Origin of the sequence: Flavobacterium sp. LC2016-23 (assembly GCF_009674775.1) — a bacterium.
Taxonomy (GTDB): Bacteria; Bacteroidota; Bacteroidia; order Flavobacteriales; family Flavobacteriaceae; genus Flavobacterium.
In genome coordinates this window covers 1-57,671 of record NZ_WKKE01000015.1, presented here as the reverse complement: position 1 = coordinate 57,671, position 57,671 = coordinate 1, and the positions used below count along the sequence as shown (strand labels likewise).

Annotated in this window: 43 protein-coding genes and 1 CRISPR repeat array (1 of these 44 running past the window's edge); of the genes, 19 read left to right on the top strand and 24 right to left on the bottom strand. The window is 36.6% G+C overall.

Annotated elements, in window-relative coordinates; genetic code table 11:
- From gap to GJU43_RS13740, 3 genes are all read right to left on the bottom strand, one after another.
- Positions 1-145, bottom strand: partial view of a type I glyceraldehyde-3-phosphate dehydrogenase gene (gap, locus tag GJU43_RS13750; protein WP_154341327.1) — the beginning only. It extends 860 nt beyond the left edge of the window; 145 of the gene's 1,005 nt are visible here — the first part of the coding sequence; its start codon is at positions 143-145; its stop codon lies beyond the left edge, outside the window.
- Between the two features lie 88 nt (positions 146-233).
- Positions 234-1,220, bottom strand: a complete 987-nt coding sequence (gene pfkA, locus GJU43_RS13745) for a 6-phosphofructokinase (protein WP_154341326.1) — start codon at positions 1,218-1,220, stop codon at positions 234-236.
- A 305-nt stretch (positions 1,221-1,525) separates the two neighbouring features.
- On the bottom strand, positions 1,526-6,013 hold the full coding sequence (locus GJU43_RS13740; protein WP_229655061.1) for a translocation/assembly module TamB domain-containing protein: 4,488 nt from the start codon (positions 6,011-6,013) through the stop codon (positions 1,526-1,528).
- A 205-nt stretch (positions 6,014-6,218) separates the two neighbouring features.
- On the opposite strand from GJU43_RS13740, the gene tsaD reads away from it, so the two are divergent.
- The 8 genes from tsaD (at position 6,219) to GJU43_RS13700 (ending at position 13,316) form a co-directional block, all read left to right on the top strand.
- A complete protein-coding gene (gene tsaD / locus GJU43_RS13735; protein WP_154341325.1) occupies positions 6,219-7,241 on the top strand; it encodes a tRNA (adenosine(37)-N6)-threonylcarbamoyltransferase complex transferase subunit TsaD in 1,023 nt (340 codons plus the stop codon).
- A gap of 2 nt (positions 7,242-7,243) precedes the next feature.
- Positions 7,244-7,960: a 16S rRNA (uracil(1498)-N(3))-methyltransferase gene (locus GJU43_RS13730; protein ID WP_154341324.1), complete on the top strand. Its 717-nt coding sequence runs from the start codon at positions 7,244-7,246 to the stop codon at positions 7,958-7,960.
- 137 nt (positions 7,961-8,097) lie between these two features.
- The gene (locus GJU43_RS13725; RefSeq protein WP_154341323.1) at positions 8,098-8,736 is read left to right on the top strand and encodes a DUF4159 domain-containing protein; all 639 of its coding nucleotides are present in this window, start codon (positions 8,098-8,100) and stop codon (positions 8,734-8,736) included.
- Positions 8,737-8,746: 10 nt separating this feature from the next.
- Entirely contained in the window at positions 8,747-9,241 is a 495-nt protein-coding gene (locus GJU43_RS13720; RefSeq protein ID WP_370455628.1) for a TrmH family RNA methyltransferase, read from the top strand.
- Positions 9,242-9,400: 159 nt separating this feature from the next.
- Complete coding sequence (locus tag GJU43_RS13715; RefSeq protein WP_154341322.1) at positions 9,401-10,360, top strand: zinc metalloprotease; 960 nt, start codon at positions 9,401-9,403, stop codon at positions 10,358-10,360.
- Between the two features lie 111 nt (positions 10,361-10,471).
- Positions 10,472-11,563, top strand: coding sequence for an AI-2E family transporter (locus GJU43_RS13710; RefSeq protein ID WP_154341321.1), 1,092 nt, complete (start codon positions 10,472-10,474; stop codon positions 11,561-11,563).
- A gap of 2 nt (positions 11,564-11,565) precedes the next feature.
- Positions 11,566-12,747, top strand: a complete 1,182-nt coding sequence (locus GJU43_RS13705; RefSeq protein ID WP_154341320.1) for a class I SAM-dependent methyltransferase — start codon at positions 11,566-11,568, stop codon at positions 12,745-12,747.
- 2 nt (positions 12,748-12,749) lie between these two features.
- Complete coding sequence (locus GJU43_RS13700; RefSeq protein ID WP_154341319.1) at positions 12,750-13,316, top strand: hypothetical protein; 567 nt, start codon at positions 12,750-12,752, stop codon at positions 13,314-13,316.
- Between the two features lie 2 nt (positions 13,317-13,318).
- On the opposite strand, the gene GJU43_RS13695 is transcribed toward GJU43_RS13700, so the two are convergent.
- Positions 13,319-13,966 carry a M15 family metallopeptidase gene (locus GJU43_RS13695; protein WP_154341318.1) on the bottom strand — a complete coding sequence of 216 codons (648 nt, stop codon included), beginning with the start codon at positions 13,964-13,966 and terminating at the stop codon, positions 13,319-13,321.
- A 332-nt stretch (positions 13,967-14,298) separates the two neighbouring features.
- Here GJU43_RS13695 and GJU43_RS13690 point away from each other — a divergent pair, with 332 nt between their 5' ends.
- Both GJU43_RS13690 and GJU43_RS13685 read left to right on the top strand, forming a co-directional pair.
- A complete protein-coding gene (locus tag GJU43_RS13690; RefSeq protein WP_154341317.1) occupies positions 14,299-14,979 on the top strand; it encodes a DUF4386 domain-containing protein in 681 nt (226 codons plus the stop codon).
- Positions 14,976-15,461 (top strand): hypothetical protein, encoded by a 486-nt coding sequence (locus GJU43_RS13685; protein WP_154341316.1) that lies wholly within the window; start codon positions 14,976-14,978, stop codon positions 15,459-15,461. Before GJU43_RS13690 ends, GJU43_RS13685 begins: the two co-directional genes overlap by 4 nt.
- A gap of 68 nt (positions 15,462-15,529) precedes the next feature.
- Here GJU43_RS13685 and GJU43_RS13680 read toward each other — a convergent pair whose 3' ends face one another.
- Positions 15,530-15,850: a helix-turn-helix domain-containing protein gene (locus GJU43_RS13680; protein ID WP_132035157.1), complete on the bottom strand. Its 321-nt coding sequence runs from the start codon at positions 15,848-15,850 to the stop codon at positions 15,530-15,532.
- Between the two features lie 125 nt (positions 15,851-15,975).
- Between GJU43_RS13680 and GJU43_RS13675 the strand changes: the two genes are divergently transcribed.
- Positions 15,976-16,257: a hypothetical protein gene (locus tag GJU43_RS13675; RefSeq protein ID WP_154341315.1), complete on the top strand. Its 282-nt coding sequence runs from the start codon at positions 15,976-15,978 to the stop codon at positions 16,255-16,257.
- Positions 16,258-16,284: 27 nt separating this feature from the next.
- Positions 16,285-16,497, top strand: coding sequence for a hypothetical protein (locus tag GJU43_RS13670; RefSeq protein WP_154341314.1), 213 nt, complete (start codon positions 16,285-16,287; stop codon positions 16,495-16,497).
- 74 nt (positions 16,498-16,571) lie between these two features.
- Here GJU43_RS13670 and GJU43_RS13665 read toward each other — a convergent pair whose 3' ends face one another.
- The 4 genes from GJU43_RS13665 to GJU43_RS13650 all read right to left on the bottom strand — a co-directional run bounded on the left by GJU43_RS13665 (position 16,572) and on the right by GJU43_RS13650 (position 20,087).
- On the bottom strand, positions 16,572-17,393 hold the full coding sequence (locus tag GJU43_RS13665; protein ID WP_154341429.1) for a phospholipase A: 822 nt from the start codon (positions 17,391-17,393) through the stop codon (positions 16,572-16,574).
- A 371-nt stretch (positions 17,394-17,764) separates the two neighbouring features.
- Positions 17,765-18,820 carry an alpha/beta hydrolase gene (locus tag GJU43_RS13660; protein ID WP_154341313.1) on the bottom strand — a complete coding sequence of 352 codons (1,056 nt, stop codon included), beginning with the start codon at positions 18,818-18,820 and terminating at the stop codon, positions 17,765-17,767.
- A gap of 227 nt (positions 18,821-19,047) precedes the next feature.
- Positions 19,048-19,440, bottom strand: coding sequence for a helix-turn-helix domain-containing protein (locus tag GJU43_RS13655; protein WP_154341312.1), 393 nt, complete (start codon positions 19,438-19,440; stop codon positions 19,048-19,050).
- 125 nt (positions 19,441-19,565) lie between these two features.
- A complete protein-coding gene (locus tag GJU43_RS13650; protein WP_154341311.1) occupies positions 19,566-20,087 on the bottom strand; it encodes a hypothetical protein in 522 nt (173 codons plus the stop codon).
- 421 nt (positions 20,088-20,508) lie between these two features.
- On the opposite strand from GJU43_RS13650, the gene cas1 reads away from it, so the two are divergent.
- Together cas1 and cas2 are read left to right on the top strand one after the other, a co-directional pair.
- Positions 20,509-21,423, top strand: a complete 915-nt coding sequence (gene cas1, locus GJU43_RS13645; protein ID WP_154341310.1) for a type II CRISPR-associated endonuclease Cas1 — start codon at positions 20,509-20,511, stop codon at positions 21,421-21,423.
- Positions 21,399-21,728 (top strand): CRISPR-associated endonuclease Cas2, encoded by a 330-nt coding sequence (gene cas2, locus GJU43_RS13640; RefSeq protein ID WP_154341309.1) that lies wholly within the window; start codon positions 21,399-21,401, stop codon positions 21,726-21,728. Before cas1 ends, cas2 begins: the two co-directional genes overlap by 25 nt.
- Positions 21,729-21,895: 167 nt before the next feature.
- Positions 21,896-25,351: a CRISPR direct-repeat array (repeat unit 36 nt; unit sequence AATATCGTGTTCTCTAATCTTTAATCAAACCACAAC).
- 96 nt (positions 25,352-25,447) lie between these two features.
- On the opposite strand, the gene GJU43_RS13635 is transcribed toward cas2, so the two are convergent.
- From GJU43_RS13635 to GJU43_RS13620, 4 genes are all read right to left on the bottom strand, one after another.
- Positions 25,448-25,723: a type II toxin-antitoxin system RelE/ParE family toxin gene (locus GJU43_RS13635; protein WP_154341308.1), complete on the bottom strand. Its 276-nt coding sequence runs from the start codon at positions 25,721-25,723 to the stop codon at positions 25,448-25,450.
- Positions 25,716-25,955 (bottom strand): CopG family transcriptional regulator, encoded by a 240-nt coding sequence (locus GJU43_RS13630; RefSeq protein ID WP_154341307.1) that lies wholly within the window; start codon positions 25,953-25,955, stop codon positions 25,716-25,718. Before GJU43_RS13630 ends, GJU43_RS13635 begins: the two co-directional genes overlap by 8 nt.
- Positions 25,956-26,005: 50 nt before the next feature.
- Entirely contained in the window at positions 26,006-29,389 is a 3,384-nt protein-coding gene (gene cas9, locus GJU43_RS13625; RefSeq protein WP_154341306.1) for a type II CRISPR RNA-guided endonuclease Cas9, read from the bottom strand.
- A 362-nt stretch (positions 29,390-29,751) separates the two neighbouring features.
- A complete protein-coding gene (locus GJU43_RS13620; protein WP_154341305.1) occupies positions 29,752-31,125 on the bottom strand; it encodes a hypothetical protein in 1,374 nt (457 codons plus the stop codon).
- Between the two features lie 352 nt (positions 31,126-31,477).
- Between GJU43_RS13620 and GJU43_RS13615 the strand changes: the two genes are divergently transcribed.
- From GJU43_RS13615 to GJU43_RS13605, 3 genes are all read left to right on the top strand, one after another.
- On the top strand, positions 31,478-32,617 hold the full coding sequence (locus GJU43_RS13615) for an AraC family transcriptional regulator (RefSeq protein WP_154341304.1): 1,140 nt from the start codon (positions 31,478-31,480) through the stop codon (positions 32,615-32,617).
- A gap of 105 nt (positions 32,618-32,722) precedes the next feature.
- Positions 32,723-33,619, top strand: a complete 897-nt coding sequence (locus GJU43_RS13610; RefSeq protein WP_154341303.1) for an alpha/beta fold hydrolase — start codon at positions 32,723-32,725, stop codon at positions 33,617-33,619.
- 204 nt (positions 33,620-33,823) lie between these two features.
- Complete coding sequence (locus GJU43_RS13605) at positions 33,824-34,291, top strand: VOC family protein (RefSeq protein ID WP_154341302.1); 468 nt, start codon at positions 33,824-33,826, stop codon at positions 34,289-34,291.
- A gap of 273 nt (positions 34,292-34,564) precedes the next feature.
- On the opposite strand, the gene GJU43_RS13600 is transcribed toward GJU43_RS13605, so the two are convergent.
- The 11 genes from GJU43_RS13600 to GJU43_RS13550 form a co-directional block, all read right to left on the bottom strand.
- Positions 34,565-34,771: a hypothetical protein gene (locus GJU43_RS13600; protein ID WP_154341301.1), complete on the bottom strand. Its 207-nt coding sequence runs from the start codon at positions 34,769-34,771 to the stop codon at positions 34,565-34,567.
- 33 nt (positions 34,772-34,804) lie between these two features.
- A complete protein-coding gene (locus GJU43_RS13595; RefSeq protein ID WP_154341300.1) occupies positions 34,805-36,565 on the bottom strand; it encodes an FAD-dependent oxidoreductase in 1,761 nt (586 codons plus the stop codon).
- A gap of 11 nt (positions 36,566-36,576) precedes the next feature.
- On the bottom strand, positions 36,577-37,764 hold the full coding sequence (locus GJU43_RS13590; RefSeq protein ID WP_154341299.1) for an FAD-dependent oxidoreductase: 1,188 nt from the start codon (positions 37,762-37,764) through the stop codon (positions 36,577-36,579).
- A gap of 229 nt (positions 37,765-37,993) precedes the next feature.
- Positions 37,994-39,022 carry a hypothetical protein gene (locus tag GJU43_RS13585; protein WP_154341298.1) on the bottom strand — a complete coding sequence of 343 codons (1,029 nt, stop codon included), beginning with the start codon at positions 39,020-39,022 and terminating at the stop codon, positions 37,994-37,996.
- Between the two features lie 59 nt (positions 39,023-39,081).
- The gene (locus tag GJU43_RS13580; protein WP_154341297.1) at positions 39,082-40,614 is read right to left on the bottom strand and encodes a sulfatase-like hydrolase/transferase; all 1,533 of its coding nucleotides are present in this window, start codon (positions 40,612-40,614) and stop codon (positions 39,082-39,084) included.
- An 821-nt stretch (positions 40,615-41,435) separates the two neighbouring features.
- Positions 41,436-43,877 (bottom strand): DUF4982 domain-containing protein, encoded by a 2,442-nt coding sequence (locus GJU43_RS13575; protein WP_154341296.1) that lies wholly within the window; start codon positions 43,875-43,877, stop codon positions 41,436-41,438.
- A gap of 134 nt (positions 43,878-44,011) precedes the next feature.
- Positions 44,012-44,971, bottom strand: coding sequence for a glycosyl hydrolase 53 family protein (locus GJU43_RS13570; protein WP_229655060.1), 960 nt, complete (start codon positions 44,969-44,971; stop codon positions 44,012-44,014).
- Between the two features lie 75 nt (positions 44,972-45,046).
- Positions 45,047-46,144: a glycosyl hydrolase 53 family protein gene (locus tag GJU43_RS13565; RefSeq protein ID WP_154341295.1), complete on the bottom strand. Its 1,098-nt coding sequence runs from the start codon at positions 46,142-46,144 to the stop codon at positions 45,047-45,049.
- Between the two features lie 107 nt (positions 46,145-46,251).
- Complete coding sequence (locus GJU43_RS13560) at positions 46,252-47,319, bottom strand: SusE domain-containing protein (protein WP_195760045.1); 1,068 nt, start codon at positions 47,317-47,319, stop codon at positions 46,252-46,254.
- Between the two features lie 30 nt (positions 47,320-47,349).
- On the bottom strand, positions 47,350-48,957 hold the full coding sequence (locus tag GJU43_RS13555; RefSeq protein ID WP_154341293.1) for a RagB/SusD family nutrient uptake outer membrane protein: 1,608 nt from the start codon (positions 48,955-48,957) through the stop codon (positions 47,350-47,352).
- A 10-nt stretch (positions 48,958-48,967) separates the two neighbouring features.
- Positions 48,968-51,910 carry a SusC/RagA family TonB-linked outer membrane protein gene (locus GJU43_RS13550; protein ID WP_154341292.1) on the bottom strand — a complete coding sequence of 981 codons (2,943 nt, stop codon included), beginning with the start codon at positions 51,908-51,910 and terminating at the stop codon, positions 48,968-48,970.
- 957 nt (positions 51,911-52,867) lie between these two features.
- Here GJU43_RS13550 and GJU43_RS13545 point away from each other — a divergent pair.
- A complete protein-coding gene (locus GJU43_RS13545; protein WP_154341291.1) occupies positions 52,868-56,938 on the top strand; it encodes a two-component regulator propeller domain-containing protein in 4,071 nt (1,356 codons plus the stop codon).
- A gap of 239 nt (positions 56,939-57,177) precedes the next feature.
- Complete coding sequence (locus tag GJU43_RS13540) at positions 57,178-57,585, top strand: helix-turn-helix domain-containing protein (RefSeq protein WP_154341290.1); 408 nt, start codon at positions 57,178-57,180, stop codon at positions 57,583-57,585.
- The last annotated feature ends 86 nt before the right edge of the window (positions 57,586-57,671 follow it).

The following is a 57,671-nucleotide window of genomic DNA, read 5'->3' as shown; positions in this document are numbered from 1 at the left end:
CATATTTTAATAAATAAGCTAAGTGATCTACATCTAACAAGTCATTGATTGCTACAACTTCTACATTATCTCTGTTGAAAGATTCTCTGAAAACGATTCTTCCAATACGTCCAAATCCGTTTATTCCTAATTTTACTTTTGACATTTTACTTGATTTTTGCTTTTGTTTTTATTACACTATTTTAAAGTCTAATTTCCTCACAATAAACTTCTTTTCTTTTTAAACTTATATTTTAGGTCGACATAATGTCAGACACCCTTAGTAATTCTCTATCAATTTCCGATTTGCCCTTAATGGCCTGCTCCAACGGAGTCAAAGCCACTTTATCTGATTGTAAACCAACCATATAGTTTGATTTTCCTTCGATTAATGATTCTACTGCTTTTACACCTAAGCGGCTTGCCAGTACACGATCAAAACAAGATGGTGAACCACCACGCTGCATGTGTCCTAAAACAGATACCCTTACATCATACTCCGGTAAATTAGCTTCAACATAATCTTTTAATTCGAATACGTTTTTACCAATTTTATCTCCTTCGGCAATAACCACTATACTTGATGATTTTCCTGAAGCTTTACTTTTTTGAAGAGAATCCAGTAATCGGTCTAAACCTAAATCTTCTTCAGGAATAAGAATTTCTTCGGCACCTGCACCAATTCCGGCATTAAGAGCAATATGTCCGGCATCTCTACCCATAACCTCTACAAAAAACAATCGGTTATGTGAACTTGCAGTGTCCCTGATTTTGTCAATACAATCTACAACCGTATTCAGCGCTGTATCATATCCAAGGGTATGACTGGTTCCAAAAATATCATTATCGATTGTACCCGGAATTCCCATTACAGGAAAACCAAATTCTGCATTAAATATTAATCCTCCGGTAAAACTTCCGTCACCTCCAATGACCACCAGAGCATCTATTCCGGCTTTCAAAAGGTTTTCGTGTGCCTTTTTTCTGCCTTCCGGAGTTCTAAACTCCACTGAACGGGCCGATTTCAGGATCGTTCCGCCTTTATTTACAATATTATTTACACTTCGGGGACCCATTTCTTTGAAATCTCCTTCGATCATTCCCTGATACCCTCTATAAATTCCTATGCATTCTATATTATGATAAGCACATGTTCGAACAACTGATCGTATTGCAGCATTCATTCCTGGTGAGTCACCTCCTGAGGTTAGAACACCAACTTTTTTTATTGTTTTTGGCATTATTTAAGTATTAAAGTGTAAAATTAGCAAACATTCACCACTTTTCGGGTTATGATTATAATAAATTAATAAAATATGTTAAATTCAAACGTTTTCGTTAATAAGTTTTTTGATATAAAAAAATTCATTAAAAATAATAAAAGCCTGTTTTTTTAATTGAATCCTTAAAATTAACAATACATTAATGAAGTGTTATAAAATTTTATGTTTTCATAAATCATAAAAAAATGGATTGAACCTTTAAATTTAAGCATAAAAAAACCATTATGAAGCATAATGGTTTTGAATCGTATCTTTTTAACAAATTAAAAATCTTCGTTATCCGGTATGACACCCTGATTGTTATTATTGGCCGGTTGTGGTTTTTCTTCTTCTTTTTTATCCGTTTTCTTTTTATTCTTATCGGCATCTTTCTTATTCGAAAAATTAACGTACTCCGGATTTAAGTACGAATCCTGTAATTCATCGGAAGAACTTTTCAAAGACCTTTCTAATTTATGACTCTTGAATATTTTATTGACCAGCTCACTAAAAGTATCAAAATCGACCTCATATGAAATACCGACTCCCTGCGTATAGCCAATTCCCTGACCTATGTAATTGATATCATTTTCTTTATTAAACAAACGAAGATTCATGGACCCGTCTTCGTTAACCCTGTAAAGCACTTCAATATCCCCCACAATTGCCGATTCATTGACCCCGCCGACCGGAACACCTACTTTACCATTGATTGTAATTCTTTCGTTTACCTGCGAAGTAATATTGGCTACAAACTGGCCATCTGCCTCCTGTCCTATTCGCTTGTCTGCTGATATAAAATTTAAATCTATATTGAATTTATCATTATCTGATTTTATAATGCCACCTAATAAACTCGCCGCTGTTTCTGCAAATGTTCCCGACAAATCACTTTGATTAAAGCCATCCGGACTCATAAATGATCCTGTCGATAATAAATAAAGTGCCTGAGTCTGACGCACATCTTTATCATCCAGCTTATATTGTATCTCGGATTTCAGCACACTGCTTACCGAAGGAAACTGAATATCAAAATTAGGCTCCGGACTTGTTAAATCCCCGCGTAATCCTATGACAACTTCAACCGGTACTTTTTTATTAAAAGACGAATTATCCAGCAATACAGCAGGATTTGCAGAGGTTCTGTAGACTGCTTCAAGATTCAGCTGGGCTTTCATCGGGTTACCCTCCCAAATAATAGACCCTCCTTTTTTAACTGCGAATTTTTTATCGATTAAACCTCCGTATTTAAAATTATAGGTTCCTTCATACGCCTGGAAATCCCCCCACATATTAAATTTACCGAGTGTATTAATTTTAAACAACAGCGATCCGTATCCTTTACCTTTCATACCGTGGCCCGAATTCCTGTCAAGAATTACTTCTACTTCTGCATCAGGTGTGATATCAAAATCAAATTCCAATTCAAGGCCTCCGTAATTTCTCGTCTTTTCAACAATGCCATTGGCTAAATTGTATTTCTCTTTTGGAGTCACAAAATGTATAAAACTGTTTTCTCCAACGCTTTGTACATTATTAATAGGGATCTTGACTTCGGTGCCTTTTTCGGATTTTGCAGCTACTTTGATAAATAAATTTGACGTAGGTCCCGTAATACTGGCTGTACCATTAATAAAAGCAGTCCCAAAATAAGCCGCATCATCGCTGTCTTTTGTATCAAGTGCCAGTAATCGCTTGGATGAAATATTCAGATCCAGCTTCCAGTCACCAAAATTATGATGTTCAATACTACCATTCAGTAACCCTTTGGTACCGTATTTCGTATCGGTAAGCTGGTTATTTCGAAACAGAAACTTCTCGTCTGTTAAATCAATAACAGTACGATCACTTAATTCATAATCTGTATTAAGATATGGTATGGTCATACCTGCCTTTTCAACATACAACCTTCCATTGATTTCCGGTTTCTTAAGATTTCCTACAACTGCAGCATTACCGGAAACAGATCCTCTTATGTTGGATAAAACACCGGCTCCGACCGTTCCCAGAGTTGCCAGATTAAATCCTTCCAGTTTTAAATTCAGGTCCAGATAAGTTTCTTTATTTTCTACTGAAAAAGTTCCTCCGGCCTTAAACGATTCGGTAAAACCATTTTGTATAGAGGAATTTACGGTAAATTTTTTAAAGCTCTGATCTCCCGAAATATCGAAATTTAAAGTCCCGAGTTCGGTCTTATTCAGGTTAAGGTGATCAATGACCAGCGACGCTGTGGGCTGGTAAACATCTTTGTTCTGTTTGTAATTGACGGTCCCGTTCAGATTACCGTTGAATACGAATTTCGAATTGAATGGCGTAATCTTATTGATATCAACATCTTCAAAATTCAGCACGAGATCCTTATAATCATTGCCTTTTAAAACGCCGTTCAAATCAATTTTCTGATCTTCGTGCGACAGGACTATGTTGTCAATCGTGAAATTTTTGAAGTCTTTATCAAAAATAATCTGATTGTCTTTTTCGGCGTCTTCATTCAAATACCATAAATAGTCTTTAAATTTCATCTCCGACTTATGGATCCCTACTATATTATTTTTGTTCTTATCTATCGTGTGATATAAATTCAGATTGTAATAATCCTCACCTTTATTTCCGCCCTTAAACTCTGAACGAACGAATAATGTATCTTTTGAAGTCACATTAATTAAACTGAAATCACGAACCTTGTAATAAGGAGTTTTGATACTGTCCAGCTCGACAAAGGCATTATAAAGCGGATTTTTATTGTCGATATTGATTCTGATATTATCGAAGGTGTTTTTTGAGGCGGTTATTTTTTTTGAATTGAACCTGAATTTGAATTCTTTCAGATCGGAATCAATTTTCCCAAGAACAACTGTGGAGGAATCAATTTCAATTTCAGGATATAACATTTCGACTACTTTGTTGTATACGTGCAGATTGAAACGTAAAAACTGACCCTTTTTAACTTTATAAGGTTTATAATTGGTGTACAGACTTCCTATAGAATTCATCACCAGTTTGTTTAATTCTTTGAACTGAAATTTCCCTACGATTTTTCCATTAATGACATCTGACGAATTTATGGTAATGGTGCGTATTCTGGCGGCATCAAAATTAGAATTGATCGTTACTTCATCAAAAGCATAAGTCGATTTCGGATTTTGGTACGCTGCGTCCTTAATGTAAATATTACCCTGTAGGTTTTCAATAGAATTTCCGGTCACTTCCACAATAGCATCTCCCGTAAAATGCGAAATAGAATCGTTTACGAATTTCAATTTTCGCAAATCTGCATTTTCAACATTGATATGAAAATCGTATTTATTTTCCTTTTTACTTAAATCAACCAGACCGTCAAATGTCAGATTCAGGTTTGGGTCGTTTACAGATAACTGTCCTTTATAATAGGGCAATTTAAAATTACCATTTATGGTAATATTATTGTAGGTGTACTTATTATAATCTAATTTTGAAACATCTCCTTTTACAATGGTATTCAGGTATTTTTCGGTAAAACCGACTCCGTCAATATCCAGATTTAAAGTAGTTCTGCCCACATCCTTGCGCTGCAGTAAAGCCCCAATATTAAAATTATCCAGTATTATATTTCCGGAGTAGGACGCTTTATCGATAAAATCCATATTATTCATATGGAGATCGACCTGTCCATTTCCCAAATCAGTTATCATTTTAAAATCGGTTTCTAAGGCGGTTGTTGACACTTTTGCCTTACCTACTATATTAAATTTCCCCAGTCTCTGAAGCTCTTTGGGAAGTTTTTTGCCCAACACCACAGGCATTAAAACAACAAGATTGTCGTAGCTTGAAATCAGTTTCTCGAATTTTCCGTTCATAGAAAATTTTTGGTCTTTATTCCCCAGAAGATTTCTGAAATTAATAGTTGCGGCAATTTTTGAACCATTAGTATCAGTAAGCCTGAGTCGTTTCAGGTTAAGATTGTTCAGCGTTCCGTTTATTTTTGTTTTGATTTTAAAATGCTGGTTTTTACCCAATCCGTCATAAAAATAACGAATATCATTGGTAGCGATCGAAGCGGAATCCAGCACTACATTAAATTTAACTTTATCCGTAAAGTTTAAGAAATCTTCTACCTTATAATTCAGTGTTGCCTGACCGTAAATAGACGACCTTTTCGTTTTTATTGCCAGGTTCTCTACTTTAATCTGCTTTTTCGTGTAGCTAAATTTCCCGGCAAAATTAGAGACATACAAACCGCGATGATCTAAAAAAGAAAACCGGTGAATGATTGTATTTACATCCGGCCCGTATAATTTAAAGTCACTTATGTATGCATTAAGCTTTTTGAAATCAAGGAAATTCGGTGTTTTTTTATTTTCATCAACAACCGTAAAAGTACCCTTAGAGATATAGGCATTTTTAGCCGTCAGTAAAAAGTGTTTATTGGTTTTGGAAGGTTTTCCGGAATCAAACAGCTTAATAAATTTATTGATATTGTTTTCGCTTTCATTTTTATACGTTCTCAGGTTAAAGATTAAACCTGTAAGGCGAAGATCGCCAAAAATGAGATCGCCATCGAGCAATCTTTTTATGCTTAAAATATCAGTGGTAATAATATCCGAATAAATTAAAACCTTATTATGATGGTCTAAAATCAAAACCTTCTTTAGTTTGACCCCGCCAAAAATATTTATAGCCACTTTGTCGACACTGATTTTGGTTTTAAAATCAGCATTGAGCGATTCGGTCACATAGGTTGCAATTTTTGTCTGAACTACAGGCAAAGACAGTATGATAGCCAATGCCAACAAAAGTAAGACTAACCCAATCAGGGTTCTGGATATTATTTTCTTTACTTTTTTGATAGCTCTTTTATTTTAGTTTTCTTTTAAATTTATTTTGAACAGACAAAGGACGACTGTTTTGATAAAATTTCTTTAATTTTGGCGTTTACTTCAATCAAAGAAAATTTAAAAATTTGATTTGTCAAATATAATCCAAAATTCGTGCCTTTATATGCAAAATTCAGAGGTTTTTATTCTTGCCATCGAAAGTTCATGCGATGATACTGCTGCTGCAGTTTTACATAACGATAAAGTACTCTCAAATGTTGTAGCCAATCAGTTAATTCACAATCAGTACGGCGGTGTAGTTCCTGAATTAGCTTCAAGAGCCCATCAGCAGAATATTGTTCCCGTAATCGATGCTGCCCTTCGTAAGGCAAATGTACAAAAAGAACAATTAACTGCCATTGCTTTTACGCAGGGGCCCGGCTTAATGGGATCGCTTCTGGTAGGAAGTTCTTTTAGCAAGTCACTATCGCTAGCCCTAAAAATACCGTTAATTGCAGTAAATCACATGCATGCGCATATTTTAGCCCATTTCATAGACGAAGAAGGTTTTGATAAACCGGAATTTCCTTTTTTAGCCTTAACCATTAGCGGCGGACACACTCAGATTGTAAAAGTGAATGGTTTTTTTGATATGGAAATTATCGGAGAAACTACCGATGATGCTGTCGGGGAAGCTTTTGACAAAAGTGCCAAAATTCTTGGACTTCCTTATCCGGGCGGCCCGTTAATCGATAAATATGCCCAGTTGGGAAATCCGAAAGCTTTTGCTTTTACAAAACCAAAAGTACCGGGACTGGATTTCAGCTTCTCCGGATTAAAAACGGCAATTTTGTATTTCATCCAGAAGAACAAATTAGAAAACCCGAATTTCATTGAAGAAAACCTAAATGACATTTGTGCTTCGATCCAATATACAATTATCGAAATTTTGATGGACAAGTTAAAATTAGCCGTCAAAGAAACCGGAATCACCCAAATCGCCATTGGCGGAGGTGTTTCTGCCAATTCAGGCATCAGAACCCGACTGAAAGAAAGCGAAAGCAAGTATGGCTGGAAAACTTTTATTCCGAAATTCGAATACACCACCGATAATGCTGCCATGATCGGAATTGTAGGCTATCAAAAATATTTATCCAATCGTTTCGAAACTTCTGCTGTTGTTTCGAAAGCACGAATTCAATTTTAATTATGCAATTATTTTACAACCCGAATATAGACGAAACCACCGAAAGCTTTTCTTTTGACAAAGAAGAAAGCCGACATATCATAAAGGTTTTACGAAAAAAAGATTCGGATATATTACACGTTACCAATGGCCTGGGATTTTTATTTGAAACCGAAATAACCCTGGCTTCCGACAATAAATGTACTGTACAGGTACTTTCCGTAACCAAAGCCGATCAGCCAAAATTTAAGCTGCATCTGGCCGTTGCGCCCACCAAAATGAATGATCGTTACGAATGGTTTTTAGAAAAAGCGACTGAAATCGGGGTTCAGGAAATTACACCTGTTTTTTGTGATCGTTCGGAGCGAAAAAACATCAATCCGGAACGGTTTGAGAAAATCATTCTTTCGGCAATGAAACAATCCAATGAAACGTTTTTACCGAAATTAAACCCGGCAGTTTCGTTTAAAGAATTCATTAAACAAAAAAATGAAGGCCTACAATTGATTGCACATTGTGAAGAAACAGATAAAAAATCGCTCAAAGAAGTTTTGAAACCTAATGAAAATGTGACGATATTAATTGGCCCTGAAGGTGATTTTTCGGAAAAAGAAATTGCACTGGCTTTAGAAAATAATTTCAAACCTGTTGCTTTGGGAAATACGCGTTTGCGAACGGAAACAGCTGCATTAGTTGCTTGTCACAGTGTTGTTTTTTTTAATGAAACTTCTAATAATTGATCCCATTTTTGTCATTTCGACGAAGGAGAAATCACATCCAGAGAGCACGCACTGTTAATCCATTATGTGATTTCTCCTTCGTCGAAATGACAGAACATACCGCATATAAAAAGCAAATTACCCGATAATTTTAATACATGAAAAAAATATTTTACTTATTATTTCTCGTTTCCGTTTCCTCTTTTTCGCAGGAAATTGCTTTATTGAAATATAGCGGTGGCGGCGATTGGTACTCGAATCCGACTTCTTTGCCCAATTTAATTCAATTTTGTAATGCCAATATCAATACCCGAATAAAAGCAAAACCTTCAACTGTCGAACCCGGTAATCCGGATTTGCTTTCGTATCCTTTTGTGCATATGACAGGACACGGAAATGTGGTTTTTAGCGACAGTGATATCAGTAATCTTCGGAATTATTTAACCGGGGGAGGCTTTTTGCATATCGATGACAATTACGGAATGGATCAGTACATCCGAAAAGAAATCAAAAAAATATTTCCCAATAACAATCTGGTTGAAATTCCCGCCAATCACGCTATTTTTCAGAAACCCTTTCCTTTTCCGAATGGATTGCCGAAAATTCATGAGCATGACGGTACGCGCGCACAGGCTTTTGGAATTTTCATCGAAAACAAACTCGTGCTGCTGTACACCTACGAATGTGATTTGGGCGACGGATGGGAAGATCCGGAAGTACATAACGATCCTCCTGCCGTGAGGGACAAAGCCCTTAAAATGGGTGCTAACATTATCAATTATATTTTTACCAACTAATAATCAACAGGTGCAGCTTACTCACGCAGAAAATCAATTTGAAAGAAAAACGTTTCCCGTAACGCTGGTTTGCGATCATATTTATTTTCAGCAAAACATTGGTTCCCTTTTTAGAATCGGTGAAGCGTTTGGTGTGGAAAATATTATCTTTTTAGGCAAAGACATCCCGCTGACACCCCGAAAAATAAATAAAACTTCAAGAAGTACGCACCTTCATGTACCGCATTCCACTATTGAAGAAACAGCGGATCTCATTACATACCTAATCGAAAACAACTTCGAAATTATTGCTCTGGAAATTGCCAGCAACAGCAAACCTCTCAAAGAAATCATACTTCCGCATAACAAAAAAATAGCACTTTTGATCGGAAGTGAGGTTAATGGAATATCTGACGAACTGTTAAAAATTTCGAACCAGATTGTACACATAAATATGTTCGGTAACAACAGTAGTATGAACGTTGTACAGGCTGCAAGTATCGCTTTGTACGAAATTACTTCTTAAAAAAACATCTTCTTTTTTTGTAAGAACTAGACTATACAAGGGATTGTAAAATTCTCACAAATAATTTCTTGTAAAAGTTTTGTTACAAAGATTTTTTGTTATAAAATTGCGATATTGTTTAACTAATCAACAATATTATAACAAAAAACCCCTATTATTATGAAAAAAGTTTTTTTATCTGCAATTACAGCACTTTTGCTGTTTTCTTGTCAAAATGATCAGTCTGAAGGTCTGAAATCAGAAACAAATGCTATCGCGCGTCGTGCTTGTGCTACACAGGAAGTGTTGGAAGCACAATTGAAAGCCGATCCTACTTTGGCCATCAGAATGAATCAAATCGAGGCCTTTACTTCAGAGCAATTGATTAAAGGATTCTCAGGCCGTTTGGTAAATGGCAAAATCGAAATTCCTGTTGTTGTAAACGTTCTTTACAGAACTACCGCAGAAAACATTTCAGCTACACAAATTCAATCTCAAATTGATGTGTTAAACAAAGATTTCAATGCATTAAATTCAGACTACAATAGTGTACCAGCGCTATTTGCAGGTGTGAAAGCTAATGTAGGAATCACATTTGTATTAGATCAGATTATCAGAAAATCTACTACAAAAACTTCCTGGGGAACCAATGATGCTATGAAAAAAACAGCTCAGGGTGGTTTAGCCCCAACTTCTCCAACAACAAAGCTTAACTTATGGTCTTGTACTATTGGTGGAGGAATTCTTGGTTATGCACAATTTCCTGGAGGAGCTTCTTCTACAGACGGCGTTGTAATTGATCCTAAATATTTCGGTTTATCCGGTTCTGCAAATGCACCTTATAACTTAGGAAGAACTGCTACTCACGAAGTAGGTCACTGGATGAACTTACGTCACATTTGGGGAGATGCCACTTGTGGAAGCGATTTAGTATCTGATACTCCAACACACAATACTGCTAATTATGGTGTGCCAGCTTACCCACATTACAGTACTTGTTCAGGAACTCCTGTAGAAATGACAATGAACTACATGGACTATGTTGATGATAATGCTATGTACATGTTCTCTACCGGACAAAAAAACAGAATGGCCGCGATCTTCGTTACAGGAGGTCCTAGAGCTTCTTTTGGAATCTAATCCAAAAAAATAAATAGTATGATTAAAAGCGGGATGTTATTTCATCCCGCTTTTTTTGTATTCACCAGTAAATTCAAAAGCTTTTTCCTATATTTACTCTAAAAACCTAATATGATTACATCTAAAATTATAGCTAACGGAATTTTAAGAGCTTTGGCAACGATCCTGATTATCGGGATTGTTTTGTATTTCGTATACACCATACAAACTGTAATTGTCTATTTATGCATTTCGCTTTTACTGTGTCTTATAGCCAATCCGCTGGTACAATTTTTAAAAAATAAATTGAAATTTGGTAATTCATTGGCAGCTACAACGACACTCATTCTGTTCATTTTATTAATGGTTGGTTTTATCTTCTTATTTGTTCCGCTGATTATCTCCCAGGCCAATAATTTATCTTTATTGGATACCCATAATTTACAGCAGCAATTTACGGAAACAGAACGCAGTATCGAAGCGTATTTCAATATTCCTCACGTCGATTTAAATAAAATGCTTAAAAGCTCTAAAGTAACTTCGATGCTTGATTTTAGCTATTTTACCTCCTTCATTAATTCTATTTTAGGCTTTATGGCTGATATGGGAATGGGACTTGTTTCTGTATTTTTTATTACCTTTTTCTTTGTGAAGGATCAGGATGCCTTTAAAGCATCGGCAAGACGAATTCTTCCGGACACTAATGAGGACAAAATCCTGAACTCGATTGCCAAAATAAATCATTTTCTGACCCGCTATTTTATTGGTTTGCTACTGCAACTGACCGTTGTATTTATTTTATATTTAATCGTTCTGATCATCTTCGGAAATAAAAATGCTTTTGTCATTGCGTTTTTATGTGCGATCTTAAATATTATTCCGTACATCGGACCTATTATCGGAACGGTACTGGCGGGAATCTTAACTATGATTAGTATGATCGGAAGTGATTTTCAAAGTGAAATCCTTCCCAAAACCATCTATGTAATTATCGGCTTTTTACTGGTTCAGGCTATTGATAATAATGTTAGTCAGCCCATAATTTCATCAAAAAGTGTAAATTCGCACCCGTTAGAAATATTTCTTATTACCCTAATCAGCGGAATCACTTTTGGAATTGTCGGAATGATCATCGCTATTCCGGTTTTTACTATGATAAAAGTAATTTTAAAAGAATTTTTTCCTGACAACAAAATTGTCTCCGTATTAACCGAAAGAATTTAGCCTTGAACACTTCAATTTTAAGCAAACCTATTCAGGAATTTATAACTGAAAATAGTGGTGCTTCGATTTCAAAATTAGCCCTTCAGAAAAATCCGTTTCCGGAAATTGACTGGATTTTAATTTTGAATCAGATTGAAGCCAAAGCAAAAGCGAAAGACAAACTGCCAACCTGGTTTTCAACAGAAAATATTATGTATCCCGGCAAAATTTCTGTTGAACAAACTTCTTCCGAAAGAACAGCAGCTTACAAAGCTTCGTTAATTTCCGGAGAGACCTTAATCGATCTTACAGGCGGTTTCGGGGTTGACGATTATTACTTTTCAAAAAACTTCAACAATATAACCCATTGTGAAATCAATGAAGATTTATCGGCAATCGTACAACATAATTTTGAACAGCTAAAAGTAGAAAACTGTACTTTTCATGCGGCTGATTCTACTACTGTTCTAAACGATTCCAGCCAAAAATGGGACTGGATTTATATTGACCCTTCCAGAAGAAATGATGCAAAAGGCAAAGTTTTCATGCTCAGGGACTGCCTGCCGAATGTACCTGAATTATTAGATTTTTACTTTGAAAAAACGGATGCTGTCTTAATAAAAACCGCCCCGTTACTGGATATTTCAGCAGGTCTTTCGGAATTAAAACACGTAAAAAATATTCATATCATTGCGCTTGAAAATGAGGTCAAAGAATTACTTTTCGAAATTCACAATCAGTATTCAGGGACAATAGCCATCAAAACGGCCAATATCTTAAAAGACAAAACCGAAACCTTCGAATTCATATTAGGAGACAATTCGAATTTTCCATCGTATCATGTACCGCAAAAATACCTGTACGAGCCCAATTCAGCTATTATGAAATCAGGCGGATTTGATGAAGTTAGTGTTGCTTTCCAAATCAATAAGCTTCATAAACACTCCCATTTATATACTTCAGACGAATTAATCGATTTTCCGGGAAGAGTTTTTGAAATCGAAAAATGTATTTCGTACAGTAAAAATGAGATGAAAACGGAACTTCAAAACCAACAGGCCAATGTTACCACAAGAAATTTTCCGGACACGGTAGAGAATATTCGAAAAAAATGGAAAATAAAAAATGGAGGAAATGTTTATTGTTTTTTCACAACTGATAAAAATGATCACAAAATAGTTTTAATTTGCAGAAAAATAACTTAAAAATGAAACCACTAATTACTTTAACTTTTTTTCTTTTAACCCTGACTGCATTTGCCCAAAAACCATGTGAATATAGTGTAAACGTAAACGACTCTATTGGTACTTATAAAATAACAAATGAATACCTGATGAGCGAAAAGTATTTTGGAGGCAGCTTCAGTTATGTTTTCTTTTCACTGGCACAGACAGACGGCTTACCTACCCTAAATTTACAGCTCATCCAGAAAAGCAAAGATTTTATAAAAGCAAATTGTTTTGACAAAAATTCAAAAATATTCCTTCAGCTGGAAAATGGAAAAATAGTGACGCTAATGCACATCAACCAGGAAACCTGCGGTACGCTTATTCAGGATGAAAAAGGTTTTAGCAACCGTGTCAATACAGGGATTTTTATGTTTATGAAAGACAATTACGAAGAGCTTAAAAAATCTCCCATCTCGATTATGCGAATTAAGTACCTCACAGATACAGAAGATTATATTGTAAAAAGGGAATTGACCTCTGAGCTAAACGGTAAAGTATCGCATCCGAATACGTATTTCATGGAAAACATAAGATGCGTTGAATAATTTTACTCGCATTTCCATTTTTGATTCGAAACAGGATCTTTGAGACCTGTTTTTAGATTATAATGCCACCATTCCGAATCAAAGGAATTAAAGCCATTTTGCAGCATTACACTTTTAAGGTATTTTCGGTTGGCCCTTACCGGTACCGGAAGTTTTTTAAAATTATGGCTGGCCTCAACCCCGAAAAAATCAAAAGTGGTTCCCATTTCCAGTTCTGTTCCTTCAGCATTTACCAACGAAATATCTACGGCTCCTCCTCTATTATGGATGGAGCCTTTTTTAGGATCTGCCACATACTCCGGATTCGGAACAATCTCCCACATTTTCTCCTGAATAGACAAAGGCCTGTAACAATCAAAAAGCTTTATTTTGCAGCCATTTTTCATAAATTCCCTGTTAGCAGCTATCAATGCTTTAACCGTTTTATAGCGCAGCATACATTCGGCACAATCATAAACTTTCGCTTTCAGAAAATTATCTGCTGTAGCGTACTTCATATCGTAGACAAAATCAGTACTGTAGTCTTTCAGGTTGACAAAAGTGGTATCGGCAACCACAGAATCACGAGTATATGTTTCATTTTGGGCATTTGCGGCAAAAGCCACTAAAAAAATGCCGGCAAAAAATATTTTTTTTATATCTGAATTCATGAAATTTCTCTTGTAAAGTAAGTAATCAAAAAAGTAGTTACGAATTTAATGAAATTAATCGAAAGTGAATTGAAACGCAAATAGTAAAACAAAAAGGGCGTTGCGGATTATTATTGTATTGCAGCAAAAAATTCATTTTCAGAAGACCTGTAGTCCCGCTATCCGCTGTATCTTTTACTTTTTAAAGAAAAAAGCAAAAGGATGCCGCTGCTATCGGGGCTGGAACAGCGGTTTTATTTTTAGTACCAATTTCGGTAAAATCATCCGGCACTAAATTTAACTGTAACAAAAACAGCCGATAACCGTCTTACAATTAATAATTTACAGCAACTATGAGTTCAGAAAAGAAGACAGCAAGAATCGCAGGTATATTGTATTTAATCATTGCAATTACCGGTGCCTTTGGAATTATGTATGTTCCGACACAATTATTTGTGAGCGATGATATTAATCTGACCGCAAAAAATATTCTGGACCACGAATTATTGTTTCGGTTTGGGATCTTAAGCAATTTAGTTTGTCAGACCGTATTTGTATTTCTGGCTTTAACATTATACAATTTATTTAAAAATGTCAATGCCCATTTAGCCCGTACTCTGGTCGCTTTAGTCATTGTCGGTGTGCCAATTGCATTCTTTATTATTTTTAATGAATATTACATCCTGCTCATCCTGAAAGAGAATTTCATGAACGGTTTTACTTCTACTCAGCAAAATGCACTGGCTATGTTAAGCCTGAAAATGTATGGAAACGGAAACGTTATTATTGGCATTTTCTGGGGACTGTGGCTTATTCCATTTGGACAATTAGCATATCGGTCTAATTTTATCCCAAAAATCCTGGGAATACTTTTAATCCTTGGTGGTGTGTCTTATCTGATTGATACCGCCACTTTTATTTTATTTCCCGAATATCATTCCAAAACCGGTATCTTAGTCGGACTAACCTCTGCAACCGCTGAATTTGCCATGGTGGGATGGTTATTGATAAAAGGAGTAAAAACTAAGAAATGAATTTAAACTGGAGCGACGTTCGTTGGATTTTTGAACCTGAAGGCTCATTAAGAGATATTTATATTAAAAATATAAGAATTGAAGACTGGATTGTTTTAATAGATCATCTCAATCAAAATTATGTTGTAAAATTTGGTAGTTATGACGAGAATAAAATTATAAATAAAATAGACAAAGAGTACGTTCTTCAATATTTTAGTGATCAAACTGCAGGGATGGAAACAAAATCAGCATCCATTTTCATCGATAAGATCATGATAAACCTTCATTTTTTTTCTGATGAAGAAATAGAATTTGATATTGATCCCAACGAAATAAACTCAAATAGTGACTTAGAAGCCATTATTCAATTCATGACTACTATGAGTCAAATTCTAAAAAAGGAAATCATTCTTACGGGTGAAGGAGAAAGTGAATATCCGCTTATCACAGTTGATCATCATAATAAAAAACTACTATACACAATTAAAAAATCAACATAAGCGAATCCTCCAATATAATTTTTAATAAAAAAACCTGCAAAACAAAATGTCAGCAGGATTTTTTATTTTTAGTCTTTCTTTTTGGATAGTTTTTCTTTTATCATTTTAAGTCGTACTTCAATTTCTCCTATATCCGTCAGAACCGTAGTCTGATATTTTTCCTTCGGTTCATGAATTGCATTAGGATCTTCATTTTCACTAGCAAAAAGATCATTCAGATCTACTTCCGGAAAATTCCTGCTTAAACTCATTAAAAATTCAGGGCTCATCTTAGCAGTTCTGTTTAGATATCTTCCAACCATAGCTTCACTAAAACCCATAATCAATCCTACCTCTTTTTGCTTAAGACCTTTCGCTTTAAAGAATCTTGCCAATTTTTCATTATACATCTTTTCTACCTATTTAGTATTAAATAAAACAATTCGTACATTTTTTTTAAGAAAACGTATGTTTTGTATATTATTTTTCTTACATTTACATTCTAATGCAAGATTAAGTAATAAATATCAAATATATGTCAAAATTAGTAAAAAATAATAAGGATGATGAAATGTATTCGCACAATGAACAAGCCTATAATTTCATAGATGAGCATTTGCCGTATACCTATGTTGAACCCACTATTCGGTATTTAACCCGAAATGGACAGAAACCGCCAACCAAAACCATTATTAGAAATGTAAGAAATAAAATAATTTTCAGGAACGATATTCTGCTTGCGTTAGTCGAGGTAGCCAACGAAAATAAAATAGCTGTTGAAAAAATAAAACTTCTGACCTCACAAAAAGATGACTGAGCGTTTGCGCTAACTAAATAACCGAATATGCCAACCCAAAATTTAGAAACCTCGAATTCTCCTGTAAAAACAGAATTAAACCAATTAGAGTTATCTTTAGTGAAAAACAGTGCCGAATACTTCATTGCGAAGGGGATTTCCATTGATAGTAAAAAACCACTATATGGAATGTCACCGGAACAGTATAGTGAAGGAATCAGGTTTCATAACGAATGCTTTAGTAAACTTAATGAGCTGTAACGGGAGGAGAAATAAAAAACCACTCAAAATTTTGAGTGGTTTTTTATAAATCATGTGCTGAAAATTAAAGCAGCTTAAAAAATTCCCATATTTTCAGGTTTAATCGTAAATCCCAGACGTACCATGCTTTTATGTTCCTGATAATCTATTAAACTTTCTGTGTAGCCCACAAACCACTGCAACGTGAGATAATAATTCTCGCTTTTATAAGGCCTCCAGTTTACCTGTGTCTGTAAGGATCCGTAATTGATAAGACCACTCCCTTTTCTGAAAAGAATATCGGCACTCCAGCGCCCAGGCTGTATCTGATAAGTGGCACTCGCTTCGCCATAACCCACATATTTGGTAAGTCCGGGATTATCTTCCTTATCAACAATCGGAATCCATCCTCTTAGTCCGACAATCCATCGTGGCGAAATTTGCGATTTCAGTGAAAAGGCAAGCATGTTCCAGGTTCTGGAATAAATGGAATCCCTGCCGTTTGATTCGTGTTCAAATGCTACAGATCCATAGGTAAGCCTTCCGCCTTTTAAATAAAAGGGGCGGACCAGGGCTACTCCGGGATTAAAATTAATTTCTGAAAAGGGTTTTGAGCTGGCGTAAATATCCCAAAAGGCTTTTTGGGTGTACATCAGATAGGGAAAAAAACCGCCCCATAAAGGTTTTGAATTCAATCGCAACTTAAAACTGACCTGGTATTTTACGTCGGCATTGTCGCGGGTAATATCCGTATTGACAGGTACTCCCGTCAAAAAATAATTGTCTTTGTGAACAGAAAAACTAGGTTCTTTTAATAGCGAATCGGCAGCCCGGAAATTTTTTTTAGGTTCTAATAGTTGTGAATTTACAGTGATTGAAAATAAAGAGAAGCAAATTAATAGGTATTTCAAATACATTCTTTTGGGCATAAATTGGCGTTATTTTAATTTTTAGTACCAATGTACCCTATTTCAACGAACCCTGTTAACTCAATAAATACAAGATTTAACCCAAAAACATAGTGCTTTTGTGTATTAATTAAAACTAATCCGGCATTGTGAATATTGCGTCAGGTGCAATAATGGCAATAGCAGAAGAAAATTCCATTGGTTTTCCTTTAACCGTCAGCTTTTAAAGTGGTTCCTCAACAAGAGAAAAGAACCTCTCCAACAACAGCTCCTGATGCGCATCTATACTTTTACAGACGGTGTCTGCAAGGCCTAAATATTTTTTTGAGGCAGTATGCAATTTCCACTGGCTATTAAAAAACGGCCAGTGGAATTACAAATTAATTGCAATTTGCAATTCTCGGATTATTTGATGCTCCACATTTAAAAGTATATTTGGTTTGCGGATACAGCGGCACAGGGTTATCTGTGACTTCTAATGGCGTTAATGCCTTTCCTTTATAAGACGGCATCGTTACCTGTTCTGCTGAACCATTTCCAAGAGCAACATTTTTGCCGGCTGCATTTCCATTAAAACTATAATCTATCATGGCGTCCAGTAATCTGTAAATACCATAATAATCATAAGCATCATAGGAACTTTGCGTGTTGGGCAAATCATGTTCGGCTGTATACGTGAAAGTTGGCAAAACTGATTTTTTTATTAAAATGAAATCTTTTTCAGTATTTGAAATATTAATATTTTTAAAAATATCAATGGCCAGTCTGTGATCATTAGTCACATCATCATCATATACCTGGGTGATTAGTTTTGTATTTGCCGGAAAACTTTGTAATTCAGCTTGTGAAATCTGGTACGAATACCATTGTGCCATCGCAAAAATAAAACGCCCGTTTTCTCCCCAGCCTTCATCGATAAATCCTTTGTGTGCCAGGGCAAAAGAAGCTCCTCCCCCAAAAGAATGTCCCATGAAACCCACTTTTTTAGTATCAATTATAGTCGGATAATCCGTAACTGCTTTCTTAAAACTCTGCCATAAAGTATCATATCTTTCGTCGACTGTTACTCCTGTTGTCGGATAAGGGGCAAAAACCACTACATATCCTTTTTTAGCAATAAATTCATAAAGCCCAATATTGTACGCACTTTCTTCACCCCCGTACGGATGCGAGTAAAAGATTGTTGGTTTAGGAGCGGTAATTCCTTTTGGATAAAATATTTCTACATTTTTTCCGCTGTATAAAGGACTTGGAAAACTAATTTTTGCCACAGCATAAGTTCCGTCAGCGCCATAGCCTGTTTGTGGTCTGGAAATGGGTCCTGCTAAATCATCATCTATATAGACTGCTTCCTGACCGGATTCATCCGAATCACTTTTGGAACAGGAAATTAACAAAACGAAAGACAAAAGAAAAAGTAGAAATGGTGGTTTCATATTTCATGTTTTAAGATTATGCTATAAGACTGTTTTTGCTTAAAAAGGTTTAATCGCTTTTCTCTTTTTTTTTAACTTTTTATTGTGATTATTCCCGACTTAAATAAAAATAATATGCCCTAAACAAAACTTTGTTCTTCCCGCTTTAAAAGCACTTGCAAAAGCGTAAAATAAAAAAGAGACTTCTTTTGGAAGTCTCTTTACGAATGTAATATTTTTTGTAAAGGTTATTTGTCCTTTTGATTCTTTTCTAAATAGTCTACTTTATCTTTTTCAGCCTGAACCAAACGTTCGTAAAGTTCTATTACTTTATCTAAAGGATTAAAGGTACAGTAGTGCTGTCCGCCAGCGTATATGCTGCCTTTATTATCGTTGAAACTATTAAAATAATTAATCACGCCTTCATCTGAAAAGTTCTTAATTGCTTCTACAGTAACACCCAGAGCCTTTGCCACTTCAATTAACTTTTCTTCGTCAAGCGTCTCACTGTTTTCTATAATAGAAACAGCCTGCTGATTGGTTCCTAAAGCCTGTGCCAATGCTTCCTGCTTCATGTCTTTTAGTTCACGAATACGGCTTATTTTTCGCCCTATGTGATTTGGTTTTGTTGCTGTGCTCATAGTTCAAAGATAATAATTATGAATAAAAAATTAAGAGATACATAAAAAAATGTGAGTTGTAGAACGTCTGTTGTGAAATGTGAGTCGTAAAATGTAAACTGTGAGCTGTAAACTGTAAACTGTTTTTAGTTGCCTGACAGTTCTCTTTTCAATGATACTTCCTGTTCTTTCAGAAGCCTTAATTTACATTCATATTCTGCCTGCAGTTCCAGGTTATTTTTTTCTATTGCGGTTTCTGTTCGTTTTTTAATGATTAGCAATTGCTCCTCCTGCCATTTTTCCTGCATTTTACCTGTTAGAAAACCGGCAAGTTTTAAACCATTGCGAGCCGATGTATATTTTGCCTTACACTTTTCGAGTTGCGTTGCCATAGTATTTTGCTTCTTTTGGTTCCTGATCAGCTCATCCTCACAGAACTTCATTGCCCTGGATCCCGGTCCTTTTGCGGCAGTAAAAGTATCGTCACCATCTTCATCTTGTTCTTTTAAAAAAGCAAGCATTTCGGCCAGTTTTTCATGAGCCTCTTTTGGCAGTCCACGCTGTCCCGTTGCATACATCGCCCAATTACTTAGCGGTAAGAGCAAAAAAATAGCCATATCTTGTTGCTGTAAACCTAATACTTCTCCAATATTTTTTTCTTTTTCCATCACCTGCCGTTTATTTGATTTTCTATTTTATCGCTGTGATAAACTTCATATCTATTTATTTGATATCACAATAATTGTGATAAACTTATTTTATTTTTTTAGCATATCACGAAACTTGTGATAAGGGCAGTTTTTATTTTTTCAATATCACATAGATTGCGTAAGAATCAAATTTTGTTTAGATTTTGAAACCGGAACAAATGTAGTACAAATATTACATTATAAAAAAACTATGGCAAAAAAATGTAAGGGTAATTATTACCAAAGGATATTGAGAAAAGTAATAAGTCAAAGATTTCAACGAGCTATTGTAGTTTAAAAATACTTCGGGAACTCGGGTACTAATTAAAAATGAATCAATTACGGAAAACCATAAAAACAAACTTTTTATAAACACGAACTTTAGAAAAATAATTAAATTATGCTAAAGAGAACGATTTTAATTGAAAACAAACTTTCTATAACCGCAAGAAACAACCAGCTGGTACTAAAATCAGAAATGAAAGAAAGTTCTATCCCTATTGAAGATATTGGCTTTCTTGTTCTCGATCATAATGAAATCTACCTCAGCATTCCTGCTATGAATTTACTGGTTGATAACAATACTTCTATTATTATCTGCGGAAAGAATCATCTTCCTAACGGAATGCTGCTAAACCTCAACAGTCACCATATTCAACAGGAAATATTTAAAAATCAGATCGAAGCTTCCATTCCACTAAAAAAACAATTATGGCAGCAAACCATAATTGAAAAAATAAAAAACCAAGGACAGTTACTCGAAAAAATAACCGAATCCAAGAATAGTTTTGTATTTCTGGCCAGTAAAGTATTAAGTGGTGATTCCTCTAATATGGAAGGCGTTGCGGCACAGCAATACTGGAAGCATTTTCCTCAGCCCAATTTAGAATTTAATGGAATCAAACGGGAACGATATGGTGACTATCCTAATAACTTTCTGAATTATGGCTATGCCATTTTAAGGGCTGCAACAGCAAGAGCCCTTTCCGGAAGTGGCTTATTAAATACATTAGGTATCCATCACAAAAGTAAATACAATGCTTTTGCACTTGCCGATGACATCATGGAACCGTTTCGTCCGATTGTAGATGAAAAAGTTTTTGAAATTATGCAGCGTTATGATGAACAAGAATTAAACACTGTTATTAAGGCTGAATTATTACAAATACTAACCAGGACGGTTTATTTTAGAGAAGAAAAAAGTCCTTTAATGATTGCTTTACAAAAGACTGCCAGTTCTCTTCAACAATGCTTCACAGGAAATCGAAAAAAAATTAAATATCCTGCCTTATGGAGCTTAACGGATATCGAATAATGTGGTTATTTGTTTTTTTTGATCTCCCAACAGAAACAAAAAAAGACAGACGCAATGCATCTGGATTTAGAAACAATTTATTGAAAGATGGATTTTCGATGATGCAGTATTCTGTTTACGTACGCCATTGCGCCAGTAGCGAAAGCGCCGATGTACATGAAAAGAGAATTCACAAACTACTCCCTCCTTTAGGTAAGGTAAGTGTACTTCGAATAACCGATAAACAATTTGGTAATATTTTAAATTTTTGGGGGAAAGCAGCAGTACCTTCAGCTCCTCAGCCTACTCAATTAGAATTGTTTTGATACTACATTATTTCAAATCAATAGTAACATTTAAACGTGCAAAACTAACTAGACCCCCTACAATGCAAAAAATGCCTCAATTATGGGTTATCAAACCATAAAAGAGGCATTTTCCTGAACGATATTCACGTCTAAAGTCTTATATATCAGAAGGAAACCAACCAACCAATATCGTGTTCTCTAATCTTTAATCAAACCACAACGTTCTGTTGTTTGGTGTTTTAGCATTAACCAATATCGTGTTCTCTAATCTTTAATCAAACCACAACAGGGTTAAGCCTGTTGTATTTTTAAGAGTTAATATCGTGTTCTCTAATCTTTAATCAAACCACAACTTGGTAACGCTTACATTCTCCAGAGTGAGAAATATCGTGTTCTCTAATCTTTAATCAAACCACAACTTAACGACTTTATTACAAAAAACAGCCAAAATATCGTGTTCTCTAATCTTTAATCAAACCACAACAGACCGGAAACAAACCACGATCTTAGAGTAATATCGTGTTCTCTAATCTTTAATCAAACCACAACGCTTTCAGTCTTTTCTAATCCCTCGACATTAATATCGTGTTCTCTAATCTTTAATCAAACCACAACGAACCATCTCTACGATTACCGGAAAAAAAGAATATCGTGTTCTCTAATCTTTAATCAAACCACAACTATCCGTCGACAAAACTGTCAAAGAACTGGAATATCGTGTTCTCTAATCTTTAATCAAACCACAACTTGCGATCTTTGGTTTAATGTCTGGTCAAAATATCGTGTTCTCTAATCTTTAATCAAACCACAACTATTCACCTTGGGTTATTTATCAGGCACTTAATATCGTGTTCTCTAATCTTTAATCAAACCACAACTATGCTTAGCCTTGAACAGTGGGGAGCACTAATATCGTGTTCTCTAATCTTTAATCAAACCACAACACTTTGTTCACCCTGATTCAAAAGGTCAATAATATCGTGTTCTCTAATCTTTAATCAAACCACAACGGACACGTTGTACAAGCTTTCAGTCCAACAAATATCGTGTTCTCTAATCTTTAATCAAACCACAACTTGCAATCAAACATACACATAATTTGCTGTAATATCGTGTTCTCTAATCTTTAATCAAACCACAACAGCAACGTGTTTGCCTTTTGCGTCAAACTCAATATCGTGTTCTCTAATCTTTAATCAAACCACAACTAATATGATTTAATATATCAACAAAAACAAATATCGTGTTCTCTAATCTTTAATCAAACCACAACACATCTAATCGTATCATAATGTCCACTTTTAATATCGTGTTCTCTAATCTTTAATCAAACCACAACTTAAACAACGTTTCTGCAACTGGTGCATCAAATATCGTGTTCTCTAATCTTTAATCAAACCACAACCTATCAACTCATCAATTGTTGGTTTTAAATAATATCGTGTTCTCTAATCTTTAATCAAACCACAACGCTACGTTTGTTGCATTTCCAACCGTAGATAATATCGTGTTCTCTAATCTTTAATCAAACCACAACTCAACCCCCTTGTTTACTGCCTCGGCGGTGAATATCGTGTTCTCTAATCTTTAATCAAACCACAACTTTGAGGGGATATAAAGCCAATTAACCGGCAATATCGTGTTCTCTAATCTTTAATCAAACCACAACCTACAGTATAACCAGTTGCAAAGCTTGTACAATATCGTGTTCTCTAATCTTTAATCAAACCACAACACTTTGGTATTGAAAATGAAAAAGAGCATTAATATCGTGTTCTCTAATCTTTAATCAAACCACAACGCGGCTTCGGTAACCTGGTTTAAGGCTTTTAATATCGTGTTCTCTAATCTTTAATCAAACCACAACGTATTCGTCATCAAGGATAACCCCCTTATGAATATCGTGTTCTCTAATCTTTAATCAAACCACAACCTTTAAGCAGTTCAGGCGCGCATGCAATTAAATATCGTGTTCTCTAATCTTTAATCAAACCACAACTCCTCAGTTGTTATTTCTGAAGCATACGCTAATATCGTGTTCTCTAATCTTTAATCAAACCACAACCCATCAATAACCCATCTATCACTTCCTCTAAATATCGTGTTCTCTAATCTTTAATCAAACCACAACGATGCTTCCGGACTTACAGAAGATGAATTTAATATCGTGTTCTCTAATCTTTAATCAAACCACAACGTAGCATCAATATTTTCCCCAACAGTTGAAAATATCGTGTTCTCTAATCTTTAATCAAACCACAACAGTTGCAGGGTCAATTGAAGCAGCAGCCGAATATCGTGTTCTCTAATCTTTAATCAAACCACAACAGCACCTCGATCAATACTACTACGTTAAGAATATCGTGTTCTCTAATCTTTAATCAAACCACAACCAGAAGAACTGGAACTATCCGGGGAGTTAAAATATCGTGTTCTCTAATCTTTAATCAAACCACAACAAGGATGTTGAAAACAATAGATATTTTCGAATATCGTGTTCTCTAATCTTTAATCAAACCACAACAATGCCAACCTAACGGTTGATTGGGAGAAAAATATCGTGTTCTCTAATCTTTAATCAAACCACAACCTAGTCCTGATAAATCTGCCATATCAAATAAATATCGTGTTCTCTAATCTTTAATCAAACCACAACGGTCGGGTAGCTGGGTTTTCTTTTCCTTACAATATCGTGTTCTCTAATCTTTAATCAAACCACAACCCTACTGCGTTTATATATTTTATCAAGCTTAATATCGTGTTCTCTAATCTTTAATCAAACCACAACAATCCGCTTAGGTTGTGATTCGCCATTAATAATATCGTGTTCTCTAATCTTTAATCAAACCACAACATCATCATCTTCAATAATTTGCTCAAACAAATATCGTGTTCTCTAATCTTTAATCAAACCACAACTTTGTCAATCATTTCAAATTCTTGAACTTAATATCGTGTTCTCTAATCTTTAATCAAACCACAACCTATTAAGTACTGACCTACTTTTATCGGATAATATCGTGTTCTCTAATCTTTAATCAAACCACAACTAGTAACTTGTGTTACTTCCGTATGCGTTTAATATCGTGTTCTCTAATCTTTAATCAAACCACAACGCTTCCGTTGCTTTTGCGTTAAACTCTTTTAATATCGTGTTCTCTAATCTTTAATCAAACCACAACTGCTCGCTTCATCAAATGATACACCTCCAAATATCGTGTTCTCTAATCTTTAATCAAACCACAACTACAAATACGTTGTTCGTTTAATAGATTATAATATCGTGTTCTCTAATCTTTAATCAAACCACAACTTTTTTGTTGTTTGTTTTTAGCACTTCTCCAATATCGTGTTCTCTAATCTTTAATCAAACCACAACGTTCACTTGTTAGTTTTATTCCTGCTTTGAATATCGTGTTCTCTAATCTTTAATCAAACCACAACGTACGATTGTGAATGGTGTACCTTCTATTGAATATCGTGTTCTCTAATCTTTAATCAAACCACAACCACAGTAACTGATACAGGAAAGCAATTTATAATATCGTGTTCTCTAATCTTTAATCAAACCACAACTGAGGAAAATTAGAACCTAAATCAATTCTAATATCGTGTTCTCTAATCTTTAATCAAACCACAACAGTTAACTGGCTATCTTCAACCCTATTGGGTAGATACTATACTTTTCAGTCGTGGTTTGAGATGTTTAAGAATTTGAAAATCATGTCAATGAACTTTTAATAATCTTGTCTTCCAATTATGGTAATAATTTCTACTCCTTCCTTTTTGATATTATAGTAAATTGTATCAACTCCACAAACACAAAATCGCTCTGCATTTTTATAATTGGATACAACAGGAAACAAAAACGGATTAGAAGCTATCTTATCAAAACATTCAAACATCATATCATAATATTTGATGGCTTGTTGCAGACCAAATCTACCTAAACCATACTCAAAAATGCGAATAATATCTTCTTCAGCTTCAAATGATAACCTATAATTATACATTTAATCGCGTTTTAATCTCCTCTAAAAGTTCTTCTTTTGTTTTGGTGCTGAATCCACTCTTAATCCCTCTGTCAATTTTCATTTGAACATAGTTGTGATATTCTTCCCGCTCACGTGCTTGCTTGATTAAATAATTAACGGCTTCACTCTTACTGCTAAATTCTTCTTTACTAATTTGTTGTTTTAGCCATTCATCATTCTGATTGGCTAAAGAAATACTTTGTCGTGTCATAACCATAATTTTAATTGGTGTAAATTTACACCAAACTTTTTCAAATGAAATTATATTTTTGAAATTTTTCCTGAAACTGAAATTTTTACTTTGATTGGATTAAAAAAATCCCAACCAGTTTTACCTAAACCAAATCCTCTAATTTGTTCATAAATCGGCGAAACTTTGTTTTGAGATTGCGCATTAACAGATTGTCTAAATTCATAATATTTAGAAGACAAACTTTGCACTCTATACAAATGATCTCTTAAAACTTCATAATCTGGTTTTTCCCAATTGATTTCTTCTTCATTTAATCCTAACAAAAACATATCGTTAATATGTAAAATTGCAACTATCTCTTTTCCTTCCATTGGCAATTTATAAACTGAATCACCTATTCTTTTTCTTTCTACAACTGTCCAAAATGTAACGACATCTTCTTTAAAATTTCCTTTTTCATCTTTATAAATAAGTACATGATGATTGTTTCTTGGATTTACCCATTGATTTATATTTTCTTTTAATTTTTCAGCACCACTAATATTTTCTTTCATTCGGACTTTCAAAATTGGAACCGGATTACCGTTTTTATTTGGCAGAAAAATTTGTGGTTGTTTAACTCCGTTTTCATCAACAATAAAAAAAGTATTAGCAGGAATAACACCTTTTACAAATCCACCAAGTTCCTGAATTTTTTTATAAATTAATTTTCTAATAACTTCATCAACTACTTTTTCTAATTGTTTCTCGGTTGTTAAACTATCAATTGCCTTTCTGACATGAAATGCCTCTTCTCCATTAAAATTTCGTTTGCCAAAAACGGTTTCCTTATGCAATTGCCCTCGCGCTGCAACTCCTTTATTTGTATATGTTTTTCCGTTTTTCTCTACTTTAGTATATCGAATCGTTATATCATTAGAAATACGTTTGTGTGAAATCAATATTTTATCAACTGCTTTTTCTGCATCAAATCGGAACGTTTCCCAAGGCATTGGAAAATCTTTTAAATCATAGTTTCTATTATACCGATTCCATTTTGATAATTCCTGTAAATAACTTGTCTTTCCACAAGCCATAACCAAAGCATCAATGGCATGGTGACGATGATCTTCCCGTGTCTTGGCATTTTCATCATTCAAAACCGTATTCAATCCCCATTTTTGACGCAGATTAGCTGTCATTTGACCTGGGGAAACATTTACTTTCTTACACACTTGCTTTAAATAAGACGAAGCTTCCTTACTTATAAATCGGGTATCATTTAATTGTCTTGAAGAAAAGTCGTCATCAAATTTTTGCTGTACAAATCGTTTAAACTTTTGGTAGGCATTTGGATATTCTTTGGTATCGGAAAATAATTTTAAAGCCCTTTCTTTTCTGGCAACCCAGTCCAATTCATCATTGCCATAAAATTCAAAAGGTGTTTTGTCTCCTTTTCGTCTATTTTCATCCGCATAACACAATGTTTTATTATTGAAACTGTCGTTTAGCGAACGACTCCACGGATGAATATGTTCTATTTGTACTTCTCCTGTAAAAAGTTTAGTAACCGGAATTACAACACCTGTATAAGGACAAGTCTGCTTGCACTCTTCCCAAAGCTTGAATTTTAGAATGTTATCATGAGAAACTCTTGTGTATTTTTCTACTTCCTTTTTTACTCTGTCATTTTCTCTTTCCAGTCGTTTTTGATCTCTGCGTATCTTATTTCGTTGCGATTTTGATATTTTCAGGTCACGTGCCATTTCTACTTTTATTTCGTCAAGCTGCCCGTGTTCTTGTATTAATTCATTTACTAATTTTCGCAATTCAAACAAAGCAGTAATTACGATTGGATTTCTAATAGCTTGAATATCCTTGTCTGCTCCTTTGCCTATTGGCAGTTTTTCTAATAACACTGAAGAATCAATTGTTGCAGAATGATGGTAAAGTTTCTTTAATTGTTTATCACTAAATTGAAATTCTTTACGAAGTAAATCCTTAATTGTATCTATAAAACCTCCTGAAATTTTAGACCTGACTATCCCTTCAATATTATCAATTAAATCGAGTTGCCTTTGATTGTTTTCTACGGTATCATTTTGCCATTTGTCTCCAAAAGTATTTTTAATCCCACCCATAACCACTGCAACATCATAGGTATATCCATGCTGTAGAAAAGGCAAAATATTTCCAATAGCTTTCCGGCTCAAACTGGCATAGCCATCTTTAACATTAAATTTTGAAATAGCAATTGCTTGTTCTTCTGTAAATTCCCAATTCTTAATGGCATATTCTTTTAGGTTTGATTTACTATCAAAAAAATACAAGACATGCCAAATATCTTCTTGCTCTTTATCTGAAAAATCAAACCATTTTTTACCAAAAAACTTTTTATTGGATAAGTTAGAAATGGTATGTGTTCCAACTATCTTATCGTCATCTTTATAATTAAACTTGAATTCTGCACTTTCTTTCCCGATGGCTTTTCGTAGTTTTTTAAATTCAATTTTATCAAATGAAAGCAATTGCTCAACTAATTTAGCTTTTTCTTCTTCAGAGATTTTCTTCGCATTATATTCAACTGTATTAACCCATTGCCAAATTCTAAACATTTCTACAGGAATAGCACTTATAGGGCATTTAGTTTTTGATGGTTCAAAAGAACAGTTTCCAACTAAATGCTTTTGAGAACGCAAAGGTCTTTGATGAAATAAAATACCGTCTTCTGTGTAATTATCTTGTTTTCTACCTCCAAAAATTGTTTTTAAATCATAATTCAAAACCGAATGAAATTCTGACTGTTTCTCCCAAATCAGTTCAAATTCGTCAATATACATTTTACGAGTAGTATATCTATTTCTGATTCTTTCTAGTCCATCCTGAAACGGTTGATTCTCTTTTGGATAAATCTCATAGAGATACGAGCCTAAAGTTTTACCCTCAATGCTTTCTAATGTATCATCAATTCCTATCTTTCCTTCTTTTGCATTTCCTTTAAAAATAGCTCCATCATCACTTCCCCCTTTTCTGCTATTGCTTAAAAATCCTCGCCTTTGAATTAAATGATAAAAAATTCGACCTAATTCTTCTAAACTTACTTTCTCTTTCAATGCTTTTTGACGCAATTCATAAGGATTCATTGCAAACCAAGTTGCTAATGAAGCAGACGGAAATTGTTTAGTTTGTTTCCAATCTTCAAAATCTTTGGAACTTATCGGACACATCTTATTTTCTGAAAGTGATTTTAGTAATACTTTCTTTCTTAACCTTCGTCTAAAAAATTGACGCCGAACTCCTCTTGCCCCTGTTCTGCTTGCATTTTTAGACATTTCGTTATCACCATCGCCAAGATTCTCGACTCCCATTGGAAATATTCTGCTTCCAATACCTAAAATTTTATTTAACTTATCGTCAATTAATGCCCATCCAATCGAGTTAGTTCCTAAATCTAATCCTAAAATCTTTGCCATATTTCTTAAATTTAATCTGCACTGAATTTACTATAAAAAAAATTAAAGTAATTACGGTTTTCCTTATTCAAACCAATTTAATTTTTCTATATATTTACAACTGATTAAAATCTCTAATCTTTAATCTTATCACAATAAGGCTATATGCCGTAGATGAAAATCTTTAGTCCTGCTTCGGTGGGACTTTTTTTATTTATTTCAAGACAGCTTACTTGTAGCTTTAAAACAAAATCATTTAAGATAAAATTGAAAGTATTCAGAAACCAAAAAAAAAAGAGACGACCCATCAAGATCATCTCTTCTTTTCAGTTAACTACAAGTTTTTTTTGTAAAACCTCATCTCAAAACATTCCCTAAGCTATTTACTTTTTTACCTGCATCATATTAATCCTTAACTTATTAGAATCAGAACCTTCGGAAAGGAAAATCAAATACTTCCCGTCAGTGGTTTTTCTCATAGTCTGCGCGGGCTGAATCATTTTTATTCCTTCCTTTTTTGAAGTATTTACCAGGGTATCTTTTGTTTTTAACAGATTTCCTTCATTGTCCAGCAGGGCAAAAGTGGTCTTTTCAATTTTATTACTTTGCTGCGTCTTAAAAACATTCCAGGCTAGAAACAGCTTGTCCTCAGAATAAGTTCCAATCTGCATCCCCCAGCCTGCTGTTTCATCAATCTCAGTATTGGCATAGTTGGTTAACCAATTCTCTTTAATTACTTTCTGTGCACTGGTTCCTATACCGGAAACAATAGCAACACGAACATCACGAACTATTTTATCTGTACTATGGTCTCTTTGGGTAGCATAGACAATAGCCACGTTACCATTCGGTAAATTAATGACCTCTCCGGTTGATGATTTTGTGACATTATCACCACTATTTCCTGGAATATCAAAGTAGTTGAGCCAGTTCAATCTTCCTTTATTAACATCCCAGCCCTCTACGAACAAAGATCGTTTGGGAAGTGCATCGCCATGAGCAAGTGCCACATAACGACCATCCGGAAGCGGCAGAAGTCTCTGGTCGAAGTTGTGAGAAATATACCAGTCTCTCAATTGAGTTCTTTCGCCTGTATCGGCTTTGTAGAAGCCTAACCAGCCGGCCTGATGTCCCGAGGCCCGGTGTCCCATATAAACCCCGAAAGTATCCCCTGCTTTATTGTATGTCATTATAGCCTGTCCGGCCTGACCTGTCGCTATATTGGCCGGATCGCAGTCTTTCCATAGATCGATAGTATATTTTACAGTCCCATTACTGTCAAAACAATACAGCTTCGGATTTTTTCGCAACTGATTATCCGGATTTACATCTGATGTTCCCATTATATAACGCCCTCCACTGATTTTATCGTAACCCAAAAAGCGGGTATTCCCAAGATTTAAAGCTGCCGGCAGCGGATTCTCCGCCACTATCTGCTTGCTTTGCAATGAAATCTTTGTAAAATGCCTGTGTCCATCCAGTGCCGTATTGCTTCCCTCCCAGTAAACATCGATCGTATTATCGTCGTTTGCAGAAAAGAAAATACTTGGCCAAACCGCAAATGTCGCATTTGCAGCCGAAGTCAGTGCTCTCAGGTTCTCGGGTAATGTGACCTCAAAAGAAGAATACCCACTTAACGGATCAGCATTCACTTCTTCTGCCAAGCCTGGTTTGATATTCTCTGTAACAGCTTCATTTTCATCTTTAGAACAAGACATAAAAGCTAAAACGAAGCTTAAAAATAGTATTTTTTTCATTTTCAGTATTTATTAAAATGTTTAAAAAAAATTTAGTTTAAATTCTATGCTTTTTCTTAATCGGGTGCAAATTTATAACCTAATAAGCCGCAAGGTTTCCTACTTACAATAAATGGCAGCTTACTGTAACAAGTGGTTTTTATCAGTTAATTACTGGGAATAATGTTTTATACTTCTAAATTTAAACGATCTTTCTGCCCGCAGCGGAACAAAAAATAACAGGGGGCTGCTTGCGATTTGAATTCAGTGCAGCAAAAGACTTGAAAAAGCATCCCGCAATACTGAAATAAATAGTAGTAATTTTATCTTTACAAAATCGATTTAAAAATATCAGATTTAAAAATTGCTTTTAATGGATCAACTACTGAGCTTCTTTGTTGCGGGAACAACTTTATTACTGGCTTTTTTGCTGTTTGCCAATATTAATCAGGCAAATGGAACCGTTAACCGATGGTTTGGCGCCTTTATTTTGTGTATTTTCCTGATTCAGTTCAACGATTTACTGGAGAAAACTGAGTTTTTGAAAACGAGGACGCCTCTCAATGATTTTCTGGGCATAACCGATTTTATAGTCGCACCTGTTTTTTATTTTAGTATCCTTTATTTTATTCAGCCTGACAGGCAATGGCGGGTAAAAGATCATTTGCATTTTGCATTTGCTTTGATCATTTTATTATTACTCTCTCTTTCACTCCTGATCGAAGTACCGCCTCCTACAGCAGCCGATAAAAAGAATGCTGCCGTAATTAGTGTCGTTTTTAATTTTGTTTTTTGTTTTCAGGTCACTGCGTATTGTATTGCGGCGTACCGTGAAATTACCGCTTATCAGAAGCATTTGTTCCTTTACACTTCCAATACCACTGCAATCAATTTAAAATGGTTAAAGAAGGTGGTAATTTGCGTGTTGATAATCACTACTCTCTGGTTATTTGATATTGTTTTTAAAGCCGCAAAAACCAATGCTTTTTTTGACCATTTTGCGAGTCTGATTTATTTGGGCGCGATTTTTTTTATTACCTATTTTTCTTTAAAACAAAAGGAATTTTATCAGCCTGATAAACGTGAAAAAGAACAAATTGAAGTCCTTATCACTGAAGCTTCAATTCCGGAGGTAAACCAGAAAAAACTAATTTCGGATACGGATTTAGAAGTCATGAAATCCATTTTAATTCAGGTAATGGAGGATAAAAAACCTTTTTTGGACCCCGAATTGAGTTTATTCAAACTGGCTTCCCAACTGGATATTTCATCTCATATTCTTTCTTACATTATCAATAAAGGCTGTGATGAAAATTTTTATCAGTTCGTTAACCGCTATCGAATCGAAGAAGCCAAAAAACTGATTCAAAATCCTGATATGGAGCATTTAAGTTTATTGGGAATTGCGTTTGAAGTCGGTTTTAATTCGAAGACCGTCTTTAACACTACTTTCAAAAAAAGCACCAATCAGACTCCTTCTGAATTTAAAAAAACAGCTGCCACAACTATATAAATAGCATTTGAGGTTTTAAGAATAGGTTCTGATTTATCAATCCGAACTTTAGGATGGCAAATAATAGTAATATTTGTATCGAATTTACTTAAAAACAAACCCAAAATGCTATTGACAATCTTAAAAAACACACTCGCAAAATTAAAGCTGCACAAAGGCGGATTACGCTGTATTTTTATAATAACTATTTGTGCTTTCTCTTTTAGTTCCTGCTCAGATGATGATCAAAAGACCGTCGGGGAATATCCTGGAACTTCTGTAGACTTAGGAACTCATAAACTCATGAGCTATACGGTTTCCAATAAATCGAAATATCTGGTTGTTTTTGAATCAGGTCATGGAAATGACCACACCTCCTGGTACAGCACCGGAGAATCATCAGAGATCTTGTCGATAGCCCATTTTTTAGATTCGGATGTTTTGCTATATGACAGGGCCGGCTATGGAAAATCAGGTTTTAGCACAGCACCCAGAACTATAAATACCTTACGGTCTGAGCTTGAAAAAGTCGTAGATCAGTTTGCACAAGGCAGAAAAGTAATACTGGTTGGGCATTCGTTAGGAGGTGTGATCATTCGTGATTATGCTATAAAAAATCCGGCAAAAGTGGCCGGTTTAGTATTTGTTGATGCTTCTCACGAAAAGTACAATCATTTTTCACAGGACCAGATCGATGTCTTTTACAATAACTATAAAAATACGTATGGTGTAAATTCAGGTATCGCACAAGAAACACTGCAACTCATTGCGGATTTTAAATACGCCGCAATGCTGCCTAATCTGCCGGACGTTCCGGTTATTGCCATAACAAGTATGAAAATTGATCCCGAACATGATGCCGCCGACAGACAATTATGGTATGACTCTAAAGAAGCATTAAAAGCCGGCGTGACAGATTTCACACATATTACAACGGTAAAATCGGGACATTTTATCCAGCTTGAAGAGCCTGAACTTGTTTTAGGGAATATCAAATTATTGTTATCAAAACTGCCTCTTTAAAATGTACCGATAATAAAGAGAAGAAGTCGAAAGCCGGCTAAATGATTTTTATTTTCAACCTATATAAAAACAGCAGGTTTAAAAACAGATTATTATTAAAAAAACATGCTGTTTATTTTTAAATGACTTTCAAAGCCTTATTTTAGCCCAGAATTAGCTTCATTAAACCCGCAAAATCAACCGAACCAAAACACAAGTGCACCAATGGACCTTAAGTTTAGCCACATCGATATTTTAGTGAAAGATCTTGAGACTGCCTGTGCCTATTATGCAAGAATTCTTGGGGCCGAGATCTCCAAAAAATTCACTTGGGAGAGAGGTGAGCTGCATGTAACTTATGCCGTTTTAAGAATTGGCAGGGAGCGTTTTATGCTTGTGCAGCCTTTTTCCGGAAATCTAAAAAATCTATTGGATACAAAAGGTGAAGGAACGATTTACCGCCACTGCTACTCGACCCCGGATATTGAAGCAGCCTTTGACGAATTAGTAGCCTCGGGTGTCCAGCCGGAGGATGAAAATGGAACTGTTTTAACACGGGAAAGCCTAAGTTCCCCAAGTGGAATCCGAATAATTTGGCTTCCAAAACGTTTTGGCGAATTTTCAATTGAAATACTTGAAGAAGCAGGGCTTCAGCAATTTATATCCGAAGCCTTTCCGGGCTCTCCAATTTAAAAACAACTACTCTTTTAATTAGCGCTGTTTTTAACCAAACAAAAAATCCACTGAAATAAAAATGCCCCCAAAAAGTATCTCACTTTATGGGGGCATTTCATAGGAATTGGACTTTATCAGTCTTTTACTTTTATGGTTTTTAAGCATCTTTTTTTCAAATCTTTACTCTTTATGGTAATGACATCCTGAAGCAGGAGCTTTGCTTTTATTAGCGTTAAAAAACTGTTCTTGAATTACACTTCTCTGCTCATCAGAAACATCTTGATCAGTACATTATTTTTTATATTTTCCCTTGTTGGCATCACGAAGTCGTAAATCAGGCCTTACGGAATAAGGATATAAAGGATGCGCCAATATTCGCTGCGTGTAGATTTTATTTTTATCAGTATCAGTAAGACAATCCAGTTTTTGAAATATCCGGTCAGGCGCAGGTTTGTCAAGATTTATAGGTCTGGTTTCACTGGCACCGGCTCCGCCCATAGTTCTCGATTTTTCTTTTTATAAAAGTTAACCTTACCATCCCAGATAGTAATCCGGAGACAGCCAGATGGGGCGATCCAGTCCAAAATATTCCTGCAGCATTTTTTCTGCTTCACAGAAAGCACCTTCAACCCAGCCTTGCTGATCTGAATAGGCTTCTCCGCAAATATGGATCTGCTCATCAGCTACCGGTTTTCTCATGTAAGGCATTACGTTTTCAACAGAAAATCCGGCTTTCCAGGCGTGATATCCTGCACCAAAAGGGTCATCTGTCCAGTCTTTAAAATAAGTTACATAAGGTTCCGGTATGATTACATCGGGGCCGTGCAGTTCGCGAAGCTGGTTCATTACCTCTCCGACCATCATTTTAGTAGCCTGAACATCATTTAGTTCATGCAGTTCTTTTAATGATGCTGATTTTGCCGGTTTTACCTCAAAAAGTACTTTATCATCAGAAAGTGCTTTCCAGAAGGTCTCCGTTTCCATATCTCCATAACTTCCCAGCAACATCGAATTATCAGTTTCGGGATCTGTGCCAAAATAATAACACTGTCTCATTGGTAAATCGGTAATGGAATGTCCTGAATCAATTCCCAATTCTTTCCACCACGGATAGGGAAAGCCCATTAATATCTTAAAAGCCGGTTCCATAATTACGGAGCGGATATTGGTATTTAAAACCGAATTTTCATTACAATTGAAAAAGAAATTTTCCTGATCTAAAAGTTCCAGCGATTTTCTCGGCATGGCAAGAACTAAGGTATTGGCATACACGTTCCATTCTGTATTGGTTTTTAGGTTCAGAAAAGTCAGCTGGTATTTATGGGTGCTTTTTGAAGGATGTTCCTTTGTGAAAGTAAGCAGTTTGTTTTCAGACCAGATGCAGGCACCGTCATGATCTGTATAGGAATTTGCTATCGCATAAGCGATGCTGTCATACCCTTCTTCAATAGTTTTGTAAATGGTTCCTGCAGAGAAATCCCCAACCATATAAGGAAAAGCTTCTGCTGAATTCCAATTGATGGTATTCGAATAATATCCTCCGGCATTTGCTAAAAATTCATATCCTTCCTGTGAAACCTGGTCTTTGATTAAATTCCAGAATCCCAAATCGTTTACTTTACGTTTGTTGTAGGGAGAATTCGGAAAATTGTATACCAATTTAGGCTTTATATCATCCCAGTCTCTACTGGTTAATTCAAAGGCATAATCATAGATTGAAGGGCCCTGCTTAATCTTTTTGCCATACTTTGCAGCCACCCACGAATCGGCCATTAAAACATCATAAATGATTTTATTGAACAACTGATCTGAACTGAAGCCAAAATCATTGTCATTCAGGTAATATCGGGTTGGCAGTTTTTGATTCTGCTCCTGCGCTACGTTCCAGGCATCCTGTTTAAAACGCTCTTTTCTCAGATACATTAATAGTTTTGAGGATTCTCCCATAGGAAATGGAACTGGCGTCATTTTGTCTTTCAGAACAGGAATGCGTATGTTCGGATTTTCCGGTGGTACATAGCCTTCAATTAATGTGGTTACAATTTCTTGTGAAGTAAGGTAACGCATGCCTCCTAATTCACCCCAGAAATTCATTCCCGGCATAATTACAGATTCCAGTCTTCCTCCTAATTTACTGTTCATGTCGAAAATCTGCACTTCGTCAGCTTTATACTTTTTATCCGTTACGAGACGGTAAGCAGTGTATAATCCGGACATTCCGGCGCCAATGACAGCTACTTCTGTTTTTAAATCAGGATTCATTCCTGAGTTTAAAGGAGTATTTTTATCCATAATCTATATTTTTAAATTGCTTTAAAGAATTTGCGTCCTAATTGGAAAGGTTTAATATCAAAATCGGTGTGTCCGTCCAGTACAAGATCAGACATGATTTTACCTAAGAAAGGGGTGAATTTTGCAGCCCATCCGGTGGCGTATACGACGATGTTTTTGTGATTGGGTACATAGCTTGGTGCAAAATCAATCAGCAATTCTTTATTTGGTATTTTACTCAGGGCAATCAGACATGTTGAAGTGTATTCGGGTTCTGTGCTTAATCCGGTCATATGTTCCTTTACCCATTCTGAAGTATAGCCCAATTCCTGTTCATTAGGGATTAAGGTTCTGTCACCAGGCTCTTCCAGCGGTTTTATAACGAAATCGGGAGCGACTCGAATGTATTCCGGATGATCCCAATCAACGGAAGGGAACCCGTAAAACTGATTGCCATTTTCGCCTGTTGCATTTTGAAATACAAACCAGGTGGGATATTGGATGTCCGGATTTATTTTCTTAAAATAAGACGAAGACATGTTCCAGTAGGTAGCCTCTATTTTAAAGTCCAGTAAATTGATTACACTATTGATATAAGGACCGGGAATGATAGCGAGTTTTTCGGTGATATAAATTCCGTTTGGCGTGATGACTTCAAAGAGTTTACCAATTTGATTGATTTTAAGTGTTGGCGAATTCTCTTCCAGGCGAACGGTCTCTTCTTTCCTGCACAGCTTTAAGAGGGTCTCAATCGTGGCTTTAAAATTAATGCTGGCACCATCCGGCTGAAAAAGTCCGGTGTACGTTTCCGGTAAATTTTTAAAATGATATTTTTCCTCGATTTCTTTTGCGGTTAGGGTCGTGTAAGGAACGTTTAAAGCTTTTAGTGCTTCTTCAGCTTCCGCGATGTTTCCTTCTGTTGAATGCACTGCAGGATCTCCAAACCAGAGTGTGCCCACTTTATCAAGTAACTCTGTATCTGTTTCTTTTTCCAGTTCATCCCAATATGGCTGTGCATCCAGAGCCATCTGTACCATATATTGCTGTGGATATGGGATTCTGAATTGACGTGACACGCCCGCAGAACTCCCTAATTGATTTACAAAAGTAAATTGTTCCAGCACCAAAGTCTTTGCTTTTCGCTTACCGAGCTGATAAGCAGTGGCTAAACCTATTGCGCCTCCGCCTATAACAATTACATCGTAGTTTTCTGTGTTCATAGTTTTCTTCTTTATAGCAGATTTAGAAATATATTTGGAACAATACAGTAGCATTGTGATCAATCTAAAGTAGTGGAGATCCAAAATCAATTCTAAAAAAATGACACCAAACGGGGATTATAAGGCATAAGACAAACGATATACGGAAGGAAACAAAAAAATGCGTAAAAGTTCAAAAGGAACATTTACGCATTTTTTACAGGATATTTTTAATTACATTATCTTCTTTTTAAATGCTCACTTTTGCAACAAAAGAAGATATAGTTTTGGTATCAGAACTGTTTTCGATTACATAAATACCCAATATGTTATTTCTGTATACGGTATTGGCACTTGTTACGGTTGAGTCCGGAAAATCAATATCCACCCAGTTTGCTTCTCCAAATGATCCGTCAGCATTTCTGCTTACAGAAACAAACGATGCTCCGCTTTTTTCTCCATTTAAGGTAATCCAGTCTGATGGCATATTATAGCCATTGTCTTTAGCAATGGTGATGCCTTCAAAATGGGTAATTACAGATAAAGCTGTTTCGTTCTTGTAACTAAATGATTTTAAATTACTGGTTTGTTTCGTTTTAGAATCATAATCCACAAGAAAAGCCTGGCTGATTTTTCCCAGTTCTGCCGTACTATATCCTCCTGCCATTGTATAACTGTCTCCTCCATTATGCCAGATACCATACAAGGTAGTCGTTAAGGAATCCGGTACTTTAAATTCGGTACATTCTTTACTGGCAATGTGATATAAAAAGGCATATCCATTTTTATCATTTTCAACATCATAATTTCCAACAGCAAGGCCTCCCATTACACTGTGAACAAATACATTATTGGTATTTCCTCCATTAGGTGTGACCTGAACCCATGTTCCGGAACCATCAACAGGACCTTCATAATAGAATCCGAGATTTCCACTAGGAGCTTTACCGGTAGAAGCTGCTGTTTTATAAGATCCTACAATTTGTACGGTGCCATGAGGTCCGTTATTGGGTCCGTAACAGGAAGTATTAATAACTGTAGTTGTTGAAGTACCTGGAAAATTAACAACATGCCATTTTCCTTCTTCTCCATTTTTTTTAAGTGTTCCCTCGTAAAGTAAGCCCTGAACGAGATTGTTTTCACTTAATAAGCTTCCTGCGATATATACATTTTCAGAGTCCGAAACTCCTCTTATTCCCTGTATTGTGGTTTGTCCGGCAGGATTATTAAAATCCGCATAATGTACTTTATGCACTTCTGACTTTATAGTTTGTGACATGATTTGTATTTTTTTGTTAGTATTTGAATTGGGTACTTTTTAGGTTTTAAAAATGTCTTTTAGTTGAAGGTTGTCGTACTAAAAACATCTTTTGGCATATTTACCCAGAGTTTTTCGACCTCAAGCTGATGCAATTGTGCTTCTAAATCTTTTCTAATTTCGCTGTATGCGGGATCGTACGCCAGATTGGTGATTTCCAGCGGATCATTGATCAGATCATACAGTTCATATTGTTTGAAATAAGCGGTTGCCGCATCAAAGTAATAATCGTACTTCCACTTTTCTGTTCGGATACAACGAATACGATTTGCCGCCTTAATGATGTTCCAATTGCTATTCGAACCCGCCTTAATATCATCATAAGTAAACAAAATGCTATGCTGAACAGGTGTGCCATTTTCGATTATCGGCAACAAACTTGTACCTGCAAGACCTGTAGGCGGATTTGATACATTTGCGATATCAATAAAAGTAGGCAGGATATCGGCCAGTGTGGCTAGTGCCATTGACTGCTTTATATCGCGGTCTTTAAACAGGACCGGATTTGAAATCACAAGTGGTACACGCAATGCCTCCTCGTATGCAACAAAAGTTTTCTGGCGTAAACCGCCATGTGCCAGACCCATTTCGCCATGATCTGATGTTAGCGTAACGATGGCAGAATCTGCCAGTCGGTTTCCATTTTCATCTTCCTTGTACAATTCATTAATCAGGTAGCCAATTTCCTTATCAACATGACTCAATAAATAACCATAAAAATTAATGTAATTGAGCTTGTCCTCCGTACTATTGATTTCTCCCAGGCTAAGTGCCATATTAAGTAAGATTTGCTCTTGTGCCATGGGTTTTTTATTTTCAAGCAAATTTTCATTTACCGTAGCCGGAAGGCCAATTTCTCTGCCCGACCAGGTATCGGTATGGTATCCTGAAGTACCGGCTGATTTTGGATAGGCCAGAACATCATGCGGATTAACAAGGGAAAGAATAAGACAATAGGGTTTATGATCTCCTGCGGCTCTTTTTGCCTTAACTTCCTTCAGGTATTGTATGGCTTCCGCCGTGTATTTGGCGTCATGATTCGCATAACCGCCGCCAAAATTAAGTGGATTAACATCTTCGCCTGCATCAGGAGCGACCCATCCCATTGCTCCGTACAACGAAATATCGGCAGCTGTAAGATCTTCGTAATTCGTTTTAGTCCCATTAGGAGCTACTCCTTTACTCATATGCCATTTACCCCGATACTGAACATCATATCCATCTGCCCAAAGTACATTCATGATATTCGGCAGGGAGTTATCAAGTGTGGGCTCCTGAGGAGATAAAAGACCTCCTTCGGTTAGCGTTTGACTTACCCCGTGTTTGGCAGGATAGGTTCCTGTAAATAAGGTTGCCCGACTAGGAGAGCACATGCAGGTATTGCAAAAAGCCCTGTCAAAACTAAATCCATTTTGTTTTAAAAACGTAAGGGTAGGGAGATTTTTCTCTTCCCATCCCGGTGGAAAATGTTGTGTAGCACGTTGCTCATCTGTAATAATAAGAATCAGGTCCGGCTGTTGGCCAATTTGATTCAATTTTTCTTTTAGGTCCATTGTTTTTGGGTTTAACTTATTAATAAAAAAATGTAATTTTAATTTGATATGACCTGAAAATTAGTTGTTTATGATTTTATTAAAAAAATTAGATTAAGGCGAAATAGTACCACAACATGCTAACCAGGCTTAATTAATAAGAATAAAATTACAGTAATAAAACAGGCTGACCGAACGTATAAATACCTGTTTTACAAATACATAAAAACATTTGTCGGCTTCACGAGCCGGAAAAAGCCGGAAAAGAAATAGATATCGGAAGTCACTATAAATGTCTATTCCCGAAGCATCATAGATGTACGCGGACGAGCCGGATAGTAGTATGAATATCCTTGCAACGCGGGAAGTGCTTTTTTTGAAAGAAAAATCATTCATTCATATACTGATCAAAAATAGTAAGACACAATCCTCAGTATTGAACCCTTGGCTACCTATAGAAAGATCAATAAACCAGCTATTGATGCTTAAATTTTGTCGTTTCTCAGGTTTTGTATTTGATTGCAAAAAAAAAAGTTCAATACAAAAAGCCACTCAATTGAGTGGCTTTTTTTGACCTTAAAAGCAGCAAATCAGATCTTTTTAATAGAAGATTTGAAACTTTTAGCGGACTATTCTGATTGCATTTCTGATGCAAAAATATTTTATTCATTACACCTGAAGAAACGAAATCACACAAGTATTTTCATCTGTTCGTTTCCTGTAAAAAGCTATTTATGCAACTTGGTTTATGATTCTTATCATTTTATCCGAGCAAAAAAACCGGATATTAAAGAAGTAATTTTGAAAAGGAAAATCATTTTTTCATGCCTGAACTGTTCTAATTAGTATCGTTCTGCCTTTAAATTTATTTTCCCTTTCTGAAGCCCCTTACCAGTTATCTCCAACTGGATTGCACCTGCAGTTTTGATTGCTTTAACCAGGACGACAAGTTTACCGCTGAAAAGCTTCATTTTATTTTCATGAAATATTTCCAGAGAAGTGGCATCGCCATTACATGCTGCTCTGTACGTTGCAGCGCCGGTTACTTTAAACTGCAGTTCGTTGACTGCTGTTGGACATGGAATTCCGTTTTTATCCACCACCGAAACGGTTACAAAAGAAATATCCTCACCATCGGCTTTGATCACTTTGCGATCTGCTTCGAGCACAATTTTATACGGATCTCCGGATGTTTTCACCTCACTTTCGGCAGCTATTTTTCCATTTGAATCAAATGCCACCACTTTTACCGTTCCGGGCTCATATTTCACATCATTCCACATTAAACGATAGCGGTTTTGCGGACTTGAATTGTTCTTTTTCTGCACTCCCCTGCTTTTTCCGTTTATAAAAAGCTCGGCGCTATCGTAATTGGTGTAAACGAAAACCGGAGTAATTTCGCCTTCTCTTCCTTTCCAGTTCCAATGTGGCAGTATATGAAGCGTTTTATCCTTCGTATTCCATCTGCTTCTGTACAGATAAAAACGGTCTTTGGGAAGTCCCGCCAGATCTGAAATTCCGAAATAAGAACTTCTTGAGGGCCATTTTTCATCATAAGGCGTAGGTTCTCCCAAATAATCAAAACCGGTCCAGACAAATTCGCCAATAACCCACGGTTTGTCATCCTGCAATACAAAATCTTCATCAGGAACATTCGACCAGCTGCACGCTTCGAGATCATAAGAAGAGCATTGAAAATCATCGTATTGTTTCTCTTTTTGCTGTACCACTGGAAATTTATAAATTCCTCTTGAACTCACTGTTGAAGCGGTTTCGGAACCGAGAATAAATCCTTGTGGAAACGATTTGTAAGCTTCTTCATAAAGGTGAACTCTGTAATTCAGTCCGGGTACATCTAACAAAGATCCAAAACCGGACGCCATAGTCTGTTTGACCTGATCCATTCCTACCGTTACCGGACGCGTAGGGTCTTCTCTATGAAAAATATCCTGCAAAAATTTAGCTCTCGTCAAACCTTCCGCTCCATATTGATCCGGAACTTCATTACCGGAACTCCACATGACAATACACGGATGATTTCGTGTGGCTCTCACCAAATTGACAATGTCCTTTTCTGCATATTCTTCAAAAAAGCGATGATATCCGTTTTGTACTTTTGGCTTCGCCCATTCATCAAAACTCTCCGCCAGAAACATAAATCCCATTTCGTCCGCCAGTTCAAGCTGTTCAAAAGAAGGCATATTATGCGAACTTCGGATGGCGTTACATCCCATATCTTTTAGAATCGTAAGCTGTCTGCGAAGCGCCGCTTTGTTTACCGCAGCACCAAGAGGTCCGAGGTCATGATGCAGACAAACTCCTTTAAATTTTGTCACTTTTCCGTTAAGGCTAAATCCTTTATGGGCTTCGTATTTAATCGATCTGATCCCAAATTTTATACTTTGTTCGTCTTTTAAAGTTCCGTCAGCTGCGTATAATTTCGTTACTGCCGTGTACAAATAAGGCGTCTCAGGACTCCACAGATGAGGTTTGGCAACAGTAATAGTCTGATGAAATTTTCCGTCTTTCACTTCAGTACCTTTCCCTGTGGCTACTACAGTATTAGCGGCGTCTTTTATTTGCGTTACCATAGACAAATTACTGCCATTCACCTCAGCTTTAAGATCCACAACAGCGGAATTTTCCGTAACATCCGGAGTGGTAATAAAAGTTCCCCACTGTACAAAGTTTTCTTCTTCTTTGACCACAATACTCACTTTTCTGTACAAACCAGCTCCCGGATACCATCTGGAAGAAAATGGCATATTGGTCAATTTTACGGCCAGCACGTTTTCTGATCCGGCAAGGAGATCATTTGTAATATCAATATAAAAATAGCTGTATCCATACCCCCAGTTTCCGATCTTTTTTCCGTTTAAAAAAACCTGAGGTTCGCTCATGGCACCTTCAAAAATAAGAAGTGCTTTTTTGCCTTTTTTAAACTCCGGAATCGAAAAGGTATTGCGATACCAGCCTGTACCAATATGTGGCAATGCCCCGGTACGGCCTGTTTTCTCCGTCGGAACTTTTTCTCCGTTTTGTTCAATGGCCGAAACCTGTTTGTCCCATTCCTTATCAAAAGGGCCGTAAATGGCCCAATCGTGCGGAACACTGACTTTTTCCCAGTTCGAAGCATCAAAATCTACCGCAAAGGCATCTCCAGTTACTTCTTTGGAAAAACGCCAGTTCTCTTTTAAAAGAACCGTTGTGGATTGCGACATCATTTTTCCCGACGAAAAAATCAGCAGCACTAATGATAATATTGATCTAAAAATTAATTTCATTTTTGGTTTTATTTTTTCACCACCAGAATAGTAAGACCATGTATCTGTATGAAACTTATTATCTTAATGGTAAAATTTAATTTTTAATTTTTAATTTTTAATTTTTAATTTTTAATTTTTAATTAAAAAAATATTTATTCTTTAAAAGCATCCAGTGCCGGTGACGGTTTTCCGTCAGGAAGCCAGGCGTTTAACTGATAACCGCTCCAGCTTTTTTCGCCTTGCGGTTCCCAGTAAATAACGCCTAAACCTTTATTACCGGGTACGCTTTTTACGGCTTTTATAGTGGCTTCGAGCATTTCTTTGGTGTTTTGGACTAAAGTATAATCACCTCCCACTTCGACGACCATCACTTCTTTATTATAGCGCGAAGCCATGTCTTTCAGGTTGTTTTCCAAATCTAAAATGGTACTCTGATAATCGGTTTTGATCCAATACGGGTAGTACGACAAACCAATCACATCATATCTCACCTTATTTTCAGTCGCTTTATCAAAAAACCATCGGAATTTTTCGCTTTTATTTCCTTCGTCCAGATGCACAATGACTTTAATTTTTGTATCGATTGCTTTTATAGCATCGTATCCTTTGTTCAGCAATTGCGCCAGCTGACTGAAATTCTCCGTACTGCCTTCCGGCCAGAGCATACCGCCCGGAATTTCATTTCCAACCTGAACCCATTCCGGCGTAACACCGGCTTTTTTCAGCATTTCCAAAACGTCATAAGTATGCTGGTACACATCGTTTAACAATTCCGGAAAAGAATGTTTGGCCCAGGCAGCCGGTTTATTTTGCTTGCCGGGATCTGCCCAGGAATCGCTGTAATGAAAATCGATCATGATACGCATTCCCATTTTTTGCGCGCGAACCGCCATGACAACTGTTTCCTGGGGGCTGCAGTGTCCGCTGGCTTTATCATTATTGGGATTTACCCAAACGCGCAAACGAATGGTATTTATGCCGCGGTCTTTTAATAATTGCAGACAGTCTTTCTCAGAACCGTCTGCATCATAAAATTTATAGCCTGTAGCTTCCATTTGTGGCAGCCAGCCTACATCTGCCCCGTTTGAAAAGGAGTTTTTTTCGCTAATCATTTTTGATTTACAAGAAGTAAATGCAAGGACCATTAGCAGCAAAAAAGATATAATTTTAAGTGATTTTTTCATGTTTTAGTCTTTACTGAAAGCCTGCATTACGGATAAGGCGTTGTTATCAAAACTGTATAAAGCCTGATTTTCGAATGTGGAACCACTTGTTGATTGTGGTCCTTTAAAAGCCACCCATTCGCCACCCCAATAGGCAAAACCTTGTCCAAATTGAGAGGTTTTTACCAGGTTTTTAATATCCGTAACAAAAGTTCTTTGTCCCGCCGGAGTTGCCGGATATCCTGGTACCAGCTGATCACTTGTTCCTACAATATTGTTCGTCTGATCGTTGTGCAATAAAGTAAAAGGATAAGCGGTTTCTGCAATCAGGACTTTTTTACTGAATTTCTGTCCTAAAGCATCAATAGTATTTTTTACTTCTGTTAAATCTTTACCGTGCCAAACCGGATAATAGGATAATCCGATATAGTCGTAATCAATACTTTTCATTTTGGTAAAAAACCAATCTGTAGCTCCGCCGTTTACACCTGCATAATGAATCATTATTTTGGTGTTGGGCGCTTTGCTGCGAACTGTTGCACTGGCAGCACTTAATAAAGCGATACATTGTTGTTCGTTACTGATCAGATTTCCCTGAGGCCACAATAAGCCGCTATTGATTTCATTACCAATCTGAATAATATCAGGATTGATTTCTGTAATTATGGTTGAGGTATAATTGGTAACGGCGGTTTTTAAATCGGTAAAAGATAGATTTTTCCATTCTTCGGGAGTCGTCTGAACGCCCGGATCGGCCCAGGTATCCGAATAGTGAACGGTAAGCCAGACTCTTAAACCGGCTTTCCTTGCTTTTTGAGCCAGTTGTTTTACTTCGTTTAAACCGGAACGGCCGTTTACAGGATTTTTCCATAAACGAATCCGCACGGTATTACAGCCTGCATTTTTTAGTGTGGTAAGCATTCCTTCAGCTTTGCCGTTGTTGTAAAATTTGGTTCCCAACGATTCCATTTGAGGAAGAAATGAAACATCGGATGCCCTGATAAAAGTATCACTTGCATCCGGCGGGTTCACCGCTTCTGTATCTGCAGCATCATTATTGGAGCACGAAAACTGAATGACAGTGATAACGAGCAACCCCAGAATTTTGATATATTTTTTCATTATGATGATTTATAATTGGTGAAATTTTGAATTTAAAATAAGTTTTTTTTTAAAGAAGAAGCCTCAAAATAAGAACATTGAGGCTTCTCTTATTTTTTTAATTCAATTTATGGAGTTGAGATGAACATATAACGGCCATCTAAGTCATTGAACCAGATATCGTATTTTCCGGCCTCCACAATAATATCTCCGCCATTATCTCCCCAGCTGACATCCCAGCTGTTGTTCGCTTTAAATTTCATTTTTCCGGCTTTAAAGGTTTGGGTCACTTTCCAGATATGGGCATCAAAGGCAGATTGTACTAAAGGAACTTCAGTATTCCAGCCGGTATCATCGCCTGTTAATACAGATCCTGTCAAAGTAATGGTTGCATACGTGGTCATTGGTCCTGTATACGGTGTGATTTTGTATGTCAATTCTTCAAGATTCACTTCAAAACTATAATACCCTGAAGCTGTTGTTGGGAATACCCCCGGATCCGTATCGCCTTCTGTTGCTCTGTATTGTACTTTGGCACCGTTTGTTCCGTAAGCCGGAGCCCAGAAACCAATTTGTTCGATTAATTTAAACCCATCTTTATTAAAATATCCGGTATAATAGAACTTGGCATTTTCTTTTGTGTCTCTGTAAATTGGCATATTGTTGCTGGTTACACTCCATCCTGCAGCGGTACCAGGCCCTACTAAAAACAAATCAATTCTAGGGAATACACCTCTGTAAGGCGTCAGTGCAATTGTAATAGGTGTAGAAAGTTTTGGCTCTGAAAGTGTTGTTCCAACCGTTGCTTTAATTCGAACATCGATGGTTCCTTCAACATCAGCTGTAAGCCCCAGTTCAAGTGCTTTTGCATTAAGCTCAGCCACTGAAATAGCGGCGTGAGTAGAAGTCGAAGACGTAATATCTACCGGAGCTGCAAATTCTGTATTACTGGCTGCAAACTGTACGGTATACGTAACAATTGTTGGTGTTCCGTAACTCACTTTTTCCCAGGTAAAGGTCAGGGCCGTATTGTTCGGTGTATCTTTATTTAAAATAGTCGAAGAACCGCTTTCCGGAGTTATGATGGAGAAAGCAGCTTCCTGAGGCTCTAAAATCATCAAATCCGTTTCGTTTTCACAAGACCAAAGTCCTGTCATTAAGGCAATAGCTATAAAGATTTTATATATGTGTTTCATTTTTCGTATCATTTATGTTTAAAAAAAGTTTTAGTACCCCGTGTTTTGAGTCAAATTTCTATTGGCTCCCAATGATCCTTCCGGAATTGGAAAAACGCTTCTGTAAGAAGGAATAGAAATTCCTTTTGAAGAATTTCCTTTCCACGCCCAGTTGTACGATCCTCCGGTATATTTTCCAAAACGGATTAAATCTTGTCTTCGGTGTGCTTCCCAGTGCAATTCACGTGCTCTTTCGTCAATTAAAAAATCAAGGGTCAGGTTGCTTAAAGCAATGTTTCCAACGGTCGAATTATTGTTGGCTCTTTGTCTTAAAGCATTTACATAATTTAATGCCTGGGGAAGTGTCCCGTTTCCGCCTCTTAAAGTGGCTTCCGCATACATTAGATAGACATCGGCTAACCTGAACAATGGAAAATCAGTATCTGCAAACGACGAACTGCTTCCGTTTACGCCTGTTGACGTTTTATTCGAAAATTTAGATAAAATATAACCTTGCGTTTTTACACCAATATCTTCAATATCAATCGATCTTTGTTTCCCCGGATCACCCTGAACGCCTTTTCCTATGGTATTTCTGGTGTCCTGGCTAAATTTTGTACCGTCAAATTTCTGGGCAAACTCTTTTCTGATTCTAAGGGCTCCTGTCCAGCCGCCAATTCCAAAATCAGCGCCGTTGTTTTCCCATGCCCCAATTTGTCCGTTCGTTAACACCGTGGTGGCGCCCCAGTTTTGGGAAACTGCTCCATCCGACTGGATTCCGAAAATGATTTCTTCAGAAGTGTTGTTGTCTGCTTTAAAATTGTCGAGGTATTTTGGCTTTAAAGTATACCCTCCTGCAATGATTTCATTACACATGGTAATACAGTCATCAAAACGATTGGCCTGAATGTAGACCTGGGCATTCAGATACATTTTGGCCAGAATCATACGTGCCATAGACTGGTCTAATCTTCCGTATTCATTCGTTCTGGCGGCTTTTAAATCCGGCAAAACCGCTTTTAATTCACTTTCAATAAAATCGAATAATTGTTTTCTGTTGTACTCGGGTCCGGTAAAATTTACAGGATCATTTTCGGTATACATCGGTGCTTTTCCAAATAAATCCATCATGTTGTAATACGCATACGCTCTTAAAACACGAACCTCTTTACGGTAAAGTGTGATATCGGCCAGAGTTGCAGGATTAGTAATGCCTCTTGCACTTAGTTTTTCGGGGGTACTCTGACGTAAAAACTCGTTTGCATACGATACCGAAACCATCGTTCTGCTGAACATTCCTAAAATAACAGGGTTTGCCGGTGTCCAGATATTACGCTGTAATTCTGCCGTTCCTCCGTCATTTTCATAACTCCATACCAGTTCGTCTGTGGTTAATTCCTGCAAATACAACAAACATCTTGTAAACTGGCTTGTTCCGGCATCTACCCCTTCAAGCGAAGAATTATCAGGGCCAAGTACTCCTGTTAAAGTTAAATTTCCGTAAACGCCTGCGAAAGCTTTTTTATAGCCGTCCGGAGTCGAAAATAAAACATCAGACGAAAGTACGTCATCATCTTTAGACACTACGTTTAAGTCATCTGTACAAGACTGGAAAACGGTAGTCAAGGCTAAAATTGTTATTAAAATATATTTTTTCATCGTTTCGTTATTAAAATTTAAGATTAAGACCAAATAAGATGGATCGTTGTCTAGGGTAAATCGTTTTGTCTACACCGTTATTGGTAATTTCAGGATCTAAACCACTGTATTTGGTAATTACAAAAACGTTCTGAACTCCGGTTGATACTCTCAACGAGGCTTTACTGTTCAGCCAGTTATTTAAGGTATAGCCTAACGTAACGTTGTCTAATTTTAAGAAAGAAGCATTCTCAATATAAAGGTCGGACAATACCACATTTGAAGTTGTCTGAAAATTAGTTTCTGTTACCTGAGACGGAATATTGCTTAACACCCCACCGTTTTCCATAGCATCATATTGTGCACGGCTCGCATCTACGGCATTAAAAATGCGGTTACCGACACTGGCTCTTAAATTGAATGAAAAATCAAATTTTTTATAATTCATGTTCGACGCAAATCCCAATGTAAAATCAGGGTCCGGATTATTGTAGATGTATTTATCTGCATCATTTTTGACATTATCGCCATTCAAATCGGCAAAAGCACCATCAATTGGTTTTCCCTCGTTGTTGTACAATTGTTTGTATACGTAGAAAGAATAAGGTGTGTAACCTTCTCTGAAAATCTGCCCCGGAGTTCCCGTTCCTGCAATGTTATCTCCTAAAAAGATGTCGGTTCCGTTAACCAGATTTTTGATTCTTCTTTCGAATTTTGAAATATTAAAATTCATATTCCAGTTGAAATTCTGTGTTTTAATGGCATTCGCATTAATCGTAAACTCCACCCCTTTTGTTGTAAAGCTTCCTACGTTTTGGAAGACACGGTTGGAGAAATTACTACCATCAGATATGGCTGCGTTTACCAATAAATCTTTCGATTCCTTATAATAAACATCAAGTCCGGCAGACAGGCGATTGTCTAAAAAACCAAAATCAAGACCTGCGTTATAGGAAGTGGTTTCTTCCCATTTCAAATTGTTTGTTCTTTTGGATGGAAGTGCCACCGGAACCGGGCTGTCTCCAAAATAATATTCCGAATTTCCGCCGCCTACCTGGTATTTTTGCAGGTATCCGTTGGGTTCCGGAATATCCTGTTGCCCTGTTATACCGTAACTTAATCTTAATTTCAAGTCGGATAATAGGGTACTTTCTTTAAAGAAATCTTCCTTAATTTTCCACGCAAAAGCAACAGAAGGGAAATTCCCCCAACGATTCGCTTCTTCAAATCTTGATGAACCATCTCTTCTGTACGATAAAGTCAACAAGTATTTATCTCTGAAATTTAAGTTAGTTCTGGCAAAGAATCCTAATAAAACGACATCGGTATCGAGCGTAGTTTCAGGAAATGTGGAGGGTAAATCCGGGTTTAAAATATTACCGGTTTCAAATTTTGAGCTTTGAAATTTCTGGTATGAATAACCGCCTGTCATTTCAAAATTCAATGCATTAAAAGTTTTGTTATAAACCAGATACGTATCTAACAATTTATTTCTTCTGGTCGCTTCCGTATATTCATTTGTCCCGTACGGAATGTTATTGTTGGATGGAGCAGAACCGGCATCAGCACCCACCACTCTTCTTCGGTCTCCGTTAGATTCGTCAAAACCAACATTTACAACAGCTCTTAAAGCAGGTAAAAAATGAAATTTATAATCCATTTCGAAATTCCCGAAAATCCTGTCATTGGTTCCCCTGTCATTGGTATTCAGCAATTGCGAAACCGGATTTCTGGCAGCCGTTGAAACTAAAGGATAATTTCCGTTGGCATCAATTCCGGTCGTATATTCAAAATAACCTCCGTAAGGCGCACCTTCCACTTTTATAGGCTGAGTGGGGTCAAAACCAATCGCAGCTCCTTCAACAGCATCTGTAAATCGGTTGATTTCGTTGGTATAATTGGCTGAAAGCCTCAATTTTAAATGATTGTCCAGAAAAGTTGGATTCATTACCAAACCAATCGTGTTTCTTTTGAAGTTATTCGTTAAACGTAAACCTTGCTGATCGGTATTTCCCAAAGTTAAACTTGTTGGAATAACATTGAATAAACTTCCTCTCACCGCTAAACTCTGATCTATGGTTCCGGTATTTCTGTAAATTGCTTTTTGCCAGTCGGTATTGGCCGTTCCCAGTTTACTCAGGTCGTCGCTTCGTCGGTCTGCAATAACACTTCTAAATTCATCAGCACTAAAAACATCAACGGTTTTAGTCAGCGATCCGGCTGCATATTGTACATTATAATCTACCGACAATGTTTTGCTTCCTTTTTTAGTGGTGATGATAATAACCCCATTGGAGGCACGGGAACCGTAAATCGCAGAAGCCGATGCATCTTTAAGAACCGTTATCGATTCCACCGTTGCCGGATTTAAGGAGGCCAAAAACGAAGAAGAACCCGTATTGGTCGCATTATCAAGAGGCAATCCGTCAATAACAATAAGAGGATCGTTACTCGCAAAAAGCGAACTTCCTCCACGAATCCTGATTTGCGAACTGGAACCGGGAGCTCCCGTTGAATTAACGGTTAAACCGGCTACCCTTCCGTTAAGAAGGTTTTCTGTGGTAATATTATTTCCTTTGTTAAAGTCTTTTGTAGTAAGTGCGGTAACAGATCCTGTAGCGTCTTTCTTTTTAACGCTTCCGTAACCTACCTGAACCACTACTTCTTTTAGCTGATTGTTATCTTCTTCAAGAGATACTGTTATGTTTTTCTGTCCGGCAACCGCTATGGTCTGATTGATATAACCGGTATAGGAAAATGTAATTTTACTATCTGCTTTTACTCCGGATAATTGAAATTTTCCGTCAAAGTCTGTAGAGGTACTACTATTTGCCCCTAGTACTTTTATGTTTACTCCCGGTATGGGCTGTCTGGTCGATTTTTCCAGGACAATACCGCTAATCGTGTTCTGAGCAAAAACACAAAAAGGAAGTAAGAGTACTAAAAGTAAAAATTTGGTTTTAAGTCTTTTCATACTTTTTTAATTGGTTTGATTTAAGTTAGTTTTTTTTAATTAGAGTGGGTGATAAAATGAGTGCAGCGTGATATAATTTTAAAGATTATGATCTGCTTCTCCAAATAAGCTTACGCTCTTTTTTTTACAAGGAGAAAAGGTTTCCGTCTGTAGATTTTAATTGAAATACTGGTCATGTTTAAATTGTTTTTGGTTACAATAATGGGTTAGTTTGTTTTTGCTGACTTCTGCTGAACGAAAAAATAAAGCGGTAGCACTCAAACGTTATAGCTTGTCAACTCACCCTGCAAATTAAGTACAGAGCGCGATATTACGACAGGGAAAAATTCATTTATAAAAGGGGACAATTTCGTAAAAGTGTCCATAGAACACTTCATAAAAACATATCCTTCAATTTTTTCTTTCAAAAAAAATGATAATCAAAATAATTAACCTTTATAATAACAGATTTAACAATCTGATCGTTTGTGGTTTTTAATCTGCAAATTCTCATAAAAAAAACCTTTTAATAGAGCGAAAATTTTACCGCAAAGGGCGCAAGGTTTTTTTATCACAGGAAACGTTTTTGAAAGCGCAAAGTTCGCAAGGCATTGTGTTGATTTAGCTTTGCGAACTTTGCGCTTTCTAAGGCATACCTTCATAAAAATCTTTGCGACTTTGCGGTAAAAAACAAGAAAGCGCAAAGTTCGCAAGGCTTAGTGTTGATTTAGCTTTGCGAACCTTGCGCTTTCTAAGGCATACCTTGATAAAAATCTTTGCGACTTTGCGGTAAAAAAACAACAAGTAAGGTTGACACAAAAAACAAATTTTCTTTTTACACATTCAATAATAATTGTGTTAATTTCGCAACGTATACAGATTTTAAATATATTCACCTAAAAAACGGATCCCGCTTTCTGATCACAGCCCTTTTATTTTCGTATATCAAAGAGCAGCATGCTTTTTAAAAATTTTTCTATGAATAAGTTACTGTCCTTTCTTGTTATTAGTCTCCTGCACATCCCTGCATCCGGACAAAATTACCCGATAAGACATCTTGATATTTCATCGGGACTTTCGAACAATTCTGTTGCCTCTGTCTATCAGGATCAGAATGGGTATATGTGGTTTGGGACTTTTGACGGACTGAACCGCTATGATGGAAATGATTTTAAGGTTTACCGCCACATTCACACCGATCCAAATTCGATTCAGGGAAATGCTATCAGCTGCATCGAAGGTGACTTTGAAAATAATTTATGGGTAGGAACAACTGCCGGCCCGGTGGTTTTTAATGCCGAACGGTCTGCTTTTAGTCCGTTGCAGTATTATGACACGAACCGAAAAATCAAACCTTTGAACGTTACCGCTTACGAAATAATTGCCGTTCATTCACAGCATATCATTCTAGTCGCTACCAAAGAAGCGATTGTCGTATATAAGGAAGGAGAGAAAATTGGAACAGCAATTCCTTTCAAAGGGAAACTAAATTATATCGCAAGATCCATCTCTTATCATGCGAAAAAACAAATCTTTTATGTTTTTATCACCGGAACCGGTCTTTGCCAGTACGATCTTAAATCAAAGAAACTAACGCTTCTCAATACTACCATTACCGGTGCCAATTGCATTAAACTGACCCCTGAAGGACTCTGGATCGGATCAGACGAAGGCGCTTACTTATACAACGACCGCCTGAATACCTATTCAGAAAATTACTTTCCGGAAAAAACCGTCGTGCGCGACTTTTTTCAGCAGGACAACAGGCTCTGGATTGCCACTGACGGAGCCGGACTTTATACTCTTACTAAAAATCAGACTGCTCCTGTTTTATACCGTGCCAGCGGTCCTGTTGCATTGCTGAACAGTAAATCGCTGTATGATATATTTGAAAGTAAAACCGGAGAAATGTGGTTCGGAACCCTGCGCGGAGGCGTCAGTATGATGGGGAAACAACCGCTTTATTTTAATCATTTTAAAAGTAAAGATCCGCTGACGCATAAAGAAGACGAAGATCCCGCCGCCAACTTCATGCTTTCTTTCTGCGAAGATGAAAAGAAAAATATCTGGATTGGTACTGATGGCGCCGGAATGCGCTACTGGAACAGAAAACAGAATACCTACGACGTTTATTCGACAACTGCAGCTGCCGGCAGAAAAATCCAGAGCAATTTTGTGACCAGCATCGTCAGGGATGCAGATAATGCCATCTGGGTGGCGATGTGGAAAGGCGGCGTCTGCCGTATTGATCCGAAATCAAAAGCCATTCAGAATTTCTCGATTTACAATCAAATTACCAAAAAAGCAGAACAGGAATCGTGGCTACTGTTTATAGATTCCAGAAAAACGTTATGGCTTGCCGTTACAAACAACGGCGCACTCTACCAATTTGACAAAAAACAAAACAAATTCATCTGCTACAGTACCGCTTTGCGCGATGTCACCTGTCTCTATGAAACCAAAGACGGAAAAATCTGGGGCGGAACCTTTAATTCCTTTTTTGAAATAGACCCAAAAACAAAAAAAGTAAAAAACTACCCTTCCGAGTATACCATCAGATGCATCATTGAAGATCAGAACAAAAATCTTTGGATTGGTACCGTTGAAGGCGGCCTTCTCTTATTCAACCGAAAAACGGGCACTTTCAAAAAATATACCACACAAAACGGCCTTTCGAGCAATACCGTACTTCGCCTTCTGGAAGACAAAAAAGGGGATTTATGGATGAGTACGTATCACGGGATTTCAAGATTGAATCCTAAAACCAATACTTTCAGGAATTTCGGGGTTTCTGATGGACTCCAGGGCAATCAGTTTAGCTGGAATGCGGGAACGGAACTTTCAACAGGAGAATTTATTTTTGGCGGGATCAACGGGTTCAATGTTTTTGATCCGGACCATATCAAAGACAAAAAAAATACCGGCAAATTTTTATTAAATGATTTGCTGGTCAACAATCAGTCCTTAAACCCGGACAGTCCTTATATCATCGAAAAAAAACTCGAAATGATCAGCGCTGCCGAACTTCCTTATGAAAAATCCGCCTTAAGTTTTGATTTTGTGTACCTGGATTATGTCAATTCCGAAAAAATAAATACCGCTTATTTTCTCGAAGGCTGGGACAAGGACTGGAACTATACTTCAAAAAATAACCGAGCCAATTATTCCCGACTGACCGAAGGAACTTATGTTTTTAAAGTAAAAACAACCGATGTTTTTGGAAACTGGACCAACGAAGTAACGCTCGCGACAGTAAAAATCCTTCCGCCCTGGTACAGAACCTGGTGGGCCTATACTTTTTATCTGCTCGCTGCTGCCGGTGCCATTTATGCCTACGTAGGTTATCATAAAAACAAGGAAAGGCTGCGCTACGAAATAAAACTGGCGCGTATGGAGCATACAAAAGACAAGGAACATGCCGAAAAGCAGTTTTCGATGTTTACTTATATGGCGCATGAATTGCGAACTCCCCTGTCTTTAATTATAAATCCGCTCAAAAGTGCCATTGACAGAAAAAACCGTGCTGAAGACGATCTCGACCTGAACCTTGCCTACAAAAATGCCAAAAGGTTACTGAGCCTTACCGATCAGTTACTGTTGTTTAGAAAAGCCGAAACGGATCTGGATGAACTTAAAATTTCGAAAATTAATTTAAACAGCCTGTGCCGGGAAATCTACGACAGTTTTACGCAAATGGCAGCCGTTAAAAGTTTAAATTATCAGTTAGTTGAAGAAAAAACACCCGTTGAAATATATGGCGATTATGAAAAAATAGAGATTACGCTTTTCAATCTGATCTCCAATGCGTTCAAATTTACCCCTAATAAAGGAACAATCAGTATAGAGATCATCGAGAATACGGCTGATGTTTCGATTATCATATCTGATACCGGCAGCGGAATTCAGGAGCAGGATCTGGCCACTATTTTTGAAAAATTCAAACAAATTCAGTCCAAAGCCAGCAACGGGTTCGGAATAGGTCTGTATGTTGCCAAATATTTTGTGCATAAACATCATGGTGAGATCACGTGTACGAGTGAAGTCGGAAAAGGCACTTCGTTCACGATTATACTTCCAAAAGGGAAAAGTCATTTTGCGGAAATGAACATCACAGACAATTATCCCCAAATGTCGCCTCTTGTAGGGGAACTTCTGGAAGGAATGCCGGCAGCGAATCAGAATACATCTAAAAACAACGATCAGCCCTCAAATCCCGAAAATATACAGGAAGCCTTAATCAGTACCAAAAAAGTATTGCTCATTGTGGAGGACAATCCTGAAATGAATCATTACCTCGTACAGCTTTTTACCAAAAATTATATTGTGTATTCGGCCGCTAATGGAATCGAAGGACTGAAACTGGTTGAAAAACATATGCCTGATATTGTACTGAGCGATATTTCAATGGAAGGAATGAACGGTTTGGATTTATGCAAAAAAATCAAACAAAATGATGATTTAAGCCATATTCCCGTCATACTGCTCACCGCTACCACCAGCAATGACATCCATTTGCAGAGCATTACCGAAGGTGCAGACGATTATGTGACCAAACCTTTTGACAGCGATATCCTTCTGGCACGTGTAGATGCAGTACTTAGAAACAGGGGGCAATTGCGCAAGTATTTCCTGGACAGCATTACCCTTCGTGAAAACAGCCATAAAGTGCCTCTTGAATACAAAGAATTTCTGGATAAATGCATCGAAATCGTCGAAGCCAATCTGGAAAACAGCGAATTTAACCTGAAAAGTTTCTCTGCTGCAATGGGCATGAGTCATTCCAGTCTGTACAAAAAGATTAAAGCCATTTCTGGACAAACCGTAAACGTTTTTATCCGGTCGATCCGAATCCGCAGGGCTGCCGTAATTATGCTGACCGAAAATATTAATATCGCCCAGGTCGGCCCTCAGGTGGGTATCGAAGACCAGCGCTATTTCCGTCAGCAATTCGTAAAATTGTTTGGGATGAAACCTTCCGAGTATATCAGGAAATACAGGAATTCGTTTAATAAGGAATTGAATATCATTCAGAAAGGGGATAATATATAACTTGAATTTTTGCAGATTAAACATTCGTACATTATCTGATGGATTTTCTGTCTCATAAGCTGACCAAAAAAATTAGTCCCGAAGGAGATTTTATTTTTTCTAAGGATAAAATATCCCGGAATACACCTATAATATTCTTACAAAAATAATATTTTACAGGATATTTTTTTATCTTTGAAACTCACAATTTTTAACCCAAATGGCTTTATCTTTGAGCCTTTAGAAAATAGATACCGATTATGGAACAGAAAATACATCAGGGAAGAAACGTAAAACGTTTCAGAGAAATGCTTGGCATCAAACAGGAAGCACTGGCTTATGATTTGGGAGAAGACTGGAATCAGAAAAAAATTTCCATGTTAGAGCAGAAAGATGTAATTGAACATGGCCTGCTTAAACAGATCTCAAACTCATTACGAATTCCGGTTGAAGCTTTTCAAAATTTTGATGAGGAACATGCTGTAAATATAATAACTAACACCTTCAATGATCAGTCTTACGGATACAATTATCATTCAACTTTTAACGTAAATCCAATAGAAAAATGGATAGAGGCTTTAGAGGAAATTAAGAGATTAAATTTAGAACTTTTGAAAACCAAAGAGGAACATATTAAGACTTTGGAGAAATTACTAAAAGATAAATAAGCTTTATAAAGACACTGTCCTAAAAAGTGTGTAAGTTTAAAAATAACGGGGTTTGACTTTTTAATTAAAGTTGGACCCTTTTTTCA

Coding starts and splice junctions, on each gene's coding strand:
- GJU43_RS13680 (WP_132035157.1), bottom strand. CDS start 15,850: ATGTATAATGAAAAATTGGCAAGATTCTTTAAAGCGAAAGGTCTTAAG.
- GJU43_RS13725 (WP_154341323.1), top strand. CDS start 8,098: ATGAAAAAAATATTTTACTTATTATTTCTCGTTTCCGTTTCCTCTTTT.
- cas1 (WP_154341310.1), top strand. CDS start 20,509: ATGCTAAAGAGAACGATTTTAATTGAAAACAAACTTTCTATAACCGCA.
- GJU43_RS13585 (WP_154341298.1), bottom strand. CDS start 39,022: ATGTCACAAACTATAAAGTCAGAAGTGCATAAAGTACATTATGCGGAT.
- cas9 (WP_154341306.1), bottom strand. CDS start 29,389: ATGGCAAAGATTTTAGGATTAGATTTAGGAACTAACTCGATTGGATGG.
- GJU43_RS13575 (WP_154341296.1), bottom strand. CDS start 43,877: ATGAAATTAATTTTTAGATCAATATTATCATTAGTGCTGCTGATTTTT.
- GJU43_RS13700 (WP_154341319.1), top strand. CDS start 12,750: ATGAAACCACTAATTACTTTAACTTTTTTTCTTTTAACCCTGACTGCA.
- GJU43_RS13545 (WP_154341291.1), top strand. CDS start 52,868: ATGAATAAGTTACTGTCCTTTCTTGTTATTAGTCTCCTGCACATCCCT.
- GJU43_RS13650 (WP_154341311.1), bottom strand. CDS start 20,087: ATGGAAAAAGAAAAAAATATTGGAGAAGTATTAGGTTTACAGCAACAA.
- GJU43_RS13615 (WP_154341304.1), top strand. CDS start 31,478: ATGGATCAACTACTGAGCTTCTTTGTTGCGGGAACAACTTTATTACTG.
- GJU43_RS13590 (WP_154341299.1), bottom strand. CDS start 37,764: ATGAACACAGAAAACTACGATGTAATTGTTATAGGCGGAGGCGCAATA.
- GJU43_RS13550 (WP_154341292.1), bottom strand. CDS start 51,910: ATGAAAAGACTTAAAACCAAATTTTTACTTTTAGTACTCTTACTTCCT.
- tsaD (WP_154341325.1), top strand. CDS start 6,219: ATGCAAAATTCAGAGGTTTTTATTCTTGCCATCGAAAGTTCATGCGAT.
- GJU43_RS13665 (WP_154341429.1), bottom strand. CDS start 17,393: ATGTATTTGAAATACCTATTAATTTGCTTCTCTTTATTTTCAATCACT.
- GJU43_RS13690 (WP_154341317.1), top strand. CDS start 14,299: ATGAGTTCAGAAAAGAAGACAGCAAGAATCGCAGGTATATTGTATTTA.
- GJU43_RS13660 (WP_154341313.1), bottom strand. CDS start 18,820: ATGAAACCACCATTTCTACTTTTTCTTTTGTCTTTCGTTTTGTTAATT.
- GJU43_RS13565 (WP_154341295.1), bottom strand. CDS start 46,144: ATGAAAAAATATATCAAAATTCTGGGGTTGCTCGTTATCACTGTCATT.
- GJU43_RS13635 (WP_154341308.1), bottom strand. CDS start 25,723: ATGTATAATTATAGGTTATCATTTGAAGCTGAAGAAGATATTATTCGC.
- GJU43_RS13570 (WP_229655060.1), bottom strand. CDS start 44,971: ATGATTAGCGAAAAAAACTCCTTTTCAAACGGGGCAGATGTAGGCTGG.
- GJU43_RS13675 (WP_154341315.1), top strand. CDS start 15,976: ATGTCAAAATTAGTAAAAAATAATAAGGATGATGAAATGTATTCGCAC.
- GJU43_RS13610 (WP_154341303.1), top strand. CDS start 32,723: ATGCTATTGACAATCTTAAAAAACACACTCGCAAAATTAAAGCTGCAC.
- GJU43_RS13600 (WP_154341301.1), bottom strand. CDS start 34,771: ATGGGCGGAGCCGGTGCCAGTGAAACCAGACCTATAAATCTTGACAAA.
- GJU43_RS13630 (WP_154341307.1), bottom strand. CDS start 25,955: ATGACACGACAAAGTATTTCTTTAGCCAATCAGAATGATGAATGGCTA.
- GJU43_RS13695 (WP_154341318.1), bottom strand. CDS start 13,966: ATGAATTCAGATATAAAAAAAATATTTTTTGCCGGCATTTTTTTAGTG.
- GJU43_RS13715 (WP_154341322.1), top strand. CDS start 9,401: ATGAAAAAAGTTTTTTTATCTGCAATTACAGCACTTTTGCTGTTTTCT.
- GJU43_RS13655 (WP_154341312.1), bottom strand. CDS start 19,440: ATGAGCACAGCAACAAAACCAAATCACATAGGGCGAAAAATAAGCCGT.
- GJU43_RS13605 (WP_154341302.1), top strand. CDS start 33,824: ATGGACCTTAAGTTTAGCCACATCGATATTTTAGTGAAAGATCTTGAG.
- GJU43_RS13555 (WP_154341293.1), bottom strand. CDS start 48,957: ATGAAAAAATATATTTTAATAACAATTTTAGCCTTGACTACCGTTTTC.
- GJU43_RS13595 (WP_154341300.1), bottom strand. CDS start 36,565: ATGGATAAAAATACTCCTTTAAACTCAGGAATGAATCCTGATTTAAAA.
- GJU43_RS13685 (WP_154341316.1), top strand. CDS start 14,976: ATGAATTTAAACTGGAGCGACGTTCGTTGGATTTTTGAACCTGAAGGC.
- pfkA (WP_154341326.1), bottom strand. CDS start 1,220: ATGCCAAAAACAATAAAAAAAGTTGGTGTTCTAACCTCAGGAGGTGAC.
- GJU43_RS13540 (WP_154341290.1), top strand. CDS start 57,178: ATGGAACAGAAAATACATCAGGGAAGAAACGTAAAACGTTTCAGAGAA.
- GJU43_RS13560 (WP_195760045.1), bottom strand. CDS start 47,319: ATGAAACACATATATAAAATCTTTATAGCTATTGCCTTAATGACAGGA.
- GJU43_RS13620 (WP_154341305.1), bottom strand. CDS start 31,125: ATGAAAAAAATACTATTTTTAAGCTTCGTTTTAGCTTTTATGTCTTGT.
- GJU43_RS13710 (WP_154341321.1), top strand. CDS start 10,472: ATGATTACATCTAAAATTATAGCTAACGGAATTTTAAGAGCTTTGGCA.
- cas2 (WP_154341309.1), top strand. CDS start 21,399: ATGGAGCTTAACGGATATCGAATAATGTGGTTATTTGTTTTTTTTGAT.
- GJU43_RS13730 (WP_154341324.1), top strand. CDS start 7,244: ATGCAATTATTTTACAACCCGAATATAGACGAAACCACCGAAAGCTTT.
- GJU43_RS13580 (WP_154341297.1), bottom strand. CDS start 40,614: ATGGACCTAAAAGAAAAATTGAATCAAATTGGCCAACAGCCGGACCTG.
- GJU43_RS13670 (WP_154341314.1), top strand. CDS start 16,285: ATGCCAACCCAAAATTTAGAAACCTCGAATTCTCCTGTAAAAACAGAA.